General features: G+C 64.2%; 61 protein-coding genes (1 of these 61 only partly in view). 32 read left to right on the top strand and 29 right to left on the bottom strand.

All coding sequences use genetic code 11. The annotated features are described in order from the left end of the window. The 5 genes in view from fliF to flbD are tightly spaced (at most 60 nt apart) and all read left to right on the top strand, a layout consistent with a single transcriptional unit that may run on beyond the window. On the top strand, positions 1-1,468 hold the 3' portion of the coding sequence (fliF, locus tag XI08_RS17940; RefSeq protein ID WP_271575402.1) for a flagellar basal-body MS-ring/collar protein FliF. Its footprint begins 146 nt before the window's first position; only the last 1,468 of its 1,614 coding nucleotides appear in the window; its start codon lies beyond the left edge, outside the window; it ends in the stop codon at positions 1,466-1,468. A gap of 17 nt (positions 1,469-1,485) precedes the next feature. Further along, on the top strand, positions 1,486-2,577 hold the full coding sequence (fliG, locus tag XI08_RS17935) for a flagellar motor switch protein FliG (protein WP_027544970.1): 1,092 nt from the start codon (positions 1,486-1,488) through the stop codon (positions 2,575-2,577). Further along, positions 2,577-3,197, top strand: coding sequence for a FliH/SctL family protein (locus XI08_RS17930; protein WP_027544969.1), 621 nt, complete (start codon positions 2,577-2,579; stop codon positions 3,195-3,197). Before fliG ends, XI08_RS17930 begins: the two co-directional genes overlap by 1 nt. Positions 3,198-3,200: 3 nt before the next feature. Beyond that, positions 3,201-3,551, top strand: coding sequence for a flagellar motor switch protein FliN (gene fliN, locus XI08_RS17925; protein WP_028173120.1), 351 nt, complete (start codon positions 3,201-3,203; stop codon positions 3,549-3,551). A 60-nt stretch (positions 3,552-3,611) separates the two neighbouring features. Beyond that, on the top strand, positions 3,612-4,997 hold the full coding sequence (gene flbD / locus XI08_RS17920) for a sigma-54-dependent transcriptional regulator FlbD (RefSeq protein WP_271575401.1): 1,386 nt from the start codon (positions 3,612-3,614) through the stop codon (positions 4,995-4,997). A gap of 253 nt (positions 4,998-5,250) precedes the next feature. Here flbD and XI08_RS17915 read toward each other — a convergent pair whose 3' ends face one another. Further along, positions 5,251-5,583 (bottom strand): GYD domain-containing protein, encoded by a 333-nt coding sequence (locus XI08_RS17915; protein ID WP_027544967.1) that lies wholly within the window; start codon positions 5,581-5,583, stop codon positions 5,251-5,253. Between the two features lie 383 nt (positions 5,584-5,966). On the opposite strand from XI08_RS17915, the gene XI08_RS17910 reads away from it, so the two are divergent. Together XI08_RS17910 and XI08_RS17905 are read left to right on the top strand one after the other, a co-directional pair. Further along, complete coding sequence (locus XI08_RS17910) at positions 5,967-7,217, top strand: vanadium-dependent haloperoxidase (RefSeq protein ID WP_271575400.1); 1,251 nt, start codon at positions 5,967-5,969, stop codon at positions 7,215-7,217. Between the two features lie 312 nt (positions 7,218-7,529). Further along, a complete protein-coding gene (locus tag XI08_RS17905; protein ID WP_271575399.1) occupies positions 7,530-8,678 on the top strand; it encodes a M20 family metallopeptidase in 1,149 nt (382 codons plus the stop codon). Between the two features lie 95 nt (positions 8,679-8,773). Here the strand turns inward: XI08_RS17905 and XI08_RS17900 are convergent, their stop codons facing one another. The 10 genes from XI08_RS17900 to opgC form a co-directional block, all read right to left on the bottom strand. After that, a complete protein-coding gene (locus tag XI08_RS17900; protein ID WP_027544964.1) occupies positions 8,774-8,929 on the bottom strand; it encodes a hypothetical protein in 156 nt (51 codons plus the stop codon). Between the two features lie 97 nt (positions 8,930-9,026). Continuing rightward, a complete protein-coding gene (locus XI08_RS17895; RefSeq protein ID WP_271575398.1) occupies positions 9,027-9,608 on the bottom strand; it encodes a flavin reductase family protein in 582 nt (193 codons plus the stop codon). Positions 9,609-9,639: 31 nt separating this feature from the next. Next, positions 9,640-10,476: an ATP-binding cassette domain-containing protein gene (locus tag XI08_RS17890; RefSeq protein WP_271575397.1), complete on the bottom strand. Its 837-nt coding sequence runs from the start codon at positions 10,474-10,476 to the stop codon at positions 9,640-9,642. 20 nt (positions 10,477-10,496) lie between these two features. Then, positions 10,497-11,303, bottom strand: coding sequence for an aliphatic sulfonate ABC transporter permease SsuC (gene ssuC, locus XI08_RS17885; RefSeq protein ID WP_271575396.1), 807 nt, complete (start codon positions 11,301-11,303; stop codon positions 10,497-10,499). Further along, positions 11,300-12,463 (bottom strand): FMNH2-dependent alkanesulfonate monooxygenase, encoded by a 1,164-nt coding sequence (gene ssuD, locus XI08_RS17880; protein ID WP_442869835.1) that lies wholly within the window; start codon positions 12,461-12,463, stop codon positions 11,300-11,302. Before ssuD ends, ssuC begins: the two co-directional genes overlap by 4 nt. Positions 12,464-12,479: 16 nt before the next feature. Next, positions 12,480-12,602 (bottom strand): hypothetical protein, encoded by a 123-nt coding sequence (locus tag XI08_RS17875; protein WP_256374870.1) that lies wholly within the window; start codon positions 12,600-12,602, stop codon positions 12,480-12,482. Between the two features lie 2 nt (positions 12,603-12,604). Next, positions 12,605-13,555, bottom strand: coding sequence for a sulfonate ABC transporter substrate-binding protein (locus tag XI08_RS17870; RefSeq protein WP_271575394.1), 951 nt, complete (start codon positions 13,553-13,555; stop codon positions 12,605-12,607). Positions 13,556-14,102: 547 nt separating this feature from the next. Further along, positions 14,103-15,266, bottom strand: coding sequence for a cytochrome P450 (locus XI08_RS17865; RefSeq protein ID WP_271575393.1), 1,164 nt, complete (start codon positions 15,264-15,266; stop codon positions 14,103-14,105). A 125-nt stretch (positions 15,267-15,391) separates the two neighbouring features. Continuing rightward, positions 15,392-15,607: a hypothetical protein gene (locus XI08_RS17860; RefSeq protein WP_271575392.1), complete on the bottom strand. Its 216-nt coding sequence runs from the start codon at positions 15,605-15,607 to the stop codon at positions 15,392-15,394. Between the two features lie 103 nt (positions 15,608-15,710). Further along, a complete protein-coding gene (gene opgC, locus XI08_RS17855) occupies positions 15,711-17,084 on the bottom strand; it encodes an OpgC domain-containing protein (RefSeq protein ID WP_271575391.1) in 1,374 nt (457 codons plus the stop codon). A 476-nt stretch (positions 17,085-17,560) separates the two neighbouring features. Here opgC and XI08_RS17850 point away from each other — a divergent pair, with 476 nt between their 5' ends. Next, entirely contained in the window at positions 17,561-18,223 is a 663-nt protein-coding gene (locus XI08_RS17850; protein ID WP_271575390.1) for a response regulator transcription factor, read from the top strand. Here the strand turns inward: XI08_RS17850 and XI08_RS17845 are convergent. Together XI08_RS17845 and XI08_RS17840 are read right to left on the bottom strand one after the other, a co-directional pair. Then, a complete protein-coding gene (locus XI08_RS17845) occupies positions 18,218-20,473 on the bottom strand; it encodes an MASE1 domain-containing protein (protein ID WP_271575389.1) in 2,256 nt (751 codons plus the stop codon). The two genes, XI08_RS17850 and XI08_RS17845, sit on opposite strands and share 6 nt — an antisense overlap. 303 nt (positions 20,474-20,776) lie before the next feature. Further along, the gene (locus tag XI08_RS17840; RefSeq protein ID WP_271575388.1) at positions 20,777-21,559 is read right to left on the bottom strand and encodes a helix-turn-helix transcriptional regulator; all 783 of its coding nucleotides are present in this window, start codon (positions 21,557-21,559) and stop codon (positions 20,777-20,779) included. Positions 21,560-22,294: 735 nt separating this feature from the next. Between XI08_RS17840 and XI08_RS17835 the strand changes: the two genes are divergently transcribed. Continuing rightward, positions 22,295-22,438: a hypothetical protein gene (locus XI08_RS17835; RefSeq protein WP_156936898.1), complete on the top strand. Its 144-nt coding sequence runs from the start codon at positions 22,295-22,297 to the stop codon at positions 22,436-22,438. Positions 22,439-22,612: 174 nt separating this feature from the next. Here the strand turns inward: XI08_RS17835 and XI08_RS17830 are convergent, their stop codons facing one another. The 6 genes from XI08_RS17830 to XI08_RS17805 form a co-directional block, all read right to left on the bottom strand. Continuing rightward, positions 22,613-22,882, bottom strand: a complete 270-nt coding sequence (locus XI08_RS17830) for a DUF3551 domain-containing protein (protein ID WP_025575509.1) — start codon at positions 22,880-22,882, stop codon at positions 22,613-22,615. Positions 22,883-22,955: 73 nt separating this feature from the next. After that, positions 22,956-23,171: a hypothetical protein gene (locus XI08_RS17825; protein WP_271575387.1), complete on the bottom strand. Its 216-nt coding sequence runs from the start codon at positions 23,169-23,171 to the stop codon at positions 22,956-22,958. Positions 23,172-23,483: 312 nt separating this feature from the next. Beyond that, entirely contained in the window at positions 23,484-26,633 is a 3,150-nt protein-coding gene (locus XI08_RS17820; RefSeq protein WP_271575386.1) for an efflux RND transporter permease subunit, read from the bottom strand. Further along, positions 26,630-27,706, bottom strand: a complete 1,077-nt coding sequence (locus tag XI08_RS17815; RefSeq protein ID WP_271575385.1) for an efflux RND transporter periplasmic adaptor subunit — start codon at positions 27,704-27,706, stop codon at positions 26,630-26,632. The genes XI08_RS17820 and XI08_RS17815 overlap by 4 nt, the downstream gene beginning before the upstream one ends. After that, complete coding sequence (locus XI08_RS17810; protein WP_271575384.1) at positions 27,703-28,830, bottom strand: efflux RND transporter periplasmic adaptor subunit; 1,128 nt, start codon at positions 28,828-28,830, stop codon at positions 27,703-27,705. Before XI08_RS17810 ends, XI08_RS17815 begins: the two co-directional genes overlap by 4 nt. After that, complete coding sequence (locus tag XI08_RS17805; RefSeq protein ID WP_271575383.1) at positions 28,827-29,687, bottom strand: sensor histidine kinase; 861 nt, start codon at positions 29,685-29,687, stop codon at positions 28,827-28,829. Before XI08_RS17805 ends, XI08_RS17810 begins: the two co-directional genes overlap by 4 nt. Positions 29,688-29,849: 162 nt before the next feature. Here XI08_RS17805 and XI08_RS17800 point away from each other — a divergent pair, with 162 nt between their 5' ends. Further along, the gene (locus XI08_RS17800; protein ID WP_027544949.1) at positions 29,850-30,512 is read left to right on the top strand and encodes a TetR/AcrR family transcriptional regulator; all 663 of its coding nucleotides are present in this window, start codon (positions 29,850-29,852) and stop codon (positions 30,510-30,512) included. A 13-nt stretch (positions 30,513-30,525) separates the two neighbouring features. On the opposite strand, the gene XI08_RS17795 is transcribed toward XI08_RS17800, so the two are convergent. Both XI08_RS17795 and XI08_RS17790 read right to left on the bottom strand, forming a co-directional pair. After that, positions 30,526-31,194 (bottom strand): TetR/AcrR family transcriptional regulator, encoded by a 669-nt coding sequence (locus tag XI08_RS17795; protein ID WP_271575382.1) that lies wholly within the window; start codon positions 31,192-31,194, stop codon positions 30,526-30,528. Positions 31,195-31,202: 8 nt separating this feature from the next. Next, the gene (locus XI08_RS17790) at positions 31,203-31,640 is read right to left on the bottom strand and encodes a hypothetical protein (RefSeq protein WP_271575381.1); all 438 of its coding nucleotides are present in this window, start codon (positions 31,638-31,640) and stop codon (positions 31,203-31,205) included. Positions 31,641-32,109: 469 nt separating this feature from the next. Here XI08_RS17790 and XI08_RS17785 point away from each other — a divergent pair, with 469 nt between their 5' ends. The 9 genes from XI08_RS17785 to XI08_RS17745 all read left to right on the top strand — a co-directional run bounded on the left by XI08_RS17785 (position 32,110) and on the right by XI08_RS17745 (position 37,309). Beyond that, positions 32,110-32,316, top strand: coding sequence for a hypothetical protein (locus XI08_RS17785; RefSeq protein WP_271575380.1), 207 nt, complete (start codon positions 32,110-32,112; stop codon positions 32,314-32,316). Next, entirely contained in the window at positions 32,313-32,471 is a 159-nt protein-coding gene (locus XI08_RS17780) for a hypothetical protein (protein WP_198033754.1), read from the top strand. The genes XI08_RS17785 and XI08_RS17780 overlap by 4 nt, the downstream gene beginning before the upstream one ends. 18 nt (positions 32,472-32,489) lie before the next feature. After that, on the top strand, positions 32,490-32,708 hold the full coding sequence (locus XI08_RS17775) for a hypothetical protein (protein WP_271575379.1): 219 nt from the start codon (positions 32,490-32,492) through the stop codon (positions 32,706-32,708). Positions 32,709-32,763: 55 nt separating this feature from the next. Next, positions 32,764-33,282 carry a hypothetical protein gene (locus tag XI08_RS17770; protein WP_271575378.1) on the top strand — a complete coding sequence of 173 codons (519 nt, stop codon included), beginning with the start codon at positions 32,764-32,766 and terminating at the stop codon, positions 33,280-33,282. Positions 33,283-33,319: 37 nt separating this feature from the next. Beyond that, complete coding sequence (locus XI08_RS17765) at positions 33,320-33,916, top strand: PepSY domain-containing protein (RefSeq protein WP_271575377.1); 597 nt, start codon at positions 33,320-33,322, stop codon at positions 33,914-33,916. Between the two features lie 150 nt (positions 33,917-34,066). After that, positions 34,067-35,236, top strand: a complete 1,170-nt coding sequence (locus XI08_RS17760) for a DUF3734 domain-containing protein (RefSeq protein ID WP_271575376.1) — start codon at positions 34,067-34,069, stop codon at positions 35,234-35,236. 28 nt (positions 35,237-35,264) lie between these two features. Next, the gene (locus XI08_RS17755; RefSeq protein ID WP_271575375.1) at positions 35,265-36,056 is read left to right on the top strand and encodes an acetoacetate decarboxylase; all 792 of its coding nucleotides are present in this window, start codon (positions 35,265-35,267) and stop codon (positions 36,054-36,056) included. An 80-nt stretch (positions 36,057-36,136) separates the two neighbouring features. Next, entirely contained in the window at positions 36,137-36,922 is a 786-nt protein-coding gene (locus XI08_RS17750) for a 3-hydroxybutyrate dehydrogenase (protein WP_271575374.1), read from the top strand. Between the two features lie 72 nt (positions 36,923-36,994). Further along, entirely contained in the window at positions 36,995-37,309 is a 315-nt protein-coding gene (locus XI08_RS17745; RefSeq protein ID WP_271575373.1) for a hypothetical protein, read from the top strand. Positions 37,310-37,439: 130 nt separating this feature from the next. On the opposite strand, the gene XI08_RS17740 is transcribed toward XI08_RS17745, so the two are convergent. The 4 genes from XI08_RS17740 to XI08_RS17725 form a co-directional block, all read right to left on the bottom strand. Then, positions 37,440-38,228: a Crp/Fnr family transcriptional regulator gene (locus tag XI08_RS17740; RefSeq protein WP_271575372.1), complete on the bottom strand. Its 789-nt coding sequence runs from the start codon at positions 38,226-38,228 to the stop codon at positions 37,440-37,442. A 301-nt stretch (positions 38,229-38,529) separates the two neighbouring features. Continuing rightward, the gene (locus XI08_RS17735) at positions 38,530-39,738 is read right to left on the bottom strand and encodes an LLM class flavin-dependent oxidoreductase (RefSeq protein WP_271575371.1); all 1,209 of its coding nucleotides are present in this window, start codon (positions 39,736-39,738) and stop codon (positions 38,530-38,532) included. 54 nt (positions 39,739-39,792) lie between these two features. After that, positions 39,793-41,031 (bottom strand): acyltransferase family protein, encoded by a 1,239-nt coding sequence (locus tag XI08_RS17730; RefSeq protein WP_271575370.1) that lies wholly within the window; start codon positions 41,029-41,031, stop codon positions 39,793-39,795. An 89-nt stretch (positions 41,032-41,120) separates the two neighbouring features. After that, positions 41,121-42,239, bottom strand: a complete 1,119-nt coding sequence (locus tag XI08_RS17725) for an AraC family transcriptional regulator (protein WP_271575369.1) — start codon at positions 42,237-42,239, stop codon at positions 41,121-41,123. Between the two features lie 220 nt (positions 42,240-42,459). Between XI08_RS17725 and napE the strand changes: the two genes are divergently transcribed. The 6 genes from napE to XI08_RS17695 all read left to right on the top strand — a co-directional run bounded on the left by napE (position 42,460) and on the right by XI08_RS17695 (position 47,992). Then, entirely contained in the window at positions 42,460-42,645 is a 186-nt protein-coding gene (gene napE / locus XI08_RS17720; protein WP_025575544.1) for a periplasmic nitrate reductase, NapE protein, read from the top strand. A gap of 26 nt (positions 42,646-42,671) precedes the next feature. After that, a complete protein-coding gene (locus XI08_RS17715; protein WP_029677379.1) occupies positions 42,672-43,016 on the top strand; it encodes a chaperone NapD in 345 nt (114 codons plus the stop codon). A gap of 17 nt (positions 43,017-43,033) precedes the next feature. Next, the gene (napA, locus tag XI08_RS17710; RefSeq protein ID WP_027544936.1) at positions 43,034-45,547 is read left to right on the top strand and encodes a nitrate reductase catalytic subunit NapA; all 2,514 of its coding nucleotides are present in this window, start codon (positions 43,034-43,036) and stop codon (positions 45,545-45,547) included. Beyond that, a complete protein-coding gene (locus XI08_RS17705; RefSeq protein ID WP_271575368.1) occupies positions 45,544-46,014 on the top strand; it encodes a nitrate reductase cytochrome c-type subunit in 471 nt (156 codons plus the stop codon). Before napA ends, XI08_RS17705 begins: the two co-directional genes overlap by 4 nt. Then, the gene (locus XI08_RS17700) at positions 46,011-46,664 is read left to right on the top strand and encodes a NapC/NirT family cytochrome c (protein ID WP_271575367.1); all 654 of its coding nucleotides are present in this window, start codon (positions 46,011-46,013) and stop codon (positions 46,662-46,664) included. Before XI08_RS17705 ends, XI08_RS17700 begins: the two co-directional genes overlap by 4 nt. Before the next feature lie 212 nt (positions 46,665-46,876). Further along, positions 46,877-47,992, top strand: a complete 1,116-nt coding sequence (locus tag XI08_RS17695) for an ATP-dependent DNA helicase (RefSeq protein WP_271575366.1) — start codon at positions 46,877-46,879, stop codon at positions 47,990-47,992. A gap of 181 nt (positions 47,993-48,173) precedes the next feature. Here XI08_RS17695 and XI08_RS17690 read toward each other — a convergent pair whose 3' ends face one another. Next, the gene (locus XI08_RS17690; RefSeq protein WP_271575365.1) at positions 48,174-49,859 is read right to left on the bottom strand and encodes a caspase family protein; all 1,686 of its coding nucleotides are present in this window, start codon (positions 49,857-49,859) and stop codon (positions 48,174-48,176) included. Between the two features lie 248 nt (positions 49,860-50,107). On the opposite strand from XI08_RS17690, the gene msrA reads away from it, so the two are divergent. The 4 genes from msrA to XI08_RS17670 all read left to right on the top strand — a co-directional run bounded on the left by msrA (position 50,108) and on the right by XI08_RS17670 (position 52,040). Further along, entirely contained in the window at positions 50,108-50,812 is a 705-nt protein-coding gene (gene msrA / locus XI08_RS17685) for a peptide-methionine (S)-S-oxide reductase MsrA (protein ID WP_271575364.1), read from the top strand. A 29-nt stretch (positions 50,813-50,841) separates the two neighbouring features. Beyond that, a complete protein-coding gene (gene msrB / locus XI08_RS17680) occupies positions 50,842-51,261 on the top strand; it encodes a peptide-methionine (R)-S-oxide reductase MsrB (protein WP_027544930.1) in 420 nt (139 codons plus the stop codon). A 108-nt stretch (positions 51,262-51,369) separates the two neighbouring features. Next, the gene (locus tag XI08_RS17675; protein ID WP_177234419.1) at positions 51,370-51,534 is read left to right on the top strand and encodes a DUF3309 family protein; all 165 of its coding nucleotides are present in this window, start codon (positions 51,370-51,372) and stop codon (positions 51,532-51,534) included. Between the two features lie 212 nt (positions 51,535-51,746). Then, entirely contained in the window at positions 51,747-52,040 is a 294-nt protein-coding gene (locus XI08_RS17670; RefSeq protein WP_271575363.1) for a hypothetical protein, read from the top strand. A gap of 125 nt (positions 52,041-52,165) precedes the next feature. Here XI08_RS17670 and XI08_RS17665 read toward each other — a convergent pair whose 3' ends face one another. Both XI08_RS17665 and XI08_RS17660 read right to left on the bottom strand, forming a co-directional pair. Next, positions 52,166-52,738 carry a DUF4112 domain-containing protein gene (locus XI08_RS17665; protein WP_271575362.1) on the bottom strand — a complete coding sequence of 191 codons (573 nt, stop codon included), beginning with the start codon at positions 52,736-52,738 and terminating at the stop codon, positions 52,166-52,168. Positions 52,739-52,799: 61 nt separating this feature from the next. Beyond that, positions 52,800-53,225 (bottom strand): DUF5413 family protein, encoded by a 426-nt coding sequence (locus XI08_RS17660; protein WP_027544927.1) that lies wholly within the window; start codon positions 53,223-53,225, stop codon positions 52,800-52,802. Between the two features lie 144 nt (positions 53,226-53,369). Here XI08_RS17660 and XI08_RS17655 point away from each other — a divergent pair, with 144 nt between their 5' ends. The 3 genes from XI08_RS17655 to XI08_RS17645 all read left to right on the top strand — a co-directional run bounded on the left by XI08_RS17655 (position 53,370) and on the right by XI08_RS17645 (position 54,407). After that, positions 53,370-53,612, top strand: coding sequence for a hypothetical protein (locus XI08_RS17655; protein ID WP_028173075.1), 243 nt, complete (start codon positions 53,370-53,372; stop codon positions 53,610-53,612). 38 nt (positions 53,613-53,650) lie between these two features. Next, complete coding sequence (locus XI08_RS17650; protein WP_027544925.1) at positions 53,651-53,875, top strand: hypothetical protein; 225 nt, start codon at positions 53,651-53,653, stop codon at positions 53,873-53,875. Positions 53,876-54,044: 169 nt separating this feature from the next. Next, a complete protein-coding gene (locus XI08_RS17645) occupies positions 54,045-54,407 on the top strand; it encodes a hypothetical protein (protein ID WP_271575415.1) in 363 nt (120 codons plus the stop codon). A gap of 180 nt (positions 54,408-54,587) precedes the next feature. On the opposite strand, the gene XI08_RS17640 is transcribed toward XI08_RS17645, so the two are convergent. Then, a partial coding sequence (locus XI08_RS17640; RefSeq protein ID WP_271575361.1) for a hypothetical protein occupies positions 54,588-55,719 on the bottom strand: 1,132 nt, incomplete at its 5' end.

Below are 55,719 nucleotides of genomic sequence, written 5' to 3'. Positions count from 1 at the left end.
CTCGGTCGAAGATTCTTCCAGCATTATCAAAGACCTGGAACGCCAGGGCATCCAGTTCGAGCTGCGCAATGAGGGCACCATCATCATGGTGCCCAAGGACAAGGTGACGCGGCTGCGGATGAAGCTCGCCGAGGGCGGCCTGCCCAAGGGCGGCGGCGTCGGCTACGAGGTGTTCGACAAGTCGGACGCGCTCGGCACCACCTCCTTCGTCCAGAACATCAATCATCTCCGCGCGCTGGAAGGCGAGCTCGCCCGCACCATCCGCGCCATCGACCGCATCCAGGCCGCCCGCGTCCATCTGGTGCTGCCGGAGCGCCCGCTATTCTCGCGCGAGGCGCCGGAGCCGTCGGCCTCGATCGTGGTGCGGGTCCGCGGCGCGCTGGAGGCGCAGCAGATCAGGGCCATCCGCCATCTCGTCGCCTCCGCCGTCAACGGACTGAAGCCGCAGCGGGTCTCGATCGTCGACGAGGCCGGCCAGCTGCTCGCCGACGGCGCCGCGACCGATCCGGAGCAGGCGCTCGGCGACGAGCGCCGCACCACCTTCGAGAAGCGGATGCGCAAGCAGGTCGAGGACATCGTCTCCTCGGTGGTCGGCTCGGGCCGCGCCCGCGTCCAGCTCTCCGCCGATTTCGACTTCAACAAGATCACCCAGACCTCGGACAAGTTCGACCCCGAGGGCCGCGTGCTGCGCTCGAGCCAGACCCGCGAAGAAAGCAGCATGACCGCCGACAACAACGGCCAGGTCACCGTCAACAACGAGCTGCCGGGCAACCAGCAGAACAGCGGCGTCGCGGCCAAGGACCAGAGCAAGAAGACCGAGGAGACCAACAATTACGAGATCTCCCGCACCACCAAGACCGAGGTGACCGAGGCCGGCCGGGTCAACCGCATCTCGGTCGCGGTGCTGGTCGACGGCATCTACAGCAAGAACGAGAAAGGCGAGCTGGCCTATCAGGACCGCACCAAGGAGCAGCTCGACCGCATCGCGACCCTGGTGCGCTCGGCCATCGGCTTCGACCAGAAGCGCGGCGACCAGGTCGAGGTCGTCAATCTGCGCTTTGCCGACGCCCCCTCCACCGCCCCGATCGGCGAGCCTGGCGGCTTCCTCGGCATGCTCCAGTTCACCAAGGACGACGTCATGTACTTCGTCGAGCTCGGCGTGATGATGCTGCTCGGCCTGGTCGTGCTGTTCCTGGTGATCCGCCCGCTGGTCAAGCGCATCCTCGCCTCCGACGAAGTCGCCGCCGCCATCAGCGGCGTGCTCGCCGGCCCGGCCGCCTCGGACGAGGCCACCCCGGCCGCCGGCCAGGCGCTGCTGCCCAGCGGCGCCGCCAGCGCGATCGACGTCGCCACCATCCAGGGCCAGGTCCACGCCCAGTCCGTTCATCGCGTCGGCGAGCTCGCCGAGCGCAACCCCAACGAAACCGTCGCCATCATCCGTCAATGGCTGACCGAACCCGCGAAATGATCGAGAAGTGAACTGACATGGCCGCCAACTTGCAAAACGCCAACTCCAACGACATCACCAGCGTGATCTCGACGCTCGGCGCCCGCCAGGGCAGCCGTGCGGGCGGCAAGTCCGAGGCGGTGGCGGGACCCAAGCGCGCCGCGATCCTGATGCTGGCGTTGGGCGAGCAGTACGGCGGCAAGATCTGGTCGATGCTCGACGACGACGAGGTGCGCCAGCTCTCGCTGGAAATGTCGACGCTCGGCACCGTCGAGGTCGACACGGTCGAGGACATGCTGCTCGAGTTCGTCTCGCGGATGTCGGCCTCGGGCGCGCTGATGGGTAATTTCGACGCCACCGAGCGGCTGCTCCAGCAATACCTGCCGCCGGAGCGCGTCAACGGCATCATGGACGAGATCCGCGGCCCTGCCGGGCGCAACATGTGGGAGAAGCTTTCCAACGTGCAGGAAGAGGTTCTCGCCAACTACCTCAAGAACGAATATCCGCAGACCATCGCGGTGGTGCTGTCGAAGCTGAAGCCGGAGCACGCCGCGCGCGTGCTCGGCATCTTCCCCGAGGACCTCGCGCTCGACGTCGTCAACCGCATGCTGAAGATGGAAGCGGTGCAGAAGGAGGTGATCGAGAGCGTGGAGAAGACGCTGCGCACCGAATTCATGTCCAACCTGTCGCAGACCCGCCGCCGCGACGCCCACGAGGTGATGGCCGAAATCTTCAACAATTTCGACCGCCAGACCGAAACGCGCTTCATCACCTCGCTGGAAGAGGACAACCGGGAATCGGCCGAGCGCATCAAGGCGCTGATGTTCACCTTCGACGACCTGGTGAAGCTGGATTCCGGCTCGGCCCAGACCCTGATGCGCAACGTCGACAAGGACAAGCTTGGCGTCGCGCTCAAGAGCGCCAACGAGGACGTCCGCAACTTCTTCTTCGGCAACATGTCCTCGCGCGCGGCCAAGATGCTCCAGGACGACATGGCGGCGATGGGCCCGGTCCGTCTGCGCGACGTCGACGAGGCGCAGGCGCTGCTGGTCAACCTCGCCAAGGACCTCGCCGCCAAGGGCGAGATCATGCTGACCAAGAACCGCGCCGACGACGAGCTGGTGTATTGATGGCCGCTCCGGCAAAATTCCTGTTCGACACCGACTTCGCCGCGCCGGACCGGACGCGCGAGAAGGCCGCGTCGGCGGCCGAAATCGCCCAGAAGGTCGCGGAAGCGGAGGCGCGCGCCTATCAGGACGGCTTTGCTGCCGGCCAGCGCGAGGCCAAGGCCGAGAGCGACCGCCGCGTCGCGCTCGCCATGGAGGAGATCAACATCGCGATCCGGGGCGTCGCCTCGGGCATGGGCAACATCGAGACCAAGATGGAGACCGAGGCGGTCGAGGTCGCGGTCGCGGTGGCGCGCAAGCTGTGCGCCGATCTGGTCGCCGCCGAGCCGCTCGGCGAGATCGTGGCGCTGGTCAAGGACTGCTTCTCGCACCTGGTCGCGACGCCGCATCTCGTCGTCCGCATCAACGACGAGCTCTACGACAGCGCCCGCGAGAAGATCGAGCGGCTCGCCAAGCAGAGCGGCTTCGAGGGCCGGCTGGTGATCCTGGCCGAGCCGGAGATTGCGACCGGCGACTGCCGGATCGAATGGGCCGATGGCGGCGTCGTGCTGGAGCGCGGCGCCATCGCGGCCAAGATCGACGAAATGGTCGGACGCTATATCGCGTCCCGCAGGGGGAGCTAAGCCATGAGCGACACCGACGGACAGGTCCCGCTGCCCGATCTCAACGGCCCGATGCCGCCAACCGGCACCGATGTCGGCTACAGCGAGGACGAATATGCGGCACGCGCCGCCGCCGACCTCGAGGCCGTGTTCGACGTGCCGGTGCAGGTCTCGGCCGTGCTCGGCCGCTCCAAGATGGACGTCGGCGAGCTCTTGAAGCTCGGGCCCGGCACCGTGCTGGAACTCGACCGGCGCGTCGGCGAGGCCATCGACATCTACGTCAACAACAAGCTGGTCGCCCGCGGCGAGGTCGTCCTGGTCGAGGACAAGCTCGGCGTGACCATGACCGAAATCATCAAGACCGAACGCACGTAATTATTACGCGAACACAGGGAATGACGCGCGGCAGCGCGACCAGACGGACAGGAGACTGACATGCGGCTTCTCATCGTTGGCACATTGAAGGGCCAGCTCACCACCGCCACCAAGATCGCGATGGAGAACGGCGCCACCGTGACCCATGCCGAGGATCACGAGCAGACGATGCGCGTGCTGCGCGGCGGCAAGGGCGCCGACCTCCTGCTGGTCGACGTCGCCCTCGACATCCGCGACCTCGTGATGCGGCTCGAGGCCGAGCACATCCACGCCCCGATCGTCGCCTGCGGCATCACCAACGACGCCCGCGCCGCGGTCGCCGCGATCCACGCCGGCGCCAAGGAATACATCCCGCTGCCGCCGGATCCGGAGCTGATCGCCGCGGTGCTGGCCGCCGTCGCCAACGATTCCCGCGAGCTGGTCTATCGCGACGAGGCAATGGCGAAGGTGATCAAGCTCGCGCAGCAGATCGCAGGTTCGGACGCCTCGGTGATGATCACCGGCGAATCCGGCACAGGCAAGGAAGTGCTGGCCCGCTACGTCCACACGCGCTCGGCCCGCGCCAAGCGGCCGTTCATCTCGATCAACTGCGCCGCGATCCCCGAGCATCTCCTGGAGTCGGAGCTGTTCGGCCACGAGAAGGGCGCGTTCACCGGCGCGATCGCCCGGCGCATCGGCAAGTTCGAGGAAGCGACCGGCGGCACGCTGCTGCTGGACGAAATCTCGGAGATGGACGTCCGCCTGCAATCGAAGCTGCTGCGCGCCATCCAGGAGCGCGTGATCGACCGCGTCGGCGGCACCAAGCCGGTGCCGGTGGACATCCGCATCATCGCGACCTCGAACCGCAATCTGGCCGAGGCCGTGCGCGAAGGCACGTTCCGCGAGGACCTGCTGTTCCGCCTCAACGTCGTCAATTTGAAGATCCCGCCGCTGCGCGAGCGTCCGCTCGACATCCTCGAGCTCGCCCAGCACTTCGTGAAGAAGTACGCCGAAGCCAACGGCGTGCCGGTGCGCCCGATCTCGGCGGAAGCGCGCCGCGTGCTCTCCCGCAATCGCTGGCAGGGCAACGTCCGCGAGCTCGAAAACACCATGCACCGCTCCGTGCTGATGGCGCAGGGCGACGAGATCGGACCCGACGCGATCCTCACCCCGGACGGCGACCGCCTCGACCTCGCCAAGACGGTGCCGGCCGTGGCGCATGCCACGATGGCCGCCGAGCAGGTGACGCGCGCGCTCGTCGGCCGCACGGTGGCGGACGTCGAACGCGACCTGATCCTGGAGACGCTGAAGCACTGCCTCGGCAACCGCACCCACGCCGCCAACATCCTGGGGATCTCGATCCGCACGCTACGCAACAAGCTCAACGAATACGCCGACGGCGGCATCCCGATTACGCCAGCCGGGACGCCGGGTGAGTATCCGCGGATGCCGATGGTGGGGGCGTAAGGACCACACGCGGTGAAGGACACGAATGCCCGGGCTTGGCCCGGGCATTTTTTTGAGTGGAACGCAAACAGCCACCACACAATAGCTGTCGTCCCGGCGAAGGCCGGGACCCATAACCCCAGGAAGGAGTTTGGCGAAGACCCGTCGCTCGGTACTTCTGCCGCTCACAATCGATAGATCACGCGGTATGGGTCCCGGCCTTCGCCGGGACGACTGCGGGGAGATACTCCGACCTGGTCGCGCCCGCGCCGGCCTACTTGCCCGGCGGAACGTAGGTGCTCACGAGTTTGGAAGCCTTCTCCGCGATGCTCTTGAACTCGCTCATCTTCCAAGCGCGTACGGTTTCGATCTTGGAGACGGCGCCAGCCGCAGCGGCCACCATTCCAATCGCAATGGCATCGGAGCCGTCAGGAAACTCCGTGACGAGCACTGCATCGTGTTGACCAGTGGTCATGAAAGCTCCCTGCAGCTTCCCACCGGCCTTCTCGACCAGCGCGCCGATGGCCGATGTGCGATCGGTCGGCTTGTCGACCATTCCCTTGATACCGGCATTTGAGTATGAGACGTACGAGATGAACAACGGCATGTTTCTCTCCGTTGAGGTTACACCGGTGACAATGTCGTCCTAGAAAAGACGCTCTGAAACGAGAGCAAGGCACAGCCTGCCGACGGCATGCGAACTGCCTTGAAAATCGAGCCACGGACTTCGGCACGTCCAACTGGCAGCTTGCGCCGACTATAGCCGACTCCACAATGCAGCGCGAACGGTAAGCCAAGCCTACCCATCCGGAAACGCCACTATTCTAGCGGCCAGGAAAGATCTGCTTCTCGGTTAGGCCTCAACCGGCGAGTGAAGCAGTTCACAATCGAACTGCATCAAGATCGCTAGAGTCCGCGAGCAGCACGACGCGATGCCGGCCGGAGCCGCAACGGCCGCGCGAAACGTCCTTCACATCGAAAGGGCACGTCATGAAATGCTCGTCGTGGATCATCTCCCGCCTATCGCTGATCGTAGCGCTGATCGCAGCCGCGGTGCCGCTTGCACGCGCTGACGTGATCATGGATTGGAACGCCAAGGCCGATGCGATCGCTGCCGAAAAGCAAATTCCCCCGGCGCCGCAAAGCCGGGCCTTGTCAATGATGCACGTCGCAGTGTTCGAAGCCGTCAACGCGATCGACCGCCGCTACGCGCCCTACAAGATCTCGTTGTCCGCGGACCGCGCGACCTCGCGGGAAGCCGCAGCGGCAGTTGCGGCTCACGACGTGCTGCTGTCGATCTATCCGGACCTCAAGCCGGATCTGGATGCGACACTGACGAACGCGCTGGCACCGATTACCGAGGGCGAGTCCAAGATCGCCGGCATCGCGCTCGGGAAAGAGGCTGCGGCGCAGATCATGGAGCTTCGTGCGAAGGATGGCAGCAACGCCGTGGAAACGTACCGGCCCCTGACCACACCGGGTGCCTATGTTCCAACCGTCGTCCCGCTTTTCTCGACCACGGGTGCGACAACGCCGTGGGTCATGGCGTCCGGATCACAGTTCCGCCCCGGACCGCCGCCGGCGCTCGATTCAGAGGTTTGGACCAGAGACGTCAACGAGATCCGCGAGGTCGGTAGACGAGGCAGCTCGACCCGCACGCCCGAGCAAACGACGATCGGACGATTCTGGTTCTTGGTCGGTGCCCGCACCTACAATCCCATCGTGAGGCAGGCTGCAACGGCCAAGGGCATGGATCTCGTCGACTGCGCCCGACTGTTCGCGCTGACGTCAATTGCCGGCAACGACGCCCTCGTTGCGGTGTTCGATGCAAAATACCATTACAATCTCTGGCGACCGATCACCGCCATACGCAACGCCGACCTGACGTCGAATCCGGCAACGCCTCGTGATGCATCCTGGCTGCCGCTGGGGGAAACGCCGATGCATCCGGAATATCCCTGCGCCCACTGCATCACGTCGGCAGCGATTGCGACCGTGCTCCAGAGCGTCGTTGGGGATTTTGGCGAGTTCTCTCTGACCAGCCCCACGGCACCGGGGGTCACACGCAAATGGTCGCGGCTGCAGGACTATAGCGACGAAGTCTCCAATGCGCGCATCTGGGCCGGCCTTCACTACCGGTTCTCGACCGAAGTCGGCAAGGACATGGGCCGGAAGATCGGTGCGCTGACCGTCGCGACCCAGCTCCGCGGTGTGGAGGCGATGGCGGAGCCGAAGCGTTAAGGCTGGTGCCCACACCCGCAGTGTCGTCCTGGCGAAGGAGAGCCGTTGTGCGTCCACACCCCCGGTGTCGTCCCGGCGTAGGCCGGGACCCATAATCACAGGGAGCAGTTTGGCGAAGACTCGCTGCTCGGTACTCCGACCATCCACAATCGATAGACCTCGCGGTATGGGTCCCGGCCTTCGCCGGGACGACGATGGGGAGGCAGTGCGCGCCAAACCCGCGAACCTTGGCATGGCCGTACCGCGTTCGCCGACTAGGTCGGACGCGCGGGACCCCCTATAACCCCGCGTGAGAACCACACGAGGGTAAACATGTCTGAAGCTCAAATCACGGACTGGCTGGCGTCGCAGAAGCAGGCGATGATCGATCTCTTGCGCGACGTCGTGAACATCGATTCCGGGTCCTACGACAAGCAGGGCGTCGATGCGGTCGGTGCGCGGTTCGAGCGGCACTTTGCCGAGCACGGCATCCCGTTCCGGCGCGAGAACAATTCCACCTTCGGCGATGCGATCCATGCCGAGGTGGCAAAGCCCGGCAGCAACGAGAAACCGGTGCTGTTGATGGGGCATCGCGACACCGTGTTCGGCAAGGGCGAGGCCGGGCGGCGTCCCTTCACGATCCGCGACGGGCGCGCCTATGGACCCGGCGTTGCCGACATGAAGTCCGGCGTCGTGATGAACATGTTCGTGGCGACCGCCTTCCACAAATTCGGCGGCTCACCGCATCCGATCAAGGTGCTGATCACCTCGGACGAGGAGATCGGCTCGCCCTCGTCGCGTCCCGTGATCGAGCGCGAGGGGCGCGCCGCGCGCGCGGTGTTCAACTCCGAGCCGGGCCGCCCCACGGGCAACGTCGTCACGGGGCGCAAGGGCGGCATCTTCATGCATCTGGCCATCACCGGCAAAGCCGCGCATTCCGGCGCCAATTTCGCCGCCGGCGTCAGCGCGATCGGCGAGCTCGCGCACAAGATCGTTCAGATCCACGCGTTGACCAATCTCGACAAGGGCATCACGCTCAATGTCGGCCTCGTCTCCGGCGGCCAGTCCGTCAATACGACGGCACCCTATGCCGAAGGCCAGATCGATCTGCGCTATGTCGATCCCGCAGACCGGGCCACGGTGATGGCCGCGATCGAGACAATCGTCGCAACCTCCTACGTGCCGGGCACGAGCGCAACGCTGACGATCAAGGGCGAGTTCGTGCCGGTGGTGCAGAGCGAGGCCTCGAAGACGCTGTTCGAAGGTTATCAAGCGGCCGCAAGGCAGGTCGGTCTCACCACGCTCCAGGGCGAATTCTCCGGCGGCTGCGCCGATTCCGGTTTCACCGCCGCGGTCGGCACGCCCACCATCTGCGGCCTCGGCCCGGTCGGCGGGCTCGCGCACACGCCGGAGGAATATCTCGAGATCGACAGCATCGTGCCGCGCGCCCAGGCGCTGGCGCTGGCGATTCTGAGAGGGTGATCCCCGTCATTCCGGGGCGATGCGAAGCATCGAACCCGGAATCTCGAGATTCCGGGTTCGCGCTTACGCGCGCCCCGGAATGACGGTCGCAAGTCTCACGAATAACTCGGCGCGTCCGGCTTGCGGAAAATGTGGATGGGGTCGCCGGGAATGATCGGCTGGCCGCTGAACATCGCATAGGCGTAGAGCGCGAGATAGGCGATCGCCAGCGCGCCGATGGCGTAGAAGGCCCAGGTCGCGACGCGCTTCATCGTTCCGCTCCATTGCCGTCCCGGCGGGACGGCTCAGGGCGCTTCTAGAGCGATGAGTGGGAAAAGGCCAGCCTTCCGCGCCCTCTGCCCGCGGCGGTCAAATGCCGCGCCGGCTGCGCGAGGGAAGGCTGACCTCGGCGAGCCTTGCGGCGTCTTCGTCCTGGTCGACCGCCACGTACTGGCCGTGCCAATAGGCGAGCGCCGCAGTCCGCGTCGAACTCTTGACGTCCCTGACACGGCCGATGACGATGCCGTGCGAATGCCGCTCGACGATCTCCTCGACCTCGCAATCGAAGGCCGACAATGCGCCGACCAGCAGCGGGACTCCCGAGACCGCCGTCACCCACCGGGCGCCGGTGAAACGGTCTGCGCCCTTGAACCCGCCCTTGCCGGCAAAGCGCTCGGCGACGTCGAGCTGGTCGGCGTTGAGGATGTTCACGCCGAAGGCGCCGTGACGCCGGATCAGCGGGAAGGACGAGGCATCGCGATTGATGCTGACCAGCAGCGTCGGCGGCTCGACCGACAGCGAGGTGACCGAGGTCACCGTCATGCCGGTGATGTCCTTGCCCCGCCCGGCGGTGATGACGCTGACGCCGCCGGTGAGGTGGCGCATGGCGCCGCGGAAATCGGCGGGCGAGACGGGGATTTCAGTCATGAGATCGCGAGGCACTACATTCATGGCGTGGTCCCCGAAGCGGGGTTCCCTCTATTTAGGTACGATCGTCCGCCGACAAAAGGTGGCTCAGGATCGAGCCTTCGAGGCCTGCCAGCTCGGCCGAGCCGCGCTCCCGCGGCCGGGCTGCGTTAACCACGACGTCATGGGCAATCCGGCCCTCCTCGATCACCAGCACCCGGTCCGCCAGCGCGACCGCCTCGGAGACGTCGTGGGTCACCAGGATCGCGGTAAAGCCCTGGTCGCGCCAGACCCGCTCCAGCAGCCGCTGCATCGAGATGCGGGTCAGCGCGTCCAACGCGCCGAGCGGCTCGTCGAAGGCCAGCACGCGCGGACGGGAAACCAGCGCGCGGCCGAGCGCGACGCGCTGCTTCTGGCCGCCCGACAGCACCGAGGGCCACTGGTCGCGCTTGTCGGCGAGGCCAACCTCGGTCAGCGCCTTCTCGGCGCGCGCATGCGCATCGGCAGACGAACGATCGCGGCCGAGACCGACCTCGACATTGGCGAGAACGCGCGCCCAGGGCAGCAGCCGCGGCTCCTGGAACATCACGCGGATGTCCTCGGGCTGGACGTCACTGCCAAAGCTGATGCTGCCGGCATCGATCTTGTCCAGGCCGGCGATCAGGCGCAGCAGCGTGCTCTTGCCGCAGCCGCTCTTTCCGACGATGGCGACGAACTGGCCGGCGGGGATGTGCAGGTCGATGCCACGCAGCACCTCGTTGTCGCCGAACGATTTGCGTAGGCCACGGATGCTGAGCGGCAGGCCGCTGGTCTGCACCACCCGCTCCTCGCGCACCACGCGGGCGTGAGGTGCGAAACTGGCGCGGCTGGCGATCTCGGTTTCGGGAAGGGAGGTCCGAAGGGCTGTCTGCATATGATTCCTAGTATTTCTGCTCAACGTTTCTGGAAGGCGGGGTGCCAGGAGAGCGTCGCCCGCTCCAGCACGCGGGAGGCGCTGTCGGCAAGCTTGCCGAGCAGGGCGTAGATCAGGATCGAGAGCACGACGACGTCGATCAGCATGAACTCGCGCGCCTGCATCGCCATGTAGCCCAGCCCTGAGGACGCCGCGATCGTCTCCGCGACGATCAGGGTCAGCCACATGATGCCGAGCGCAAAGCGGATGCCGACGAAGATCGAGGGCAGCGCGCCCGGGAAGATCACGCGGCGGAACAATTCGCCGTCGCTCATGCCGTAGATGCGGCCCATCTCGATCAGCTGGGGATCGACGGTGCGGATGCCGTGCAGCGTGTTGAGGTAGATCGGGAAGAACACGCCGAGTGCCACCAGGAACAGCTTTGCGCTCTCGTCGATGCCGAACCACAGGATGACCAGCGGGATCAGCGCCAGATGCGGCACGTTGCGGACCATCTGGAGCGTGGTGTCGGTGAGCTTTGCCGAGAGCTGCGACAGGCCGTTGGCAAGCCCGAAGGCAAAGCCGATGCTGCCGCCGATCAAAAAGCCGATCGAGGCGCGCCAGAACGAGACCCAGATGTTGCGCACGAGCTCGCCGGAGAGCAGCAGCTTCCAGCCGGCGAGCGCGACGTCGCTCGGCGCCGGCAGCACGCGCGTCGGCACGAAGCCGGTGACGCAGGCGAGCTGCCAGATCGCGATGATGGCGAGCGGCACGATCCACTGGACCAGCCCGTCCGCGCGCGGCAGGCGGACCCTGCGTGGCAGGGAAATACTGTCGATGAGGCTCATGATTGCGATGCCAGTTTATGCGGACGGTAGTCGTTGCCGACGGTTTCGCCGAACGGACCGCTGTTGTGATGCAGCCGCGTCACGTTGCTGCCGTGGTCGAGCGAGAGCAGCGGGAACACCAGCTCGGCAAAGCGATAGGCTTCCTCCAGATGCGGATAGCCGGACATGATGAAGGTATCGATGCCGATATCCTGATACTCCTTGATGCGCGCCGCGACGGTCTGGGCATCGCCGACCAGCGCCGTGCCGGCGCCGCCGCGCACGAGGCCGACGCCGGCCCAGAGATTGGGCGCGATCTCGAGCTTGTCGCGCCTGCCGCCATGCAGCTGCGCCATGCGCTGCTGGCCGACCGAGTCCATGCGCGCAAAGTTCTTCTGTGCCGTGGCGATGGTGTCGTCGCTGACATGCTTGATCAGCTCGCCCGCCGCCTGCCAGGCCGCCTCATTGGTCTCGCGGACGATGACGTGAAGGCGGATGCCGAAGGACAGCTTGCGCCCGCGCGCGGCGGCAACGTCCCTCACCTTCGCGATCTTCTCAGCCACCTGCGCCGGCGGCTCGCCCCAGGTGAGGTATTTGTCGACGGTGTCGACGGCGACATCGATGCCGGCATCCGACGAGCCGCCGAAATAGAGCGGCGGACGCGGCGACTGCACCGGGTGGAACAGCAGCTTGCCATCCTCGATATGGATGTGCTTGCCCTCGACATTGACGGTCCTGCCGGCAAGCAGGTCGCTATAGACGTTGAGGAACTCGCGGGTGACCTCGTAGCGCTCGTCATGGCCAAGGAAAATGCCGTCGCCCTTGTTCTCGACGGGATCGCCGCCGGTGACGACGTTGACCAGGAGCCGGCCATTGGTGATGCGGTCGAGCGTCGCCGTCATGCGCGCCGCCACGCTCGGCGATTGCAGGCCGGGCCGGACCGCCACGAGATAGCGCAGGCGCTCGGTGAACGGCGCCACGCTCGAGGCGACGATCCAGGAATCCTCGCAAGACCGCCCGGTCGGCAGCAGCACACCGAAATAACCGAGCTGGTCGGCCGCCTGCGCGATCTGGCGCAGATAGTTGAAGTTGACCTCGCGGCCGCCGATGCCGGTGCCGAGATAACGGCCGTCGCCATGGGTCGGCAGGAACCAGAGGATGTTGCTTTTGGATTGGCTCATGGATGGGCTCCGATGACTAGCCATAGGTCGTGCCGACGGCGGCCGCGACGATGCCGACCGACATGACGATGGCTGCGATCACGCGTTGAACGATGCGTCTCATGTTCAGACCTTTTGAAACGGGGAGATTGGTCGGCACGTTCAGGCTGCCGGATTGCGCCAGACGATGTCGCGGATCACGATCGGCTTCGGGATCAGGCCGAGCTTGTAGAAGCGGTCGGCGACGCCTTGCTGGGTCGTGACGATGTCGTCGGTGACGGGACCGATCACGAAGTTCGAGCGGTTGGCGGCGACGGTCTGGATGTCCAGCGGGACGCCGGTGATCGCGGCCAGCGACTTGGCGACTTCGTCGCGGTGCTGTTCGGCCCATTTGCCGGTCGCGGTCGTCACATCGACGATCTGTTGCAGGATGGCGCCGTGATTCCTGGCGAAATCGCGATTGGCGATGTAGAAGGAATTGGTCTTGGTGACCTCCCGCGCGTTGATCAGGATGCGGCCGTTCTGCTTGGTCTCGCCGATCGCAAAGTACGGATCCCAGATCGCCCAGGCCTCGATACTGCCGTTGGCGAACGCAGGACCCGCGTCCGGGGGCGTCAGGTAGACCGGGGTGATGTCGGCATAGGTGAGGCCCGCCTTCTCCAGCGTCTGCACCACGACATTGTGGGCGCTGGACCCTTTGGTGAATCCGATACGCTTGCCTTTCAGGTCGGCGATGGAGCGGATCGGCGAATCCTTCGGCACCAATATGCCCTGGCCATTGGTGATGGGCTGGCCGGCGGCATAGACGATCGCCGCGCCCGCGGCCTGCGCGAACACCGGCGGCGAATCGCCGACCGCGCCGTAGTCGACGCTGCCAACATTCATCGCCTCCATCATCGGGGGCCCCGAGGAGAACTCGACCCATTTCACTTCGATGCCCTGCGGCGTGAAATGTTTTTCCAGGGTGGCCTGCTGGCGCGTGATGACCAGCACGCCGGTCTTCTGGTAGCCGATACGAATTTCCTTCACCGCGCCTTGCGCGACGGCGCGCGGGGCGAACGCAGCTGCCGCTGCCGTCCCAACGGAAAGTCTCAGAAAGTCACGACGCTGCATTCCACACTCCCGGCCGCCTGCGGCCGTCATTCATTCGCGTTCGGGAATGATGGTGCGGAGCGGGAGGAGTGTCGAGACGCCGGGAAAAATAGCGATGCAAGCACTGCGCGCGAGGCGAAGTGCATGATTAATCTTTCAAGCGGCCGCGATGATGCAGGGAGAATTTTTCCGCACGCGAATGTGAGCGCCGCACGGATTTGGTGCGACGATGCAGGGCCGGAACATAAAGCGTCGAAAACAACCCCATGCACAGTAGCCGACCATAGCCCGATCAATGACTTGCGCGGCAGGCCGAGTCGTTTGACCCGTCGGGCAAGAGAGGAGCATGATGGCATGATCGGCGAATGGGAGCTGTCGTGGCGAGGCTCCCTCCACCGCCCCAACTGTCATTCCCCGCGAAGGCGGGGAATCCAGTATTCCAGAGACGTCAATGCTTCACACGACTGCCGCGGCGTACTGGATCGCCCGCCTTCGCGGGCGATGACACCTCAGCTGTAGCAAGCGCGTGCCTCAACCCCGTTGGTGCGAAGCACAGACACTTTGCGCGCTATTGCCACCTCACCGGCAAATTCTGCAAGCCCCGGAACGCCCAGCCGCCGATCCGCACCGGCTCGTCATCGGCAATCTCGATCCGGCCGGCACGCGCGAACACGGTCGGCAGCGCGACGTCGGCGATCATGGCGCGCGAGGCCCAGGCGCCGGCGCAGAAATGCGGGCCGGCGCCGAACGCCACACTTTTGCTGGTGTCGCGCCGCACGTCGAACTGGTCGGCACGCTCGAAATGCTTCTCGTCGCGGTTGGCGGAGCCGAACATCAGGAACACGCGCTCGTCGGTTTCGAACAACACGTCACGGATCGTCCATGGCTTGGCGATGCGGCGCGGCGACATGCCGATCGGCGAGATCCAGCGGGCATATTCCTCGAAGGCCTGGAGCCAGGAGACTTCGCCGCGCCGGACGAGATCGAGCTGCTCGGGATGGGTCAGCAGCGCCCACACCGTGCCGGCGATCGCCTTGCGCGGCTCGTTCTGGCCGCCTGAGATCGCGAGTTTTACATTTGCCCGCACGCTCTCCATTGGCATGCACGAGGCGAGCAGGACGCCGAGAATGCTCTGGTCCGGATTCTTCCTCATCACCGGCAGGATGTCGTCGATCGCGGCATCGATGCCCGACGTCGCCGCATGGCAGCGCGCCTCGACCGCGGGATCGCCGGCATAGTTGGCGATGCCCTCGATCATGCCCTGCGACCAGGCGTCCATCTCGGCAAAGCCGATATTGGTAAGGCCGGTGATCGACTTCAGGCATTCGCCCGAGAACGGCAGCGCAAAATCGCGCATGAAGTCGATCCGCCCGGGCTCGATGGCGTCGAGGATGCGGTCGGCATGCGCCTGGAACTGCGCGGTCCAATGCGCCTTCACCGTCTTCGGCGACACCGTCGGAAACATCGCGCGTCGCTCGATCTGGTGCGCCTCGCCGTCCTTGCGCATCATGTTATGGCCCATCAGTCGGTTCATCAGGCCGGCGGGCTGGTGCGAGGAGAACACGTCGATCTGCTTCTCGGAGATCGAGATGTCGTCGCGGCTCGTCAGCAGCGTCGAGCCGAGCTGCGGCACGAAAGCGATCGGCGCCTCCTTGCGCATGGTCGCGAGCATCGGATAGGGGTCGGCCCAGAACGTGACAGGGTCGATGTCGATGCGCGGCGCGGTGCTCAAGCTTCGCTCTCCTGCTGTGTCCCGCCAAGCTAGCGCGTTCAGGAGCTGCCGTCTGTCCCTAGCGACAGGGACAGGGGGTGCGCGCACGATAGCGGGTCCGCAAGAGGGTGTCCTCTGATTTTCGCTCACATTCGCAGCATGGCGTGCGGCTTTTGGTGGGTCAGCTTGCGCATGCCAGCGGAAACGGTCTCGTGTGCACCCACCGGAATGCAGCTCGTGAATACGAGCGCAAACCGGCTGCACTGCCAGTCCGCACCGAGCGCGGCGCTGGTGGGTGATGTCAGGTTGACCGACAGAAATGCCGCTACGCAGGCAAACATCACGTACGCCGCGATCAGCATCGCTCTCTTGTGGGTCCTTGGCTGAGACATCATGGCCTTGGCTCCTGTACGATGACCGCAAGATTAAGGGGCAGGCTCCACAATCCCTGTCAGTCCTTGCGATCTAGTCCACGTCCTGACCCACACTTTTCGCTGGTGGCCCGAAGGCGTGCGCGATTGCTGGCACTGGATCCGCGCCGCAGCCGGGCTCGCGCACCGGGGCAAACAGCATCTTTAGTAGATCTACCTCGTCGGCACAGGCGAGCAACGCGGGCGGAATATCAACGCCGAGCGCCCTGGCTGCCATGGGATTGATGACCAGCTCAGACCTGGTTGGCTGCTCGACGGCCTTCGCGTGCGGCTGCTGCCTGGATTTGATCGCGATCAAATTCAGCAGCGCCGCCGCCACGACCATCACCAGGACGCCACCAACACTGAGCGCGATCTGCATCGTCAGCCCCTCCGAGATGTCGAGCAGCGCCAGGTGGCTGACCAGCGTCAGCAGAACGCCAAGGCAGTAGATCGGCAGCGAATTCTGGCCACAGAGAATGGCGCCACGCATCACCGGCGTCGTCAGCCCTCGCCAATCGCGAGGCACGAGCCATGCGGCCAAAACTGCAAGGGCCAGAAAATGCAGCAGTCGCAATGGAGCGAGGTTCGATTTGTCCATCGGGTAAAACAGCGTCAGGAGTGCCTGCGGGACCAACGCTTCCGGCGGTTTGACGCTAGAGCTCAATGCGATGATGAGGCTGAACAGCAGATAGAGAACCGCAGCAACAAGCACGGTGCGCGAGGTCAGCCACGGTCGAAATCGCTTGCCCTCGATGATCCACCACGCGCCAAGCACAAGCGGCAGCTGCCAGGCCAGCGGATTGAAGAACCAGTGGCCGCTCGGCCATGCCGGGATGGTCCAGCCGAAGACGTGCACCAGTGCGTAAAGCAGCAGCGACGCGCCCAGCGTTGCGTTCGGCGCTCGCAGCAGCAGCCACAGCAGCGGCGCGAACAAGAGGTGATAAAGCACGAAGAGCGGCAGGATGTCGGTATTCACCGGGCGGTATTGCAGGATCGCCGCGTGCGCGAGCGTCACGCCCGGCTGATCCAACAGAATGCGCGTGTTGCTCTTGTCGGCAAGAGGGCCGCCGCCTGCGAGGTGAACCACGACGGCGCAGCCGAGGGTGAGCAGTAGAAAAGCGACATAGATATCCCAGCTTCGCCACAGCGTCCGGCCGATCGCGCCGCTCCAGCCCCCGCTCTGCCGTGCCTTGCCGTAGGACAGCGCACAGGTCAAACCCGAAAGAAACATGAATACTTCCGCGGCATCGCTGAAGCCGTAGTTGCGCAGCGTCAGCCAGCTCCCGATGTTGTTGGGGACATGGTCAAGAAAGATCCACCAGAGCGCGATGCCACGGCAGGCATCGATGCGCAGATCGCGGCCGTAGCCGTTCAGCTCCGGCAGCGCGCCTGCGAATGGCTTCGGGGTGGCAGTTCGATCAAGCATCTGGTTCCCCGTCCGGCGTCCGAGCACGTTTCAAGAGGGACCGAAACCGACGAAAACATCAGCCGCGCCGAACCCGAATTACGGCGACGCCTGGTAGAACCTCCTGGCGCAGGAGGCTGTCGGTTGACGATTATCGTTCAACGGCACAGCGCGTAAATCAGCCGGAGGTCCTCACGGAGGGGTTCCTAGGTCCTAGGATCAAGGTACCTACGGATATCTGCAGTCTGAATCCCGCGCCTCCTGTGGTCCGCACGCGCTTTTTTGGCGTCCCGTGAGCTGATTACAATTACAGCATACAACGGCATTCAACTTCTATCTTGAGTGCCTAACCGTGAGCCGCTGGTTGGACCAGCGATGAAGAATGGACGGTTTCGGGGCCAGTCTTCCCGCCAGCCTCTTCCTCGCCAAGGACCCAAAGGCGGGTGTATGATTTCTCAAATCGGATCTCCGCGCCACAGGATGACGGAGAGCTTTTCATGAAAGTCCTTATTGTTGACGATCATGCATTGATACGCGAGGCGTTATGCGCCGTGCTGAGACAGCTGAAGCGAGAAGCCGTCATATTTGAAGCTTCGAGCAGCCGTCAGGCAGTGGACATAGTCGAGGAACATCCCGACATCAGCCTCATCTTGCTTGATATCAATTTGCCCGACAGAGATGGCTTCTCCGTCCTCCGCGAACTGCGAGACAGCTATCCGACCATTGCTATCATCATTCTTTCGTCCTCGAATGATCAAGACACGGTCAAGCGCGCTTTCAAACTCGGCGCGCTGGGTTTCATCCCTAAAACGACCGAACGCGAGGTCATGCTCAACGCCATTGAGTTGGTGTTCTCCGGCGGTATTTACATTCCCTCTGAAATTCTGGAGGAAACACCGTCTCCGCGGCTTACGAATGAACCAGCGACGCCCGACTTTCTCAGGGGTCTCGGATTGACCGATCGGCAGATCGAAGTGCTTGCGCTCCTGATGAAGGGAAAAAGCAACAAGATCATTGCCAAGACGCTCAACATGGCAGTGCCGACAGTGAAAAACCACATCACGGTCGTTCTCAAGGCGCTCAGCGTGACGAGCCGCACCGAGGCAGTCATAAAAGTAGGAAAAATGGGCTGGGAATCGCCGTCGAAATCCGAGTCATGAAGCCGCCCGGGTATCCCTCCCATCGTCATGATCCATCAAGAGCTCGTGCACGACAGCGCGGAGCCGCATCGGGTCGACAGGCTTGTGGAGCAAAATGTATCCTCTATCCTTGACCTCGCGTGCTGGTTCAGGTGCCGTATCGCCGCTGATGAGAATAGCGGGAATGGATGAACCAAACGCCGCATTGAGTTTTTCAATGGCTCGGATCCCGGTCTTTCCATTCGCAAGGTGATAATCCGAGATGATGAGATCGGGGCGCTGTTGGCGCTCCGCAAGTCGGATCAGTGCCGCCTCGTCGGATGCGGTGGTAAGGGCGGTGTATCCCCATCTGCCCAGCAATCCGCCCGTTCCCTCCTGGACAATTGGAGCATCAGCAATAACAAGAACGACCTTGCCTTCGACTGCAAAGGCCGCGGGGTGGGGAGAGTCGACGGGCTCGGCGGATGTGTCGCGTTCATCGGCCATCGGAACCAGGATCGCGAATCGCGAACCTCGGCCCACGGTCGAAGCCAAGTCGATTGGATGGTTGAGAAGCAGGCGAAGCCTGTCGACAATAGCCAAGCCGAGCCCCATGCTGCCGTACCGGCTCCGGTCTCGGGCGGCCAGTTGAATGAACTCGCCAAAGATATTCTGCTTCTGATCCTCGGGAATGCCGGGACCACTATCCCATACTTCGATGCGCAACATTTGACCGCGGCGGCGACAGCCGACAATGATCCCACCCCGCAACGTATAGCGCACAGCGTTGGATACCAAATTGAGCAGTATGCGTTCGAGCAGCATGGCGTCGCTCCGCACCCAGGCGTCGCTTCGCCTGACGCGTAGACGCAAGCCCGTTTCTCGCGTTGCCTGATCAAACGTCGTCTCAATTTTTTGCAACAGGCGCGCGATCGGGAATTCGGTAATTGTGGGGATGAGGATTCCAGCATCCAGCTTGGACATATCCAGCAACGAATTGAGCATTTCATCCATTTCCTTGCGCGTCGCATCGACCAGCTCGATCGTCCTTGTCCGTTCCCCCGATCTGAGCGGCATGCGCAGCTGGGCAATGAACAAGCCCAGTGCATGCAACGGCTGCCGCAAATCGTGGCTTGCCATGGCAAGGAAGCGCGATTTTGCTGCATTGGCGAGCTCGAGCTCCTGCGTACGCTCCGCGACCTTCCGTTCGAGTTCGACCTGCGCGCGGCGCAGACGTTTCTCCCCCCTCTTGCGGACCTCGACGTCGGCGCTCAGTAACAAGCTCGGAACCGTAATGCTGATCAGGAACATCAACACCAGCAGGAATGAAACGTTGAGGTCCGCCGTCGTGAAGGGGCCGCCGCCCGTGAGCGTCCCCCAGACCGTGATGCCGGCAAGCACCAGCGCAACCGTTGCGGTGTCACGTGGGCCGCGGCGCAGCGCCGCCCACAACATTGGCAGGATCGCGAGAAAACCCAGTGGATCTCTGCCCGGCGTTTGCGCGATCAGGGGACTGAAAGCAATGAGTCCAACGGCCGCCGCTGTTGCGAGGACGCCGACCGTCTCCATGAAATCATCGCGGTTGAAAGCATGGTCGTGGCTTGATGCCCAAAGCACGATAACGGGGGCAATGACCAGCGCGCCGGTCACATCTCCCAGCCACCATGTGACCCAGGCATCCGCGAAATTGGTCCGATCGATGTACCCGGCGGTCGCCAGGCTGGTCAGTCCAATGCTGGCGCTGATCGGCGTCGCGATCACGATGCAGATCAGAGCAAACTTCGCGACGGAATTTGGCCTCGAAAACGTATGACGTCCGCGCGACCATCGATTGACCAGATAAGCGCCAACAACGGCCTCAAGAGTGTTGCCGGTCGCAATCGCAATTGCGGTGGCAACGGAGCCGGCGGTGGTCGCATTGGCGATCACCGCTGCAATGAAGATCGCGGGCCAGGTCCGATATCCCCACAACAGCACCGCCGCCAGCGCGAGACCCGTCGGTGGCCAAATTGGCGTTGCACTGGGATGAACAGAGGCGAGAGCGAGGCCGCCTTTTGCCAGGACGAAATAGATCACTCCAATCGCGACCAGGCCGCCGGCATACCTGGCGCCTCGGCGGAAATTTATCTGCGGCGTTAGCGATCGTGGATCGGACATCGTCGACGCCTGAACCAGGCAGTTGGATTGTCCATCATGACTGATCTTTTGATCTCCCTGATAAAGATCGAAGATCGCTACTTTCCCGTTTACCAAGCGGTTGATCGAGACCCCTACGACCGATCGGCGCGACAATGCAAAACTCGGCGAGATGCGCTCAGATCGGATTGATCATCGCAGTCTGCCGACGGACGAAGAGATGGCGCGTGCTTGGTTCACGAGGGCAAACTCTCTGCCGATGCCGATCGGCATCGGCATCGGCTTATCGCGCATTGGGTTCGTTGAGGAAACTACCCATTTCGAGTTAGTGGAGCGCGCAACTGCCAGCAAGCCCTCCCCTCGAAGTCTGAAATGGGTCAAAAAGGCGACGATCCCGGCGGGCTGGCCGCGTGTCCGCTTTGCTCTTGGAAGCCGAGATCGCGGACCTAAGAGTACCCCTTAGTTCAGGCCGCTCGGGCCGGCGAGCAGGCGCAGCACGATCGCAAACAGCTCGCTCTGCGAGGAGATGCCGAGCCGTCCATAGGCGCGCTTGCGGTAGGTCAGCGTTGAATGCACGCTGATGCCGAGCGCTTGCGAGATCGCTTCGGAGCTGAAGCCTTCGAGGATGCGACGGCAAACCTCCCGCTCGCGCGGCGTGAGGCTAGCGAGCGGCGTGCGCGTCGCGAACAGCGCGGCGAGCGACTGATCGGGCGTTGCACTGCGCTGAAAGTGGCGTGCGACGCTCGCCCCGATCGCAGGTGCGATCGCCCGGAGACGCTCGCGCTGGGCGTCGCTGAAGCGGCCCTGCGCGGCGATACGATAGAAATTGACGTAGAAGCAGGTGTCATCGACCCAGATTGCGGTCGCGCATTTGTCGACGATGCCGGAATCCTGGAAGAAGATCTTGCGGTAGCGCGCGCCATACATGCGCGGTGCGAAGGCCGGCAGCATGATCGACGCGCCGCCCTCGCCCTCGAACATCGCATCGCGATTGGGATCGGATTCATGGAACTGTCCGGCATAGGCCGCACCGAGGTCCGCGCCGATCGGGATGTTGCCGGCGTCGAGCAGGCAGTGCGCGGCGCCCGCGCGGCTCAGCGAAAACACCATGCAATGGCCGACGGCCGCCTGCCGGCGCAGCGTCTCGATGAGCACTTCCGGAAAATCCGGCCGGCCGATGGCGAGCACCGCGGGCGTGACATCGCCAGCCGCTACATTCGAGGCCATCCCGTGGGCCCGCATCGTTATCCTCCGCCAAACGTCTTTTGGCGGAGAGTATCAGCAAGGGCGGCGTGCCGGAAGCTGGCCGTTACCAGGCCGCCTCCGGGTCCCGGCCCGGCGTCGCAGCGCTACGCCCCTTCGGCGGAGCGCCGCGGCGTCACTCATTCGGGAAGTCCCAACGCACATCCCGATCCAGCTGCTTGTACGTGACCGCACCGCTCGGCAGGTCCATCAGCGAAAGGGATCTTGAAGCCTGATCACCGATCATTGTTGGGGACCCATTCCTCCGCGGCTGTGTCCCAATGATGGGTGTCGTCGAAGTGTTTCCAGGGTGGCCGCCTCGGCTTGCTTTCGCCCTTCTGCCGATTTGCATTCAGTGCACGGAGTTGGACGGCGAGCATCCCAACCTTCATCCCCCATTCGCGAGCGTTGTATCGGGAGTTCCATTTGATTGCTGCGAGCATTGGATGCCTCCTTCAAAGCAAGAAGCTTCCGCGACATTAGCCCGGGCCGAGAACACGGGATGTAAGCTACTTCACAGTCGGCCAACATCTTCGGCATAGCCGCGGGCGATCTCAGTGCACGGCGACCGGAACCTACATTCGCTCGATATTCGGGCGCCGGGCATAGGTCATGTTGCCGCGCGATCAAAACGCGCGCGACGAAACGTAGCATTGTCCCCGTGCGTGAAGGCACGTCCTTTCGACAGAGCGTATTTTATCGCTGGTGGACGCCCGCTCAGATGGAGGCCAGCGCATGCTTGAGCTTTGGAACAGCTGGTACGACACCCTAGCCTCGGTGGAGGCGCTTGCCATGGTCATCGTCATTGTCCTGGTGGCTGCCGGCGCTATGACGCTGGCGGACAATCGGCGGCAAAAGACGCGTCCAGCAAAGCATTGATCTAGGGGAGTACACGCCCTACTCCGCCACCACCCATCCCGTGGGGCCGCATCGTTTCCTCCGTCGAAGCTCTTTTGGCGGACGATATCAGCAACAGGCCTTCTGCGGAAGAAATCCGGCTACGCCTGGCGCGATAGCGCGCCAGAATGCATTCCGCCGGCTCTCGCCGACATGTCAGCGGTGCGGACGACCGTCCCGCTTCGGCGCATAGGCGTAGGATTGGCCCGATTGGGTCACGTAGGGATCGCGCGTGCACGAGCCACCACGCCCGGAGATCATGGCGAGGCACTGCTCCATCGTCTCGAAGTCACACGACCGCATGCCGGACGACGCATCCTGGCGACAGAATGCGTAATCATGTGCCGCGACCGGCTCAGTTGGCTCCAGGCAGGCCGCGCCTGCCAATACGACAATGCCCAGCGTGCCGGCGAGCATCTTTTTCATGTTGTTTCTCCATCGTTTTGGTTTCGGCACGGTACTCCCGGGATGAAGTCAGTCCTGCGCGGGATCGCGAGGGCTAATTGCAGACCAGGACGCGCCTGTATCGTCGGTAGACGTAGGCGCAATCGCCATCGGAAGAGGTGTCGTGCCCATAGGCGTAGCCGGCAACGGCTCCGGCGTAAGCGCTGGCCGCATACGCGGCGCCGCGATAGCCGTATCGGGCTCCACCGTAGCGGCCGTAGCCTCCGACGCGGTTGTAGGTCACCGATGTGGCACGCGCTGCGTTCGCCACCGCCGGTCCGCCCCGCCCGGCCCCTGCGAGGGCACCCCGCGGTGCAGCTCCGGCACCGAGACGAGGCGCCGGGCCGCCGAGGCCGGCACGTGGCGCACCGCCAGGTCCCATCGGAGGACGCGCTGCGAAGGCCGCAGGACCTCCGGCTGCCATCGGAGGCGGCCCGCCGGCCGCAATCGGCGGAGGCCCGGCCATCGGGGGCGGCGGAGGGAACTGCGCGAACGCTGCATTGGAAGACAACGTCATGATTGCTAGCGCTGCGGTAAGCGGCAGCATTGGAAGTATCTTGTGGGACATAGTCTTTTCTCCTGTTTAGATCTGTGTTTCGAGAACTGGCACGGGCTTGGATACGGAGATCGCCTCCGTGGCTGGCGTGTCGTGCGCAGGCGCGGCGGGCTCGTGCGTGGACGAGTGATCGTCGGGATCCGGGTGAATGCGGAACCAGGCCACATACAGTGCGGGCAGGAACAGCAGCGTCAGCAACGTGCCAACGATGATGCCGCCCATCATCGCGTAGGCCATTGGGCCCCAGAAGATCTCGCGCGCGATCGGAATCAGCGCCAGGCTTGCCGCGGCCGCCGTCAACAGAATTGGCCGCATACGATGCTCGGTCGCTTCCACCACCGCGTCCCAGGCTGGTCGCCCCTCCTTCCTGAGATCCTCGATCTGCACGATCAGGATCACCGAATTTCGGACAAGGATGCCGATCAGGGCGAGCACGCCGAGGATGGCGACGAAGCCGAGCGGAGCACCGCTCGGCAGCAGCGCCATGACGACGCCGATCACGGCCAGCGGCGCGACCGCGAACACCAGGACCAGGCGATGGAAGCTCTGCAACTGGATCATCAGCACCGTCGCCATGACGGAGAGCATGAGCGGAACGACGGCAACGATCGGCGCCTGGCTCTTGGCGCTCTCCTCGACGGACCCGCCGATCTTCACCGAATAGCCGGCCGGCAGCGCCTTGGTAAACTCCGCGACTTTCGGCGCGAGCTCGTCCACGATCGTCTTGGGCTGCACGTTACCGACGATGCCGGCCTTCAACGTGATGGTGGGGATCCGCGCGCGCCGCCAGATCGTCGGCTGCTCGAGCTCGTAACGCAGATTGGCCACGGCACCGAGCGGCACGGCTTGGCCGCCGAGCCCGGTCAATTGCAGGTCGCGCAGGGTGTCGATGGAGGCACGCTCCGGCGCCGTCGCACGTCCCGTGACATTGACGAGATAGATGCTGTCGCGCACCTGGGTGATCGGCGTGCCCTCGAGCACGGAGTTCAAGGTGGTGGCAATGTCCTCCGAGGTGACGCCGAGCTGGCGCGCCTTGTCCTGGAGAACGTCCACCTTGACGACGCGGGCCGGCTCCATCCAGTCGAACACGACATTGCCGAGATCGGGGCTGCCCCGCACGATGCCGGCAAGCTTCTGCGAGAGGTCTCGCACCTTGGCGATGTCGGGCCCACTCAGGCGATACTGCACGGGACGCCCCACCGGGGGGCCGACCTCGAGCAGCTTGACGTAGGTGTCGGTGCCGGGGAACGTCTTCTTCAGGTAGTCCTCGAACTGCACCTTGACCTGGTCGCGGGCCTTGATGCCGCCCTTGGTCACGACCACCATCTGGCCGAACCAGGTGTTGGCGGTCTGCACGTCGAAGGACAGGACGAAGCGCGGCGAGCCGGTGCCGACATAGGACGACCAGTGGTCGACCGAATTGTTGCCCTGGAGCTGTTCGCGCTCGAAGCGCGCCATCTGCGCGTTGGTATCGGCAATGGATGCGTTCTGCGGCAAATTCCAGTCGACCACGAGCTCGGCGCGATCCGAGGACGGGAAGAATTGCTGTTGCACGAAATTCATGCCGAACAGCGCCAGCAGAAAGGCTGCAACCGTAACGCCGATCGTCGTCCAGCGGCGATGCATGCAGAAGAGCAGGAGACGGGCGAACAACTGCGCCACGCGCCCCTTCTGCCCATGATGGCCCGTCATCCTGGCGGGCAGGATGGTGACGCCGAGCAAAGGCGTGAACAGCACCGCCACGATCCACGAGACGATCAGCGAGACGGCGATCACCACGAACAGCGTGAAGGTGAACTCGCCCGCATTGCTGCTATTGAGCCCGATCGGAATGAAGCCGGCCACGGTCACCAGCGTTCCGGTCAGCATGGGAAAGGCGGTCGAGGTGTAGACGTGCGTTGCCGCCTTTTCCAGGGGATCGCCGACCTCGAGCCGCGCGACCATCATCTCGACGGCAATCATGGCATCATCGACCAGCAGGCCGAGCGCGATGATCAGGGCGCCAAGCGAAATTCGCTGCAGCGAAATGCCGGCATAGGCCATCACGACGAAGGTGATGGCGAGAACCAGCGGAATCGCGATCGCCACGACGAGGCCGGCGCGCATGCCCAGGCTGAGAAAGCTGATGCCGAGAACGATGATCACGGCCTCGAACAGCGCCTCGGTGAAGCCGGACACGGCATGCTCGACAACGACGGGCTGATCGGCGACGAGGTGAACGCCGACGCCGACCGGCAAGTCGGCAGTAATTCTCGACATCTCCTCCTTCAGCGCCTCGCCGAAGTGCAGCAGATTCGCACCGGACTTCATGCCGATGGCAAGGGCGATCGCCGGCTCCCCGTTATACCTGAACAGGGTCTTGGCCGGATCGGCATAACCGCGCTTGACGGTTGCGACGTCGGTCAGGGGAAAGAAGCGGTCGTTGATGCGCAGATTGACCGCCTTCAGACTTGCCTCTGACGTGAACTGGCCGTTCACGCGTACGCTGATCCGCTCAGGCCCCTCCTGGAATACGCCGGATGGGGTGACCGCATTCTGCCCCTGCAAGGAGCTCATGATCGCGTGAACGTCGAGGCCAAGGGCCGCGATCTTGCGGGTGGAGAATTCGAGATAGATCACCTCGTCCTGTGCGCCCAGGATGTCCACCTTGCCGACATCGGGCACAGTCAGGACCTTGGCACGGATGTCCTCCACATGATCGCGCAGCTGACGCTGGCTCAGGCCGTCGCTGGTGAAGGCATAGATGTTGCCGAACACGTCGCCGAAGCGATCGTTGAAACCGGGCCCGATCACCCCTTGCGGGAAGTCGCCCTTGATATCAGCGATCATGTTGCGAACACGAATCCAGGTCGGCTTCACGTCGGCAGCCTTGGTGCTGTCGCGCAGATAGACGAAGACGGTGGTCTGGCCCGCAACCGTCACGCTCTTGGTGTAATCGAGCGACTCCAGCTCCTCGAGCTTCTTCTCGATCCGGTCGGTGATCTGGCGCGTCATCTCCTCGGGTGACGCACCCGGCCACTGCGCCTGGACGACCATGGTCTTGATGGTGAAGTCGGGGTCTTCCTGCCGTCCCAGCTGGAGATAGGCAAAAAGCCCCGCCGCCATGAAGGCGATCATGAAATACCAGACGAGCGAGCGATGACTGAGCGCCCAGTCGGAGAGATTGAACGACTTCATGGCTGCTGATCCTGTTCGATGCGGACTTGCTGTCCTTGCTTGAGACTGTGGACCCCGGCGGTGACGACGCGTGCGCCAGGAGCAAGTCCACCGGTGACGCGCGCCCCGGTTTGGCCAGCCACCACATCGATCCTTTGCAGCGACACCGTGCTGGCGGGCTGATTGACGATCCAGACGAAATTGGCGCCATCCCTGGCGAGCAGCGCCGACGCAGGCAGTTGGAGAACCGGGCCTTGCTGCCTGCCGAGCTTCGCCGTGACGGTCGCGCCGAGCCGGAAGCTGTCAGGCGGATTGCTGAGCGCAATGCGGACCCGCCGCAGGCGCGTTACCGGATCGGCTTGCGGCGTAATCTCGCGCACGCTGCCTTCCACTTGAACCGCCGGCAGGAGCTGCAGGCTGACCGTGAACGCCAGACCGACCTCCAGCGGCAGCGGAAAGTCCGGTCCGATATCGACGACCGCTTCGCGGATATCGGGCCTTGCGATCGTCACCACGCTTTGCCCGGGCGACACCACCTGGCCGACGTCCGCACCGACCGCAGTGACCACACCGGCGAAGTCGGCCTTGATCTGCGAATAGCCGAGCTGCTCGATCGCCTTGGTCAGATTTGCCTGCTCGCGCGCAACCGTCGCTTCGGCGCCGGCACGCGCCTGCTCGGCGTTATCCAGCGTCTGCCTCGTGGTTGCATCGGTGGTGATGAGCGTTCGCTGCCGTTCCTCGGTCGCGCGCGCGGTCGCGAACTGCGCCTCGGCCTTGGCAAGCTGGCCTTTGGAGGCACGAACGGCAAGCTCGAGGGCGGTCGAGTCAATCGTTCCGACCGTCTGTCCTTCACTCACGAGATCACCGACGTAGACGGGACGCGTGATCAGTCGTCCCAGCACGCGGAAGCCGAGATTGGTTTTGTAGCGCGGCTCGATAATGCCCACCGCAACGGCATCGTCCGCGTGGTCCGCTGCGAGAAGCAGCGATTGGACGGGCCGCACGGCCTCGGGCGCCTTTGTCTCCTGCTGGCATCCGGCAAGCGCGAGCGCGCATGCAAGCGGACCCGCCACGATCATTGCGCGACCCGTCACGAGGGTTCTCCTTCATAAGTCACGAGCTGGCCCACGCTCAAAAGCTTGCCGCCATCGACGACGACGCGCTCGCCCGGATCGAGACCTGCCTTGATCAATACTTCTCCGGCCTCGTAGCCACCGACTGTCACCGGCTTCAGCGAGGCGGTCCGCGTCACCGGATCGACGGTCCAGACCGCAGGGCTGGTGCCCGCCGCCATCAATGCACGCCAGGGCAATGCGATCTGCCGCTCGGCCGTCACTCTCACAGTCCCCGCGACGGGGCTTCCAAGCGTCATCGCGGCAGGCGGGTCCTTGATCGCTACCTTGACCCGAATGGTCGAGCTCCTGGCGTCGACGGCCGGCGAAACCTCCCGAACCTCGCCGCTTGCAGTCACGGTCGCATCGGAGATCAGCATCAACGAAACGCTGCTTCGGTCGGCAGTTCCGAGGAAAATGGACTCATAGACGTCAAAGACGACGTCTCGCTCCCCGTCCTGCGCCAGCGAAAATACCGGCTGGGCAGCCTGTACGACTTGACCGGATTCCAGACTGCGTGCGGTGACGACGCCGTCGGCTTCGGCTCGCAGCGCGGTATAGCCGAGCACATCCTTCGCGGTTCCGAGTTGCGCTCTTGCCGCTTCAAGCACGCCTTCGGTGGTTCGCAACCCTTCCTGCGCCTGGTCGTAGGCCGTGCGCGTGGTGAAGCCGCTTGCGATCAGCGCCGTCTGCCGATCGAAAGTCGCCTTTGCGACGCGCAGCTGGGATTCTGCGGCGAGAACGGCGGCGGTGGCGGCGTCGACATCGGCCTCCTGCTCGGCCGGGTCGAGAATGGCCAGCACTTCGCCGGCCTTCACGTGGATCCCGACATCGACATAGCGCGCGAGGACGCGCCCGCTGACGCGGAACGAGAGATCCGCCCGAAAGCGGGCCTGCACCTCACCGGTCAAGGTAATCGAGGATTGCCGATCCCTCGGCTGCACGATTTCCGTGCGCACGACAGCGGCGCGCGCGGAAGGAACGGTGGCGTGATCGTCGCAGCCGCCGAGCGCGGCAGCAATAAGCGCGAGGGCCAGGCCGCCGAGAGGCTTCAGCAAGCGCTCGGTTCGACCGATTTTGGGGAGGTTCGAATAGCGCGGGTTCATAGCGCGTCCGTGTGGTGAGAGGGTGACAGGAAATTGCCCAGGACGTCCGGGCCCGTGCCGAGCGTCGCCCGTTCGCGCGCCCGCAAGGAACGCTCGATCTGCTCCGAGAGGCCGGAGCCGGGTGTCACGGGCGCGCTGGTCTTCAGCCGGCGCGGCGACCTCATGCGCCGCGTCGCCATCGACCAGCTTGCCTGCCGCTCCCGCTCGCTCAAATGAAACGAGACCACGACGGATGTGAACTCGGCAGCGAAGCCGTGCTCGATCCGTCCGCCGAGCCCCTTCGCAAGATCATTGCTGATCTGGAACTCCCGGCCCAAGGCCCGCGCCGGCCGCGAGCCGTTGTCCAGCACCACGCAGTTCGCGACCGAGCCGATGCGCGACAACTTGACCTTGATCTCGCCGGAGCGCGCATCGAAATACGCATGCTTCGCGGCGTTGACGATGAGGTCGTGGACGATCAGGCCAAGCCGTCCGCACCGCTCTGGCTGAAGCGGGAGAGATTCGGTGGTGAGCGCCAGCCGGATCCCCATTCGGTCCAGAAAGGACTGGCGCACGGCGCAGCCCAGCCTGCGAATGTAAGTCGCGGCATCGATGAGGACATCGCCCTCGGGCATGGCCAGCGCCCGATGCAGCTCCGCATGTCCGTGCAGCAGCTCGACAACGTCGCTCAAGGCGGCCTTGGCTTCCGCCCCGTCGGCGCGGATGACCGCGGCCGAGACCAGATCGATCGCCGAGGCGATCCCTTTATCGACCCTGTGATGCAACTCGCGCAGCAGGATGCCGTGGTGTGGGCGGTCCGGGTCGGGGCACGACATATTCACTCTCTCCTGAGGTCGACCGGACGATCGCTGGGCCAAGGTTTGCGGCCTCGACTGTCCGGGAGGTGCCGCCGCTGGTCCCGATGGACGTCGTGGCGATTAAATAAACTATACCGTATATTTTCTTTTTGTTGCCTTTTCCGGCCCGCCATGTCAAGTGCGATCTGCGCGCGCACAGACTCGTGACTGGAGGATCGACGGATGACCAAGAAGAGCACCCCGAAACGGGGCAGACCGCCCAAAGACCTTGCCGGCGACGTCCAGGTCCGGATCCTTGACGCGGCCCAGCAGCTTTTTCTCGAGAAGGGCTATCGTAGTGCCAGCATCGACGACATCTCCGAGCTGGCGCCGGCGAGCAAGCCGACCATCTACGCGCACTTCCCCGGCAAAGAGGCACTGTTCGCAGCGGTGGTGGCCCGCACCATCAGCAGGCTGACGGATTTCGAAGGCATCGAGCCCGAGGGCCGCACCCTTCATGACAAGCTCTCGAACCTCGGCACCACCATCGTGGAAAATCTCATCGAGGAATCGCTCGGCATGGTTCGCGCCACGATCGCCGAAGCGCAGCGTTTTCCCGAGTTGAGCCGCAACGTCCACGACGCCGCGCGCGATCGCTCCGTCAATGCCGTTTCCCAACTCTTGAATGAAACGACGCAGAAGCTCGTGCGCGCTCCCAAGGGGCCCTTCAGCGGCAAGCGAAGCCTTGCCACCGCTCAGATCTTCCTGGATCTGATCCTGTTGCCGATGCTGTTTCGTTCGCTGGTCGGGGAGACACCGAAGGAGCTGAGACGGGAGCTGCCGTCCTTCATGCGCGAACGTGTCGGCTTCTTCCTTGCGGCCTGTGAGGCAGACTGGACGCCGTGAGCTAGCGCTGGGCTCAACAGGTGGATTTATGGCGCAAGCCGGCCTGAACGTTGATGAGTTGAGGAGGCGCCGGGCCAGCGAACGCCGCGTTGCCAAGCGCCCCCGCGCAAAAGCGCATCATCTCGTCGAACGCCGGCCGAAGCGCGGTCGCCCTGACACGGGAGGGATTGAGGTAAGCATCCATCGCGTCCAGCAGACAGCAGGCGAGCGCCATCGGGCTGCCGCCCCGGAACTCCCCGTTCACCTGCCCAGCCGCGATGATCGACCGCACGACGCCGCGAAGCCGATCCGCATGAGACAGGCTGGCCAGCCAATTCGCCTGTCCTGCAGCCACCACCAGTTCGTGCAATCGGACATCGTTTGCCAGCCGGTCTTCATGCATCCGGGAGACCGCACCAAACGCTGCATTCAGCCGCTCCAGGCTTGAGCGGCCGCTTCGCGCTGCACTTGCGGCCGCCGCCGACACCTCCTCGAGCAGCGCCGTCACGACGGCCTCTTCGAGCGCTCGGCGGGAGGGATAGAACCGGTAGAGATTTGCGGGAGACATGGATGCGTCGCGAGCGACGTCGGCAACCGTGGTCTTTCGGTACCCGATCTCCCGGTACAAGCGGATTGCAGCCTGCACAATGCGTTCACGCGTGCACAACAATGAAGCCTGGCGGGTCGTCTGCGCCTTCAGCATGCTCGGCCTCAACGCAACGGAATCGCGTGCATCTCACGCCGACAGGCCTCGCCGAATTCACGCAACGGATCCATCTCCTCCAAGAAGCCCGGCAGGTCGACGAACGACGTGTTCGGTGCGAGGTAGGTCTCGATGATCAGCCGGCCTGCCCGCTCTGCGGCATGGACCACATCATCGTCGGACAGAATCCGCATGCGCCCGATAAGCGCATACAAATTCACCAATGCCGGGATCTCGGATTTGTCGCTGGTGAGCGCGTCCGCGTAAAGTCGGGACGCCTCCTCAATAAAGCTTCGATAGAGCTTTTCACGCTTCGACGTCGCGTGCGCGTGATGGCGCTCGCGGAGTCTGCGGCGCCGGCTCATCCATCCCGTCACGATCGTGGAAATCGCTCCGAAGGCCGAACCTCCGAACGCGGCGAAAGCAGGAGCATATATTGTGTTCATACGATCGTTCCTCATTCCTGGCGTCGCGCTATCGGCGCGATCCCACGGTCCTGACCGAAGCTCCAGCGGCTGCATGGTCGAAGACGGCCCTGCAAGCTTCGTTCAGGTCCGACTTTCTTTGCCTGAGACAGGCTTCCACATTAGTGGGATCGGGGATGTAGCCCGCGCACAGGCGAAACGCGTCCGAAGTGCACGCCGCTCTCTGCTCAGCTGTGCCGCGGTCCTCCTGCGCGAACGCAGCGGCGTCCCACGCAAAGAGCACCAGCACTGCGAGCACCAACCGGTTCTTCAACATATCGAATCCTTTCTCGAGTTGAGGCATCTGCTTTCAAAGGGACCCTTGGCCTCACTCCGAAGTCTCCCTCGTCCGACCAGGACGAACACGGGCTTGTGAGTCTCGGCTCTTGACACATCCCGCGATCCGCGTTGTATATGAAATATACGGTGTAGTTTATTTAGGAGACGGAAGATGTCAAGCCTGTTCCTGGCGCTCGTGCGGGAAAATCCCTGGCCCGGGATTGCCGTCGCGTCGCTCAATCTGATGGTGGCCGTGTCGCTGGTGGGCGTGAGCCTGCTGCTGGGTCTCACCATTTCGGTGCTCGCCTGGGTGCACGCGCTCGCCGGTGGCGACGCCGCGCCGGTGCGGCATGCGGCCAACCGGAGGAGCCTCGCATGACGTCGGGGCTGTTGCTTGCGCGCAATTGCATCATCTGCTGGGTCACGGTGTGGCTCGCGCCGGTCGAACCCATCTTCGACGCGATCGAATCCGAACTCGTCCGCAGAGGCGTCGCGCTTGAAGGCGTCGAGCCCCCTTCCCCGCCCGCCGCGTGAGCATCCTGGACGTTCGACATGCTCAACTTCATCGAAGTGTTCGACGTCATGGACGTGGAGCCGGCCACCGGCTCTTCGGTCTGGAGCGGACTCACCGGCACGCGAGCGGCCCTCGAGCGCGACGGGCACATGATCGACCCGAAGGCGATGTCCTACTGCCCGATCGAATGGCTCGACGAGCGCGGCTATCTCGACGCCGAACGCGCGTCCCGGCACCCGCGGCCCACGAGCTTTTGAAAATGAGACGGAATCATTTCATGCCTGGGAGCTGGCGGCCGTGAGCAGAAAGTCTGTGCTGTCGCGTGCGCGCGCCGTCGTCGAGCCCGAGCTACCCCTGCGGGCGTATTTTCTCTCGGTGGGAGGCGCGCTGCTCCTCCTGCTTCTGGCGGCCGACTGGGTGTTGCCCGCACCTTCGCCGAGCCGGCTCTTGGACTCGCATTCCGCGTTGCCGCCGATCCGGATTCACTCGGAGCGGAGGGGACCCGAAGCGGCCGTCATCGACACCAGCGGGTTCGGACAGCGTCCGGCGCCCGCCGAGCACGATATCGCCCAGGCGCAGTTGCCGGAGACTGAAGTCGGCGACGCCGTTGTGCGTGACGATGACGGCAACCCGGCGGCGGCCGATCTACGCGTTCGCGAAAGCCTGGCCCAGTTACAGCCCGCCGTTCATGATCAAGCAGGGCGGGGCGGAAGGCTACATGAGATCACGGCGCGACGTCGCAAGCTCGCTCCGGCGCGGGCTCGAAAGTTGTGGCGATCTGCTCGGCATCCGGGCTTCCAGATCAGCCGGTACGCCTTCGTGCCGAACTAGTCCACCGATCATGAAGAACATCACAGGATTATGCGCGATGCCAAAGAAGCTGTTTGCCCTGATCGTTTGTTCCGCGGCCCTCGCCGGCACCGGTGCTCTGGCCGGTGTCACGCAGGTACCTGCCGACGCCGAACAGCAAAGCGCGACCGCGCAGGGCAACGTCGAGGAGGCAGCCATTCGCCGCGTGCTGGAGCAGTTCCACACCACGAAGGTCCCGATCGGACAGGCCATGGCGATTGCGGAGGGTCTGCACGATGGATCGAGGACCGCAGACATCAGCTTCGAGATATCCGGTCCGCCGGTCTACCGCGTGCGCACGATCAAGAACGAGCGGGTCTTTGAGAATGTCATAGATGCGAACACCGGAAGGGTATCGCAAACGGAGATCGCGTCATCGCTCAAGGAACTCGATCGCGCGGACCTCGCCAAAATCATCGCCCTGAAGTGGATCAAGCAGGAGTTGTCGGACGCGGTGCGGGTCGCGGAAAGCGCGGCGGACGGACGGGCGCTCGCTGGCGGGTTGGTGAAACAGGATGGCAAGCTCAACTTCGTGGTCGTCATCGCTACCAGCGATCGCCTGAAGGAAGTGATGCTCGAGCCACCCAAGGTCGGACAGCGGTCAACTCAGCACTAACCACGACGACGCGCCACTGAAGCACGATCTCGTGAGTTGCGCATTAGCGCACGATATATACACTACACCGTATAGTTTGTTTTAGCGAACGGTCATCGCGGCTTCCGCAATGCCGGCTCGATCATCCCACACCCGAGAGCAAGACCAGTCATGAATTTCCAGCCCCGATCACACCTGCCGGCCACCCAACGGCGGCTGCCATTCGATTGCATAGCCCTGTTGTTGCAAGGCGGCGGCGCTCTCGGCGCCTACCAGGCGGGGGTGTACGAGGCGCTGGCGGAAGCTGGCATCCACCCCGATTGGGTTGCCGGCATTTCCATCGGCGCGATCAATGCCGCGATCATCGCGGGCAACCCGGCCGAGTCGCGTGTTGATCGGCTGCGCGATTTCTGGACGCAGGTAACTTCGACTGCACCTTGGGACTGGGCCGGAAACCCATTTCTCGATGCGCGCAACGAGAATGCGCGCAATATCCTCAACCAGATGAGCGCGGGCCTTGCCGCGGCATGCGGCGCAAACGGGTTCTTCTCCGCGCGCCCCCTCCTGCCATGGCTCCACGCCGGCGGCACGACCGAAGCCACCAGCTTCTACGACACCGGCGCGTTGAAGAGCACGCTGGAGCGCCTGATTGACTTCGATCGCATCAACGCGGGGATGACGCGGTTCAGTGCAGGAGCAGTCAACGTGAGAACAGGCAATTTCGTCTATTTCGACAACAGCACCCACACGATTCGCCCAGAGCACATCATGGCAAGCGGCGCGCTGCCACCGGGCTTCCCCGCCGTGGAGATCGAGGGCGAGCATTACTGGGACGGCGGCCTTGTCTCCAATACGCCGCTGCAATGGGTCATCGATGGGGGTGTGCCGCAGGACATGTTGGCGTTTCAGGTCGATCTCTGGAGCGCGAAGGGGCAGCTTCCGGGCAATCTGCCCGAGGTCGTCACGCGTCAGAAGGAAATTCAATATTCCAGTCGAACGCGCGCGAGCACCGACCAGTTCAAGCACGTGCAGCGCCTGCGACGTGCGCTCACGACGCTCCTGGACCGGATTCCCGAAGAACTCAGGGAGCACGAGGATGTGAAGCTCCTGAACACTGCGGTGTCTCCCAACGTCTACAACATCGTTCACCTGATCTATCGGGCGCGCAACCACGAAGGCCACTCCAAGGACTACGAGTTCTCCCGCCTTTCGATGCAAGACCATTGGCGCGCCGGCTACCACGATGCGCTTCGCACCTTGCGTCATCCCGAGGTGCTCGCACGCCCGGTCACCTCGGACGGAGTTTCCACATTCGATCTGGAGCACGATGGCCGTGAATAGAGCGCTGATTTGATGCACGGAGAACCCCATGCGTGAGAACGATGTGCGCAAGCGCGCCTTTGCGATGCCGCTCACCAGCCCGGCCTATCCGCCAGGCCCCTATCGGTTTGTGGATCGCGAGTACCTGATCATCACCTATCGCACCGACCCGGCAAGGCTGCGCGCTGTGGTGCCCGAACCGCTGGAACTCGATGACCGCAACCCGCTCGTCAAGTATGAATTCATCCGCATGCCGGATTCGAATGGCTTCGGCGACTACACGGAAAGCGGCCAGGTCATTCCGATCTCGTTCCGTGGCCACACGGGCGGCTACAACCACTGCATGTTCCTCAACGACGAAGGACCGATTGCCGGGGGACGCGAGCTCTGGGGCTTTCCGAAAAAGCTCGGCCAGCCGACATTGCGGACCGAGATCGACACGCTGATCGGTACGCTCGACTACGGGCCCTTGCGGGTGGCGACGGGCACGATGGGCTACAAGCACCGCGAAGCCGATCTTGGCCAGGTCAAGGCCGCGCTCGAGGAGCCGAATTTTCTGCTCAAGATCATCCCGCATGTCGATGGCAGCCCGCGCATCTGCGAGCTCGTTGAATATCGCCTCGAGCAGATCGCGTTGAAGGGCGCCTGGACCGGACCCGCGGCTCTCTCCCTGACACCGCACGCCTTGGCGCCGGTCGCTGATCTGCCCGTTCTGGAGATCGTCTCGGCGCTTCACATCCGTGCAGACCTCACGCTGGGACTTGGCAGAGTGGCCCATGACTATCTGCAAGAGCCAGCGCGACGTCCGTTCCGGGCTTCAGAACGAAGTCTGGTCACCTGATCGGAAATCCACAAAACCAACTGGCGCATGAACCGCGAGGCTTCGCCAGCTGGCGCAACACACGGAGCAAAGTGACTGAGATGGTTATTAAGGGCAAAACTGCGATCGTGACCGGCTCGACGAGCGGCATCGGCCTCGCATGTGCGCGCGCCTTCGCAGGTGCCGGCGCAAACATCGTGCTAAACGGAATGGGCGAGGCGGCCGATGTCGAGAAGGAGCGCTTGGCAATCGAAAGCGAGTTCGCCGTCAAGGCGATCTATTCGCCCGCGGACATGGCGAAGCCAAGCGAAATCGCCGGGCTGATCGCGTTGGGTGAAGCGACGTTCGGGGGTGTGGATATCCTCGTCAACAATGCCGGCGTCCAGCACGTCTCTCCAATCGAAGAGTTTCCGCTCGAGAAATGGGATGCGGTCATCGCCATCAATCTATCCGCCGCATTCCATGCAATCCGTGCGGCTGTGCCGGGCATGAAGAAGCGTGGCTGGGGCCGGATCATCACGACGGCTTCGGCGCATTCGCGTGTAGCTTCGCCGTTCAAGTCGGCCTACGTCGCAGCCAAGCACGGGATCGCCGGCCTGACCAAGACCGTCGCGCTGGAGCTTGCGCGTTCGAAGATCACCTGCAACTGCATCAGCCCCGGGTATGTTTGGACCCCGCTGGTGGAAAAGCAGATCCCGAACACGATGAATGCACGCAAGATGAGGAGAGATGAGGTCATCAGCGACGTGCTGCTCGCGGCCCAACCCACCAAGGAATTTGTCACTGTCGAACAGGTGGCTTCGCTCGCACTTTTTCTGTGCAGTGACGAAGCCGCGCAGATCACCGGCGCCAATCTCGCGATCGATGGCGGCTGGACGGCAGCGTAGGCTTGCGGCGGTCGACTCATGGCTGTCCGCGCAGTGAGGCGATCCGCGCGCGCAACACGGAAATTGCACGACATGGCATCAGACGCAATCGACGGTGACATCGACGAATCCAGCGGCCTGGCCGTCCAGCATATCGGCGTGCGCGGACGCACTCTGCAGCATGGTCTGAGAAATGGCAGGCCACTTGATCTTGGCGGAGACCGGAAAATGTCAGTCGCTCTGCGCAAGTGCGAGCACGCGTTCAACGAGGACGTATTGCCGCCTCATGCCAAGGTGGCAGAGCCACTCGAGTTCTACGCTGCGCCCAAGTTGGATAACCCATCCCGCAGTCTCAAGGACGCGATAGGCAAGACGGGGCCTGGCCCAGTTGCAGCCCGCCGTTCATGATCGAGCAGGACGGGGGAGCCCGCATGAGATCGCGGCGCGACGGCGCAAGCTTGCTCCAGCGCGGAGGACGCCGAGCCGTCCAGAGTGAGTCCTCGCGAACGGGGCGCAGCGGACCTCATATGCGCCCTGACTACCGCGCGGTTGTTTCCGGGAATGGCGCAAGGACAGGCTGCGGCGCCGACAATTCCTGGCAATACATCCGATCGATCTTGTCCTGCATGAGCGCATAACAATCGCATGCAACGCGCTCGAGCCGCACCCGGTCGATCTCGATAAACCCGCGCCGGTCGGACGGGACGGCGCCGGCCGCACGCAGCTTGCTCATCGTCAGCGTCGCTGTTGTCCGCCGCACTCCAAGCAACTGCGCAAGCGCCTCCTGCGTCACCGGGAGGAGATCGTTGGGAACGCGGTCGTGGAGCTGCAGGAGCCACCGCGCCATGCGGCCATCCACAAGGTGCAGCGCGTTGCAGGCCGCAACGTGCTGGAGCTGCAACAGCAACGCGCGGACGTGGACCTGCACGACATTCCTGATGGCCTCGCTTCGCGCATAGGCAGCCCGAAACCTGGCGGCGGAGATTTGCGATGCCGTGCCGGCCACGCGAGCAACCGCGGTCACGGATGAAAGCGACGGGCCGAGCGCGGAGAACGAGGCCAAAGCGCCTTCCCGTCCGATCAACGTGGTTGCAACCGTTTGCCCGTCCGGCATATCGAGCATGAAGGCGATTGCCCCGCTGTGGGGAAAGTAAACCGGGTCGAGCTCATCGCCCGACCGCACCAGGACGGTATCGGGCTCGAACGAAACCTTCTGGAAGTGGGGCGTGAGCAAGCCGAGATCCGCCGGCGGCAACGCTGCCAGCAACCGATTGCCGACGCCAGTGCGGTGGACGGTCGCGATGCTTTCCGGTGCACGAGCCGTCATGAACAACGGTATCCACTTCTCTTGTTCACTGCGATTCCCCGAAATTCGAATTGGCGAACGCAAATATCCAAACAGAGCCCTTGGGGGAGATCAAGTACGGACTATTGCGGTCCCAACCGGCATTCTTCCGCGCAAACAGGATGTTGAACGCATCATACGGTTAACGGTCTTTTGCAACCGAAGGATTTAGATGAGCTGATCGATCAGCAGGGGTTGCGCCAGCGCGCGGGAGTGGGCGATTAGCCCCATGCGGAGGCCCCGCGCCGCCAATAGAGGCATGGCCGACGTCAAACGTACACCCCTATCCCGCGGCCGCCACCTTCGCCGGGGCGACGTTGACGGCGAGCTTGCCGTAACGGTCGGTGAAGGCCTGGGTGTCGATCTCCTCGAGCTTGATCTCGCCGCTCATGACGCCCCTCTTCCACGCCGCCTGCGCCGGATCGTTCTGGAACTCCGGCATCACCTCGCGGCCGAACAATTCGAGCGATTCACAGATGTACTCGTGGCTGTTCTTGCCGGCCTGGTTGAGCAGGATCACCTGGTCGATATGCGAGCTCTGGAAGCGCTTGAGCTTCCTGCGGATCGTCTCCGGGGAGCCGATCAGGCCGCCGCGCAGCGCGGCCTCCTGGGCCTCGGGATTGTCGCGCTTCCACTTGTTGTACTCGTCCCACATGTTGACGGTGTAGGGCGCGGGCCGCTGGCGGTTCTGCGCGGCGCCGTAGAAGCGCAGCGCGAACTGGAAGAAGGTGGCGCCGTCGGCGCGGGCGCGGGCCTCTTCATCCGTCTTCGCGCACATGAAGAACGACACCAGCGCCATGTTCGGGTTGATCTCGTAGTCGGCAAGCTTGTGCAGCCGCTTGGTCATGGCGTTGTAATAGGCGTGCACCCAGGCATGGGCGGCGTCGGCGCTGACAAACTGGAAGCCGAGCGCGCCAAAACCGTGGCGGCCGGCGCGCTCGATGGTCGGCAGCTGCGAGCAGGCCATCCACAGCGGCGGATGCGGCTTCTGCACCGGCTTCGGCACGACGTTGCGCAAGGGGATGTCGAAATACTTGCCGTGGTGCTCGCTGCCCGCGTCCCTGAACATCGGAAAGATTGCGGCGACGGCCTCCTCGAACACCTCCTTCTTGGTCTCCATGTCGCGGCCGAACGGTTCGAGCTCGGTGATGGAGGCGCTCTCGCCCATGCCGAATTCGCAGCGGCCATTGGAGAGCAGGTCGAGCACCGCGACGCGCTCGGCAACGCGCGCGGGATGGTTGGTGGTGAGCTGGAGGATGCCGTGGCCGAGCCGGATGTTCTTCGTGCGCTGGCTCGCCGCGGCCAGGAACGATTCCGGCGAGGGCGAGTGCGAATATTCCTCGAGGAAGTGATGCTCGACGACCCAGGCATGGTCGTAGCCCAGCTTGTCGGCGAGTTCCATCTGCGAGAGTGCGTTCTGGTAGAGCTTGAGCTCGTCGCCCGCCACCCAGGGCCGCGGCAGTTGCAGCTCATAGAAGATGCCGAACTTCATGACGCCTCCCGCTTATTTTTGTTGCGGGCATCTTAATGAGCGGGGCGGCGCTGTCTACGCAGTCGCAATTCCGCCTTGCGGGAGAACACGCCGCACGGCGCGGCGGCCATTCAGGATCGCACCAATGAAGGTGAAGCGCACCAGCCAATGATAGCTTGCCAGCATCGCCGGAATTGCGACGACGACAATGACGGCAAACTTGATCAGCCCGGGCCAGTCGAGTTGCGACAGCACGACCTGCAGCGCCATCACGATCGGCATGTGGATCAGATAGAGCCAGTAGGACGCATCGGCGAGGTAGCGCCAGATCGGGCTGAAGCCGGACATGAAGCGAAGCGCGAGACCGATGGCCGCGAAGGTCGAGATCCAGATCGCCGGTGCATAGAGGATCGCGGAGACAAGCCTGAGCGTGGCAGCGCTGAAGGGCAGTTTCGGCGCACCCGGCACGGACAGGATCACACCCGAGAGCACGAAGCTGATCAGGATCAGCACGACCGCAAGCAGGAGATGCGGGAGCCAGCGTCGCTCGAGCAGCCGCAGCAGATCGACCTGCCGATGCAACAGCCAGCCGACCCCGAAGGCGGTGCCGAAGCCGATCCAGGCCTGCGCGTTGGTGATGAGCGACTGATCCGGGGTCCTCACCCCCATCACGTTGATCCAGCGCTGGTCGAGACAGAAAGCGATGCCGATCGGGAGCGCCAGAAGCAGGGGGGCCAGCGGGCTTCGCACGATGCCAGCGAAGACACGGTCAACGACCGCTCGCCAAGTGCCTGTTACATCGAACCAGACGACGGCGCCGCGCAGCAGCAGCATCGCGACGTAGAGCTCCAGCAGCACATAGAGAAACCAGAGATGGGTCAGGGGGAAATTCGGCAATACCGGCGGCCAATTGCGCATGCCGGGAGTCGGACCGCCATTGGGAAAGCCGGAGGCCCAGATGACCACCAGAGCCATCGGCGTAAACACGATCGGCCAGCCGATCACGAACGGGAGCCCGATCCGCTGCAACCTGTCCCTGACAAAGCCCCAGCTCCCCCGGCGATGGAAACTCATGCGGGCAAAGAAACCGGCCATCAGAAAGAAGGTCGTCATCCGGAAGACGTGGATGGTGAAGGTCAGCAGGCCCAGGAGGAGGCTTGGATGGGTGTCCTGGATGAACCAGAACCGGGGCGTGGCGGGCACGAACGACATTGCCGCGTGCAGGACGATGCCGAGCAGCAAGGCGCCGCCCCTGAGCGCATCAAGGGCGTGCAATCGTTCCGATGCGGGGGCGGCGGCGGTCGAATGGGACATGGACGGGGCTCGTACAGGCTGGTGAGGGGTTTCTCGCTGGACAGTCTGCCCAATCGGGGCGCGGCCCTCTCGCCCGATCCAAAAATCGGCTAGCCGATTTCTCGGCGCGGCTGGCTGATCCCGGGATCGCAGTCGGTTTCCGGCCGGGTCAGCGCCTCGCGCCGGAATTCGGTCGGGGTCACGCCGGTCTCGGCCTTGAAGGCGCGGTTGAACGGTCCGATCGACTGGAAGCCTGCATCCATGGCGATGGTCAGCACCGGGACCTCCCGTTGCGTCGCATCGGACAGCGCCAGCTTGGCATCCTCGATGCGATAGCGATTGAGGAACGCGTTGAAGTTTCGATAACCCAACCCTTCGTTGATGGCCTGGCGGAGCCGGTGCTCGGGAACGTCGAGCCGAGCCGCGAGCGCCCCGATCGCAAGACCTTCCTGCCGGTAGGTTCGATCCACGGTCATCAGATGGTCGAGACGCCGGAGCAGGATCGGGTCGACGATGACCCGGCCGGCGGGAGCACGATCAGCCCCGCGCGCATCGCCGGATGCGATTGCCGCCGTGGCGTCGTTGACGGCGGCGGCCGGCTGGGTGGCGAAAGCACCCAATCCGGCGAGCATCGCCACCGCAAACAGGCCGAACGCGGTCGGGAGACTGCCGGGCGCGCCGGGAACCGCGACAGGAATTGCGGCGAAGCCGGCGACGGCGACGGCCGCGATGAGCACGACGTTGATCGCAAGCATCGCCAGCCGCAGTCGGCGGCGCCGCGCGACCAAATCGGCCCGCCAGGTCTTGACCGTCTGAACCGCGGCAGCGAGGGCCAGCACCAGGGTGGCCAGCGCCAGGACTTGCCCGCCTGCGCCAGCCAAAGCGGGCCAGTGCGCCCAGCTCAGCGTGATCACGAACCCATAGGCCACGATGCTCAGCCAAAGGGCGCCGTGCCACCGCTTCAGCACGAAATCGTCGTCTAACGCCGCGCGCGCCCACAGCCAGAATACGGCGGGCTGGGCGGACAGGATCGGCAACGTCCACCACCAAGCCATTTTGGGGAAGTTGGGCGCGGTCACAATCGCATAGAAAATGCCGCCTGCGCACATCGCGATGCCCAGCAAAACCTGTTGGCCGGTCGCACGACGCAGCAATGCGATGAGAATGATCAGCAGCAACACGCCGCTCGTCGCACCGCGCAGCCCAAGATCGATGGCCGTGAGCCCCATCCCGTTCACACCCTGGGAACCCCATTCGAGAGCTCAACTCTCGCATCGCCTTCGCGCGTGCACAACCCAAACTTGCGGCTTTGACCACTGCTGCGGTCCCCGCTGCAAGTCGATGAATTGATCCAGATCAACGCGTTAACGGCTCGAACGTATCTAAAGTGCGGCAAGGCAACGGCCCGGATGCCGTCCCGATTCCCATACCATTTCGAAGAGACCGAATATGTCGGCCCCTGACGACACGACTGGGCGCGTGCGCCGTAAGCGCATGGAAATTTTCGCCTTCCTGTTCCTGACCGCGATCGTGATGCCCGTCCTCGCGGTTGGGACCGTCGGCTCTTACGGGCTCGGCGTCTGGATCTACCAGATGTTCGCCGGCCCTCCCGGCCCACCGCCCTCCCCGCATTGATCCCCGAACAGCGAAAGACAGGCGTCATGGCCCGAGCCTCACTGAACAAAGGCTTACTCGACAAAGCCACACTCAACCGCCGCGCATTGATCACCGGCCGGGTGCTCACCGCCGACCGCGTCGTCGCGCCGCCAGGCTGCGAGATCGCCAGCATCATCGTGCAGGCGCGTCCCGAACGCCTGGATGAGCTGGAAGCCGAGATCACCGCGCTGCCCGGCTGCGAGATCCACGGCCGCGATCCGCGCGGCAAGCTCGTCGTCGTGACCGAAGCGCCGGATGCCGGCAGCCTCGGCACCCTGCTCAACACCATCCAGTCGCTGCCGAACGTCTATTCCGCGGCGCTGGTCTTCCACGCCATCGAAACCGCCTAAGGGCCGGGAGAGCCATCATGACATCGCCGAAGCTCGACCGCCGCCAGATGCTGAAGCTCGAGGCCGCCGCGATCGCGGCCGCTGCCGCTGGGCTCCCGGCACCGGCGCTCGCCGCCAATCTCGTCGCCGAGCGCGACAACAGCGAACTGAAATGGGACAAGGCCGCCTGCCGCTTCTGCGGCACCGGCTGCTCCGTGATGGTCGCGACCAAGGACAACCGCGTCGTCGCCACCCACGGCGACATCAAGGCCGAAGTCAACCGCGGCCTCAACTGCGTCAAGGGCTACTTCCTCTCCAAGATCATGTACGGCCACGACCGCCTGACGCAGCCGATGCTGCGTAAGACAGGCGGCAAGTACGACAAGAACGGCGAGTTCACGCCAATCAGCTGGACCGAAGCCTTCGACATCATGGAGGTGAAGTGGAAGGAAGCCTTCAAGAAGCGTGGGCCCAACGGCGTCGCCATGTTCGGCTCCGGCCAGTGGACGATCTGGGAAGGCTACGCCGCATCAAAGCTGTTCAAGGCCGGCTTCCGTACCAACAACATCGACCCCAATGCGCGGCACTGCATGGCCTCCGCCGTCGCCGGCATGATGCGCACCTTCGGCATCGACGAGCCGGCCGGCTGCTATGACGACATCGAGGCCACCGACGCCTTCGTGCTGTGGGGCTCCAACATGGCGGAGATGCACCCCATCCTGTGGACGCGCCTCGCCGACCGCCGGCTGTCCGCGCCGCATGTCCGCGTCGCCGTGCTCTCGACCTTCGAGCACCGCTCGTTCGACCTCGCCGACATCGGCATGGTGTTCAAGCCGCAGACCGACCTCTACATCCTCAACGCCATCGCCAACCACATCATCAAGACCGGTCGGGTCAACAAGGATTTTGTTGCCGCGCATACGATCTTCCGGCGCGGCCAGACCGACATCGGCTATGGGCTGCGGCCCGAGCATCCGCTGCAGAAGAAGGCGACGGGCGCGGCGAAGGCCAACGACTCCACCGACATGAGCTACGACGAGTACGTCAAGTTCGTCTCGGACTACACGCTGGAGAAGGCAGCCGAGATGTCCGGCGTACCGATGAACCGGCTGGAGGCGCTCGCCGAGCTCTACGCGGATCCGAAGACAAAAGTGGTCTCGTTCTGGACCATGGGCTTCAACCAGCACACCCGCGGCGTCTGGTGCAACAACCTCGTCTACAACATCCATCTGTTGACCGGAAAGATCTCCTCGCCCGGCAACAGCCCGTTCTCGCTGACCGGCCAGCCCTCGGCCTGCGGCACCGCGCGCGAGGTCGGCACCTTCTCGCACCGCCTGCCTGCCGACATGGTCGTCACCAACAAGGAACACCGCACCAAGACCGAGCATCTCTGGCTGCTGCCCGAAGGCACCATTCCCGACAAGAACGGCGCCCACGCCGTGCTGCAAAGCCGGATGCTGAAGGACGGCCTGATCAACGCCTATTGGGTGCAGGTCAACAACAACCTCCAGGCCGGTCCCAACGCCAACGAGGAGACCTATCCGGGCTTCCGCAACCCCGACAATTTCATCGTGGTCTCGGACGCCTATCCGTCGGTGACGGCGCTGGCCGCCGATTTGATCCTGCCGACCGCGATGTGGGTGGAGAAGGAAGGCGCCTACGGCAATGCCGAGCGGCGCACGCAGTTCTGGCACCAGCTCGTCAACGCGCCCGGCGAGGCCAGGTCCGATCTCTGGCAGCTCATGGAGTTCTCAAAGCGCTTCAAGATCGAGGAGGTCTGGCCGGAGGAGCTGATCGCCAAGAAGCCTGAGGTTCGCGGCAAGACGTTGTTCGACGTGCTCTACAAGAACGGCCAGGTCGACAAGTTTCCGACCTCGGAGATCGAGGAAGGCTACGCCAACGCGGAATCCAAGGCATTCGGCTTCTACGTGCAGAAGGGACTCTTTGAAGAGTACGCCTCGTTCGGCCGCGGCCATGGCCACGACCTCGCGCCGTTCGAGGCCTATCACCGCGAGCGTGGGCTGCGCTGGCCCGTCGTCAACGGCCAGGAAACCAAATGGCGTTTCCGCGAGGGCAGCGATCCCTACGTCAAGCAGGGCACCGACGTGCAGTTCTACGGCTATCCCGACGGCAAGGCGCGGATCTTCGCGCTGCCTTACGAGCCGCCGGCGGAATCGCCCGACAGCGAATATCCGTTCTGGCTCTCGACCGGCCGCGTGCTGGAGCACTGGCACTCCGGCACCATGACGCGCCGCGTGCCCGAGCTCTACAAGGCGTTCCCCGAGGCGGTCTGCTTCATGCATCCCGACGATGCGTCGGAAGCCAAGCTCCGGCGCGGCGACGAGGTGAAGGTGGAATCCCGTCGCGGTTTCATCCGCGCCCGCGTCGAGACGCGCGGCCGCGACCGGCCGCCGCGTGGCCTCGTGTTCGTGCCGTGGTTCGACGAATCCAAGATGATCAACAAGGTGACGCTGGACGCCACCGATCCGATCTCGCTGCAGACCGACTACAAGAAATGCGCCGTGCGCATCGAGCGGGTGAACCTGTCATGATGAAACGATTTGGCATAGCCCTGCTCGCGGTCGCGATCGCTGCGGGCGCGAGCTCTCTGACCGCGCAGACGGTGACGTCAGGCCTGCGCGGCCCGGCCCCGCTCAATGACGAGGGCCCGGCGCCGCCGATGCTGCCGAACCGCAACACGTCCGAGCGGGAGGTGCGCAATTATCCGGAGCAGCCGCCGGTGATCCCGCACACGATCGACGGCTATCAGATCGACCTCAACGGCAACAAATGCCTGTCCTGCCATGCGCGGGCACGCATCGCGGAATCGCAGGCGCCGATGGTCTCGATCACGCATTTCATGGACCGCGACGGCCAGTTCCTGGCCTCGATCTCGCCGCGGCGCTTCTTCTGCACGGAATGCCACGTGCCGCAGAACACCGCCACGCCGCCCGTCAGCAACGACTTCACCGACATCGACACGCTGCTGTCGCGCACAAGCCCCGGTGGCCGCCGATGACGACGGCTGCTGACGAGCCCAAGGGAAAGGTGGAAGCCAAGCGTAGCTTTATCCTGCGCTGCTGGGACTTCGCGCGCGAGCTCTGGCAGGTGCTGATCCGGCCGAGCTCGGTGTTCGGGCTCGGCGTGCTGGTGCTCGCGGGCTTTGCGGCCGGCGTGATCTTCTGGGGCGGCTTCAACACCGCGCTGGAACTGACCAACACCGAGAAGTTCTGCACCAGCTGCCACGAGATGAAGGACAACGTCTATGCCGAGCTGAAGTCGACCATCCACTTCAGCAACCGCTCCGGCGTGCGCGCGACCTGCCCGGACTGCCACGTGCCGCACAACTGGACCGACAAGATCGCGCGCAAGATGCAGGCCTCCAAGGAAGTCTGGGGCAAGATTTTTGGCACCATCGACACCCGCGAGAAATTCCTCGATCACCGGCTCGAACTCGCCGCACATGAATGGGCGCGTTTCAAGGCCAATGATTCCCTGGAATGCCGCAACTGCCACAGCGCCGATTCCATGGACATCACGAAGCAGTCGCCGCGGGCTTCGGTGGCGCACCAGCGCTTCCTGTTCACGGGGGAGAAGACCTGCATCGACTGCCACAAGGGCATCGCCCACCATCTGCCCGACATGCGCGGCGTTCCCGGCTGGCAGTAGGGGGCAGTTGTACGCTGTTTGGGCGCCAACGCCTCCACGGCGTCATGGCCGGGCTTGACCCGGCCATCCACGCCTGGCCACGCGGCACGAAGAACGTGGATGCCCGGGACAAGCCCGGGCATGACGACCTCACCTGCGCTTGAACCGGCGGGCCGAATGGTTAGTTTTGAGGGATGGCGAATCGCTTCGGCTCGCCCCTCCTCAAGACAGATATGCCCACATTCACCCCGCATCAGGATGCCGCCCTCAAGGCCGTCGGTGACTGGCTCAAGGCCAAGCCCGGCCGAGGTGGCACGCCGCCCGTGTTCCGCCTGTTCGGCTTTGCCGGCACCGGCAAGACCACGCTGGCACGGCACATCGCCGAGGGCGTCGACGGCGAGGTGAAGTTCGCCGCCTTCACCGGCAAGGCGGCGCTGGTCATGCGCAACAAGGGTTGCGACGAGGCCTCCACCATCCACTCGCTGATCTACCGCGCCCGCGAATCCGGCGAGGAGCAGCCGAGCTTCGAATTGTGGGACGACGCGCCGGCGTCCAAGGCCAAGCTGATCGTGATCGACGAATGCTCGATGGTCGATGCTGAACTCGGGCGCGACCTGATGTCGTTCGACTGTCCGCTGCTGGTGCTGGGCGATCCCGCGCAGCTGCCGCCGATCCAGGGCGGCGGCTTCTTCACCAACACCGAGCCCGACGCGATGCTGACCGAGGTGCACCGCCAGGCCCAGGACGATCCGATCGTGCGGATGTCGATGGACGTCCGCGAAGGGCGCGAGCTCGACATCGGCCGCTATGGCGAGAGCGAGGTGGTGTCGCGCAAGGAGCTCGACCCTGATCGCGTCATGGGCGCCGACCAGGTGCTGGTCGGCCGCAACAACACGCGACGCGCGTACAATATGCGGGTGCGCCAGCGCCAGAACATCGAGGACGCCTTTCCGGTCGCCGGCGACAAGCTGGTGTGCCTGCGCAACAACCGCAAGAAGGGCCTGTTCAACGGCGGCCTCTGGCGCGTGAAGTCGCGCAACACCTCGCGCTCGAAATCGCGCATCCTCAGCATGCGGCTGTCGCCGGACGAGGATCTTGGCCACAAGGTGACGAAGGTCTCGGTGCGCGCCGACTGCTTCGAGGGCGGCGTCGAGCAGATCGCCTGGGAGCAGCGCAAGCCCTATGACGAGTTCGACTACGGCTACGTGCTGACCGTGCACAAGTCGCAGGGCTCGCAATGGGACGACGTCGTGCTGTTCGACGAGAGTTTTGCGTTTCAGGATAGCCGGGCGCGGTGGCTGTACACGGGGATTACGCGCGCGGCGAAGCGGTTGAGTATTGTCGTCTAGCGTCGTCCCGGCGAAGGCCGGGACCCATACCGCGGAATCTAACTGTATTCGATGGTGCTCGTACTAACGAAATTCGATCACTGCGAGTCTTCGTCAAACTACGTCCTGTGGTTATGGGTCCCGGCCTTCGCCGGGACGACACCGGGAATGAGGCTCCGCCGACGCATCCCCCACGCAGCCCTCACTTCCCCGCCACGAAGTAGAAATCCTCGCGCCCCGGCGGCGAGCCGTAGGTGAACGGCTGCTGCCCGTGCCTGGTCGCGGACCAGACGTCGTCGCGGACGATGTCGAACAGTTTCCTGATTTCGACGCGCGGCTGCTTGATCTCGCGGGCGAGCGCGGTGGCGAACGGGCTGTCGGCGCCGCCGTCACCGTCCATCGCGGTCTCGCCGTGCTTGGCGGCGTAGACCACCATGAAGCCGGCGCCGGGCTCGATGTTGGAAAAGCCCTTGTCGACCAGCTTGAGTGATAGCGTCCGCTGCATGGTCGGCGCGAACGGATTGTCGCGGCATGCATCCAGCATCACCAGACGCACTTTTCTCGCAGCGCCCACCGCTGCGATCACCTGCTCCAGAGCGACGGCCTGAGCCTCGGCATCCCTGTCGGCGGCCAGCTTGGCGTCGACAGGAACGAGATAGTTCACCCCGCCGATCTCGAATCCGTGGCCGGCGTAATAGACCACCGCCCAGTCGGCCTTCTCCGCTTCGGCAGCGAACGTTTGCAGCGCTTCGAAGAACTTGTCGCGGGTCAGGTCGCTGACGGAGATCACGGTCTGGAAGCCGACCTCGCGCAGCACGTCGGCGATCAGCTTCGAGTCGCGTGGCGGATTGGGCAAGGCGTGGACGTTCTTGTAGGCGCCGTTACCGATCACGAGCGCAACGCGGCGCCCGGTCACCCCGGCCGGCGCCTGCGGCGTCAGCGCGGCGAGCCGCGCCTGCGCGATGGCGCGGGCGCGCGCGACCTCGGTCTCGTCGAACTTGGTCAGCGAATAGGCCGCCGCGCGATAGTCGGCGCGGGCCTGGGCGAGATCATTCTTCCGCTCGTAGATCTGGCCGCGGCCTGAATGGGCCCGGACATTGTTCGGGTTGATCTGGATGGCCGTGTTGTAGTCCTTCAGCGCGGCGTCGACGTCGCCCTTCATCATGTTGACGTCGGCGCGATTGTTGATCGCGAACACGTTCTTCGGCTGCTTCTCGATCAGGCCGTTGCAGTCGGCAAGGGCCCGGTCGAACTTGCCCATCATGCCCCAGGTGATGCAGCGGTTGCCGGCGATCTGCGGCGCGGTCGGATCGATCTTCTCGGCCTCCGCGAAATCGTCGATCGCGCCGTCGAAATCCTTCATCAGCGTGCGAACGCGGGCGCGATTGGTCCAGCCGAGCAGGAATTTGGGCGTGTATTTGATCGACATGTTGAAATCGTCGAGCGCGCTTTGCAGCGCGCCCCGGCGCGCCTGGATGATGCCGCGGTTGTTGTAGGGGACGCCGTAGGCCGGGCGCTTCTGGAGCGCGAGGTTGTAGTCGGCCATCGCGAGGTCGTCCTGCCCGCTGCGCTCATAGGCGAGACCGCGCAGGTTGAGCGCAATCACGTTGTCCGGATCGAGATCGACGGCCATGGACAAGGTCTCGATCGCGTGGACGTGGTCGCGCTTGTTGATCAGGGTGTTGCCGCGCACGGACAACGCGACCGCCTTGTCCTTGCCGGTGAGCCGGTCGGCGTTGAGCAGATTGTCGCAGGCCACCGCGCGGGCCTGCGCCTCCGCCTGGCGGTCGCGGCAAATGGCGAGGTCGTCGCCGGATTGCGGATCGGCCACGGCGATCGACGCGCAGGCGGCCAGGATGACAAGTGTCAGGGAAACGACGCGCAGCATGTTGTCAGGCCAGCTCCAGCCACCACTTTTTTAGGTCGATCGTCGATCGCGCGGGTTCATCTAGCGCAGAGTTCCTCACAGCGCCAAGCCGGGCTGTCTCGGGCCGCGTTTTTCACAGAGTCGTGTCCGCCGCGGCGTAACAATCGGCACCTGTCCCCGTATCTCAGGTGACCGAATGCCGCCGGGCAAGGCTGTTCGCGCGGCGCCAACCGACCTAGAATATCCACCTTCCGGAAAGAGGATCTGCCATGCGCCGTCCCGCCCTCCTGTCCCTGCTGGCTGCCACGACCGCCCTGACGCTGGCCTTTGCCGTGCCGTCCCGGGCCGCCGAGGATGCGGTCGTGATCCCCGCCCCGACCATGGACGCGGCACCGGCGAGCGGCATCCAGACCGCCGTGGTCGCCGGCGGCTGCTTCTGGGGCGTGCAGGGCGTATTCCAGCACACTGCGGGCGTCGTCAACGCGGTCTCCGGCTATGCCGGCGGCACCAAGGCGACCGCCGACTACCAGACCGTCTCGAGCGGCCGGACCGGCCATGCGGAATCGGTCGAGATCAAGTACGACCCGAAGAAGATCAGTTACGGAAAGATCCTCCAGATCTACTTCTCGGTCGCGCACGACCCGACCCAGCTCAACCGCCAGGGTCCCGACACCGGCACGCAATATCGCTCGGCGATCTTCACGACCTCCGACGAGCAGAAGAAGGTGGCGGAGGCCTATATCGCCCAGCTCAACGGCGCCAAGGTGTTCGGCAAACCGATCGCGACCAAGGTCGGCGCGCTGGAGGCGTTCTATCCGGCGGAGGCCTATCATCAGGACTATCTGACGCTGCATCCGAACCAGCCCTACATCGCCTATAACGACCTCCCCAAGATCGAGAACCTGAAAAAGCTGTTCGCGGATAACTACATCGAGAAGCCGACGCTGGTGAATGCCAGCAAGGCCACCAACTGATCGCAAGATCACCAAAAAACGGGAGACCCATGCCCGACGCCAAGACGAAAACCACGGACGACAAAGTCATCAAGAGCGAAGAGCAGTGGCGGCGCGAGCTGTCGCCGATGCAGTACGCGGTGCTGCGCGAGAAGGCGACCGAGCGTCCCTTCTCCGGCGAGTATGAGCACGACCACCGTGCCGGCACCTATGTCTGCGCCGGCTGCGGCAACGTGCTGTTCGAGTCCGACGCCAAGTTCGATTCCGGCTGCGGCTGGCCGAGCTTCACCCAGCCCGCCGTCGAGAGCCATGTCGACGAGGAAAGGGACGTGAGCCACGGCATGGTCCGCACCGAGGTGCTCTGTGCCAAGTGCAGCGGCCATCTCGGCCATGTCTTCCCCGACGGCCCCGGCCCGACGGGCCTGCGCTACTGCATCAACTCGGCGGCGCTGAAGCTCGAGCCGAAATAAACGTCGCGCGCCGCCGGGTTCCGCCATGGAACCCGGCGGCGCGATGTGCTTTTCTTCTCTGGCGGTGTGGCCAATCATCGCGTTTTGGCGGCCGCCAGGGAGGATGCCATGACACTCGGGACCATCCTGATCATCCTGGTGATCATCTACCTGCTCGGCGGCCTGTCCGGCCGCGTCGGCGGTTACGGCTATGGCATGGGCCATTCCGGCATGGGAATCGGCGGCGTCGTCCTCGTGGTGCTGATCGTGCTGCTGCTTCTTGGCAAACTATAAACCATTTAACTTGTTGAAATTACTTGGTTTATAGCCCTTGCGGGGCTGCCATGCGCGGATTCATCATCTCCCATCGCAGGGGTCGCAATTTTGTCAAAACGGCCTATATTAGAGGGCGAAAATGACATGTGCGGCGGGCCCACGCGATTGGCCTCCGCCCTCCCAAACCCCACGCGCTTAAAGCCCCAGAGAAGATCACGAGGTCTTTGACCATGCGTCCACTGCGTCCGTTCAACTTCAACACCTCCGCCGAACTCTTCCCCGCCGCGATCCGCAAGAAGAAGCGTGCCGGCTTCACCTATCGCCGGTTCGGCACCGCCGCCGAGGCCGTGCAGTTCGCGATGGAGCAGTTGCCGACGGATTCGCTGAACGGCGCCTATCTCCAGGTCGAGGAAGCGCGCTTCGACCAGAACGGCATCCGCTTGCTCTATGAGAGCGAAGCCTTCCCGCTGCCCCGTCGCCGCAAGCCCGAGCCGGCCGCCGAGACCGACGCCGACGCGGCATAAGTTTTTCGCCAAGCCCGATGTGCGCGGAAGGCGCGATGGCCGAAAGGCTATCGCGCTTTTTGCGTTTCTGACGCCTTTCTTCCCCTCTCCCCGCACGCGGGGAGAGGCGAAGACCTGCGCAAGCGTTACAAGCGCGGCTGCTTGTCGAGCCAGCGGCGGAGCAGGCGCATATTGCGCATGTTGGCGCGGAACATGACGTCGAAGGCGTCGCCCGCAAGCGGAACCATGCCGACCACGCCATCGACCGCGACGTTGCCGAGCATGCGCGCGGTGAGGTACCAGGGCGCGCCCAGCGCGCGGGCCTCGCGCACCAGCCACAGCGAGATCGCGGTGGTGATGATGTCGCCGACGACGGGGATCAGCCCGATCAGGCCGTCGATGCCGTAGCGGATGTTGGTGCCGGGCAGGATGAAGGCGACGTCGAGCAGCTTTGCGATCGCCTCGAGCCGCGCGATGCGTTGCTCGCGCGTCAGGTTGCCGAACGGATTTCCTCCGAGCGGATTGCCTCCAAGCGGATTGCCTTGGTCGAACTCGAAACGAAACTCGCGAAAGCCCTGCTCCAGTGTCTCGGGCCGGATCTCGCGTCCGTCCTGGTCGATGATCGGCCCGCGTGCTTCGGTGCCTGAGAAGCTGGCGCGCGAACGGCTCCCGGAACGGGATTTGCGCGGAGCAAGAATATCGTCGTCGGACATGGTCATGGCCCAGGGAAAACTCGCCGACGCGGCGGAGGTTGCTGCACCGCGTCCGAACGTCGCGCGGTCAGGTCGGTGCCGCCGCCGCTTGCGGCTCCTCGAGATATCTATGCACGAGCCAGGAGGAAATCACCGACGGCACGAAGCCGACCATGCCATACAGGATGAACTGAACCGCGCCCGAATCCGGCCCGCGCGAGCTGTAGGTCAGCGAGGCCAGGACGAAGGCGAACAGGCCGACCAGCAGCATCCGCAGCACCGGGCCGACCCGGCGGATGTGGACCAGGATGTCATCGACCGCGCCGATCATCAGCGACGGCAGGAAGCCGAACAGATAGCTGTATTGCAGGGACTTGAAGAACACTGCGAACAGCTTGCCGACCTCGCCGAGGTTGGTCTGGGTCCAGTAGCCGGACTGGTAGGTCGTCGTCAGCAGCAGCAGGAACCCGCCGACGAACGGCCCGACCAGCGCAAACACCAGATAGCGTTTCATCAAAGACCCTCACACTTCGCCCCTGTTATAGCAGCGCCTCGGGAACCTTGAATAGCGGGCGCCGGCGCCCCCCCAAGGGGAACAAGTGGCAAGGCGACGAGTTCAGACAGGACCTGAATCACCCCTCTTGGACTGGAGCCGCCGATGTCCCGCAAATTTCTTCTGGCGACGATCACGCTTGCAACCCTCGGTGGCCTGTCGAGCGCGCCCGCTCTCGCGCAAGGCCACATGGGCACGCCGCAGGAGCAGAACGCCTGCTCGCGCGATGCCTCGCGGTTGTGCCGCAAGGACCTCGGCAATGACGGCGCGGTGCAGAGCTGCCTGCAGGCCAACCGGGCCAAGCTGTCGAAATCATGCAGCAAGGTGTTCGCCAGTCACGGCATGTGAGGATCGGACACAGTCCCTGTGAATGGAGAGGTGAAGCCATGTTGCGCGACGAACAGCTCTCGATCCTCAGGGACATCTGTCAATCCATCGCCTTCGCCGACGACCGGCAAGGCAAGATGGGACAATTGATCGCCGACGGCTACGTGATGAAGGACGGCGATCTGTTCGAGCTCACCGCGAAGGGCATCACCGCGGTCGAGGAACACGCCGCCGCACTTGGCGAGAGCGACGCCACAAGCACGCCATCCTATCGCCTCATCTGACGGAGCGCGTCGCTCTCTGCGTGACGTGCGCGCAACAATTGCGAATTCGTTCGTGCGGCCCATTGCAGCCATACGACAATGGCGCATACTCGGCTCGGGCGGCGCAGCACTTTTCGATTCGAACATCACGAGATCGAGCAACCACATGCGGGATGAGGTTCCCGGCGTGATCGTTGAGACATGCGGCAGGTCAAGCCGCGTGCGGCGCCCCAAAACCAAGCGGCTCAAGCCCACGGAACTCGGGGACACATTCGACATGACACGCAACCGGACCATCGCAACGCTCTTCGCCCTCGCCACCACCGCCGTCGCATTCCAGACATCGCCCGGCTTCGCCTTCTCGCCCGAAGCGCAGCAGATGTGCTCGGGCGATGCGATGCGGCTGTGCTCCAGTGAAATCCCCGATATCCCGCGGATCACCGCCTGCATGGTGCGGAACAAGGCGCAGGTCAGCCCCGGCTGCCGCGCCGTGATGGACCGCGAGCACGCAGCCGCAGCAGCATCGCGCAAGAAGGAAGCGGCCGCGCAGTAGTCATCCATCCGGGATGTCATTCCGGGGCGGTGCGCAGCACCGAACTACGATGCGCAATTGCGCATCTGAGAATCCATTTCTCTACGTCAGTGCCGCGCGATGGATTCCGGGTTCGCGCTTCCGCCTTCGCTCTTTGAGCTTCGGCGGACAAGTCGCGCGCCCCGGAATGACCGAAGTGGCTTAATCGCCCCACTGCGCGAACGCGTCGTTGAAGGCGCGCTCGCCGGGGGCGCCCTTCTCGATCGCGATGATGGCGCGGCGCTGGTTGGCATAGACCAGGGGCACGTCGAACCAGGAACGCTCCTTCAGGAGCTGGACGTTGCGGGCGCGGTCGGCGTCGACATTGGACAGGCCGACCAGGAAGAAGCCGTCGGTGACCTTGACCGCTAGCCCTGCGAGCGGCGTGCCGCGCGCCTGCTCGTTCGACTTCATCAGGATGCCCGGCACGTTGGAGACGCTGCCGCCTGGGAAATCCTGCGGCAGGATGAAGGTCAGCTCCGCGGTGTGGCTCGCCGGCAGCGAGGAGTCGGTGTTGCGGCGGAACGACATCGTCATCTTGAACTTGCGGTCGGGAATCTCGATGTCGGCGCGCACGGCGACATCGGCCTTCTGGTTGCCCGACGCCTTGATCGGCTCGAGCCGCCACACCACCGAGCCGACATATTGCTTGCCCTTCGGATCGGACGGATCCTCGTCATAGAGCACGACCTTCTGCGCCACCGGCGCGACCGGCTGGTCGCTGGCCGAGGGCTGGCCGACTCGATCGGGGATCTTCGGCTTGCTCTGCGGCTGGGACGGATCCTTCGGCGCCTCAACCACCTGGGTCGGCGAGGACTTGAGCAGGCCGTTCGCGATCTGGACCAGCTGCTTGCCCCAGAGAATGCCGGCGCCAACCAGGATCAGCACGATGCCGACGGCGATCGCACTCTTGAACGGGAAGACGGAGCGGGCGCGCTTGGGCTTCTTGGTGTCGCGGTCGAGGACGGGGATGTGCGGGCGCGTCGACGCGGCCCGCGGCGCATAGCGCTCGGCCTCCTCGATCGACTCGTCATAGGAATAGGGCGCATCGCCGTCGCCGGCGCGGTTCTCCAGGCTCGGCTCCAGCCGGTCGAATTCTGGCGAGGGCGAGGGCACGTTGGCGTAGGTGCGGCGCGCGGCGCGATTGGCCTGCGCGGCGGCGCCGCCGAGATCGTTGACGTCGGCGGTGATGTCGCGGAAGCCACGTACGCCGGGTGCGGGCGGCAGCGGCGGCGGGGGTCCGATGTCCGGCGGGCGGCGCCCAGGCGCGCGATCGCGTCCGGCAGGTGGAGGG

The organism is Bradyrhizobium sp. CCBAU 11361, from assembly GCF_028128935.1.
GTDB classification, from domain to species: Bacteria; Pseudomonadota; Alphaproteobacteria; order Rhizobiales; family Xanthobacteraceae; genus Bradyrhizobium; species Bradyrhizobium niftali.
Note: the sequence above shows the minus strand (reverse complement) of the source record. Positions and strands in the feature narration are given on the sequence as shown.

Bases quoted from the DNA above. Each gene is read 5' to 3' on its own strand.
- fliG (WP_027544970.1), top strand. From the start codon at position 1,486: ATGGCCGCCAACTTGCAAAACGCCAACTCCAACGACATCACCAGCGTG.
- XI08_RS17930 (WP_027544969.1), top strand. From the start codon at position 2,577: ATGGCCGCTCCGGCAAAATTCCTGTTCGACACCGACTTCGCCGCGCCG.
- fliN (WP_028173120.1), top strand. From the start codon at position 3,201: ATGAGCGACACCGACGGACAGGTCCCGCTGCCCGATCTCAACGGCCCG.
- flbD (WP_271575401.1), top strand. From the start codon at position 3,612: ATGCGGCTTCTCATCGTTGGCACATTGAAGGGCCAGCTCACCACCGCC.
- XI08_RS17915 (WP_027544967.1), bottom strand. From the start codon at position 5,583: ATGCCGTTGTTCATCTCGTACGTCTCATACTCAAATGCCGGTATCAAG.
- XI08_RS17910 (WP_271575400.1), top strand. From the start codon at position 5,967: ATGAAATGCTCGTCGTGGATCATCTCCCGCCTATCGCTGATCGTAGCG.
- XI08_RS17905 (WP_271575399.1), top strand. From the start codon at position 7,530: ATGTCTGAAGCTCAAATCACGGACTGGCTGGCGTCGCAGAAGCAGGCG.
- XI08_RS17900 (WP_027544964.1), bottom strand. From the start codon at position 8,929: ATGAAGCGCGTCGCGACCTGGGCCTTCTACGCCATCGGCGCGCTGGCG.
- XI08_RS17895 (WP_271575398.1), bottom strand. From the start codon at position 9,608: ATGAATGTAGTGCCTCGCGATCTCATGACTGAAATCCCCGTCTCGCCC.
- XI08_RS17890 (WP_271575397.1), bottom strand. From the start codon at position 10,476: ATGCAGACAGCCCTTCGGACCTCCCTTCCCGAAACCGAGATCGCCAGC.
- ssuC (WP_271575396.1), bottom strand. From the start codon at position 11,303: ATGAGCCTCATCGACAGTATTTCCCTGCCACGCAGGGTCCGCCTGCCG.
- ssuD (WP_442869835.1), bottom strand. From the start codon at position 12,463: ATGAGCCAATCCAAAAGCAACATCCTCTGGTTCCTGCCGACCCATGGC.
- XI08_RS17870 (WP_271575394.1), bottom strand. From the start codon at position 13,555: ATGCAGCGTCGTGACTTTCTGAGACTTTCCGTTGGGACGGCAGCGGCA.
- XI08_RS17860 (WP_271575392.1), bottom strand. From the start codon at position 15,607: ATGCTGATCGCGGCGTACGTGATGTTTGCCTGCGTAGCGGCATTTCTG.
- opgC (WP_271575391.1), bottom strand. From the start codon at position 17,084: ATGCTTGATCGAACTGCCACCCCGAAGCCATTCGCAGGCGCGCTGCCG.
- XI08_RS17850 (WP_271575390.1), top strand. From the start codon at position 17,561: ATGAAAGTCCTTATTGTTGACGATCATGCATTGATACGCGAGGCGTTA.
- XI08_RS17840 (WP_271575388.1), bottom strand. From the start codon at position 21,559: ATGCGGGCCCACGGGATGGCCTCGAATGTAGCGGCTGGCGATGTCACG.
- XI08_RS17835 (WP_156936898.1), top strand. From the start codon at position 22,295: ATGCTTGAGCTTTGGAACAGCTGGTACGACACCCTAGCCTCGGTGGAG.
- XI08_RS17830 (WP_025575509.1), bottom strand. From the start codon at position 22,882: ATGAAAAAGATGCTCGCCGGCACGCTGGGCATTGTCGTATTGGCAGGC.
- XI08_RS17820 (WP_271575386.1), bottom strand. From the start codon at position 26,633: ATGAAGTCGTTCAATCTCTCCGACTGGGCGCTCAGTCATCGCTCGCTC.
- XI08_RS17810 (WP_271575384.1), bottom strand. From the start codon at position 28,830: ATGAACCCGCGCTATTCGAACCTCCCCAAAATCGGTCGAACCGAGCGC.
- XI08_RS17800 (WP_027544949.1), top strand. From the start codon at position 29,850: ATGACCAAGAAGAGCACCCCGAAACGGGGCAGACCGCCCAAAGACCTT.
- XI08_RS17795 (WP_271575382.1), bottom strand. From the start codon at position 31,194: ATGCTGAAGGCGCAGACGACCCGCCAGGCTTCATTGTTGTGCACGCGT.
- XI08_RS17790 (WP_271575381.1), bottom strand. From the start codon at position 31,640: ATGAACACAATATATGCTCCTGCTTTCGCCGCGTTCGGAGGTTCGGCC.
- XI08_RS17785 (WP_271575380.1), top strand. From the start codon at position 32,110: ATGTCAAGCCTGTTCCTGGCGCTCGTGCGGGAAAATCCCTGGCCCGGG.
- XI08_RS17780 (WP_198033754.1), top strand. From the start codon at position 32,313: ATGACGTCGGGGCTGTTGCTTGCGCGCAATTGCATCATCTGCTGGGTC.
- XI08_RS17775 (WP_271575379.1), top strand. From the start codon at position 32,490: ATGCTCAACTTCATCGAAGTGTTCGACGTCATGGACGTGGAGCCGGCC.
- XI08_RS17765 (WP_271575377.1), top strand. From the start codon at position 33,320: ATGCCAAAGAAGCTGTTTGCCCTGATCGTTTGTTCCGCGGCCCTCGCC.
- XI08_RS17760 (WP_271575376.1), top strand. From the start codon at position 34,067: ATGAATTTCCAGCCCCGATCACACCTGCCGGCCACCCAACGGCGGCTG.
- XI08_RS17755 (WP_271575375.1), top strand. From the start codon at position 35,265: ATGCGTGAGAACGATGTGCGCAAGCGCGCCTTTGCGATGCCGCTCACC.
- XI08_RS17750 (WP_271575374.1), top strand. From the start codon at position 36,137: ATGGTTATTAAGGGCAAAACTGCGATCGTGACCGGCTCGACGAGCGGC.
- XI08_RS17745 (WP_271575373.1), top strand. From the start codon at position 36,995: ATGGCATCAGACGCAATCGACGGTGACATCGACGAATCCAGCGGCCTG.
- XI08_RS17740 (WP_271575372.1), bottom strand. From the start codon at position 38,228: ATGACGGCTCGTGCACCGGAAAGCATCGCGACCGTCCACCGCACTGGC.
- XI08_RS17735 (WP_271575371.1), bottom strand. From the start codon at position 39,738: ATGAAGTTCGGCATCTTCTATGAGCTGCAACTGCCGCGGCCCTGGGTG.
- XI08_RS17730 (WP_271575370.1), bottom strand. From the start codon at position 41,031: ATGTCCCATTCGACCGCCGCCGCCCCCGCATCGGAACGATTGCACGCC.
- XI08_RS17725 (WP_271575369.1), bottom strand. From the start codon at position 42,239: ATGGGGCTCACGGCCATCGATCTTGGGCTGCGCGGTGCGACGAGCGGC.
- napE (WP_025575544.1), top strand. From the start codon at position 42,460: ATGTCGGCCCCTGACGACACGACTGGGCGCGTGCGCCGTAAGCGCATG.
- XI08_RS17715 (WP_029677379.1), top strand. From the start codon at position 42,672: ATGGCCCGAGCCTCACTGAACAAAGGCTTACTCGACAAAGCCACACTC.
- napA (WP_027544936.1), top strand. From the start codon at position 43,034: ATGACATCGCCGAAGCTCGACCGCCGCCAGATGCTGAAGCTCGAGGCC.
- XI08_RS17705 (WP_271575368.1), top strand. From the start codon at position 45,544: ATGATGAAACGATTTGGCATAGCCCTGCTCGCGGTCGCGATCGCTGCG.
- XI08_RS17700 (WP_271575367.1), top strand. From the start codon at position 46,011: ATGACGACGGCTGCTGACGAGCCCAAGGGAAAGGTGGAAGCCAAGCGT.
- XI08_RS17695 (WP_271575366.1), top strand. From the start codon at position 46,877: ATGCCCACATTCACCCCGCATCAGGATGCCGCCCTCAAGGCCGTCGGT.
- XI08_RS17690 (WP_271575365.1), bottom strand. From the start codon at position 49,859: ATGCTGCGCGTCGTTTCCCTGACACTTGTCATCCTGGCCGCCTGCGCG.
- msrA (WP_271575364.1), top strand. From the start codon at position 50,108: ATGCGCCGTCCCGCCCTCCTGTCCCTGCTGGCTGCCACGACCGCCCTG.
- msrB (WP_027544930.1), top strand. From the start codon at position 50,842: ATGCCCGACGCCAAGACGAAAACCACGGACGACAAAGTCATCAAGAGC.
- XI08_RS17675 (WP_177234419.1), top strand. From the start codon at position 51,370: ATGACACTCGGGACCATCCTGATCATCCTGGTGATCATCTACCTGCTC.
- XI08_RS17670 (WP_271575363.1), top strand. From the start codon at position 51,747: ATGCGTCCACTGCGTCCGTTCAACTTCAACACCTCCGCCGAACTCTTC.
- XI08_RS17665 (WP_271575362.1), bottom strand. From the start codon at position 52,738: ATGACCATGTCCGACGACGATATTCTTGCTCCGCGCAAATCCCGTTCC.
- XI08_RS17660 (WP_027544927.1), bottom strand. From the start codon at position 53,225: ATGAAACGCTATCTGGTGTTTGCGCTGGTCGGGCCGTTCGTCGGCGGG.
- XI08_RS17655 (WP_028173075.1), top strand. From the start codon at position 53,370: ATGTCCCGCAAATTTCTTCTGGCGACGATCACGCTTGCAACCCTCGGT.
- XI08_RS17650 (WP_027544925.1), top strand. From the start codon at position 53,651: ATGTTGCGCGACGAACAGCTCTCGATCCTCAGGGACATCTGTCAATCC.